The organism is Halostella pelagica (assembly GCF_004762015.1).
Lineage (GTDB): Archaea > Halobacteriota > Halobacteria > Halobacteriales > Natronoarchaeaceae > Halostella > Halostella pelagica.
The window spans coordinates 54,524-106,928 of sequence record NZ_SJES01000004.1; the positions used below are offsets into that span (position 1 = coordinate 54,524).

Genomic DNA, 52,405 nt, shown 5'->3' on the forward strand with positions numbered 1-52,405 from the left:
TCCGAATCGGGAATACCCCTGACGTCCTGGTTCTCGGCGGGAAGTCCTTCGCCGACGAAGCCGGTCCGCCGGTCGGCCTTCTCGACGACGCCGTCGACGGACGTCTCCGTTTCGACACCATTGAGTTCGTCCAGTTCCCCGAACAGCGCCTCCTCGGCAGCGAGCGCTACTTGCGCGTGGTCGCTGGCGAGATGCAATACGGCGTCGTACTCGTCGAGCGCGGGGTCTTCGAGCGGCGAAAGCGCTCGCGGCTCCGGAAGGTCGACGGATTCGGGAAGCGAGGCGTCGTACCTGGCGAAGTACGACGGCGAGTAGCCGAGCGTGAACAACAACCCTGCGGTGTCGCGCTGGTAGGCGCGTTCGAGGTCCCGAAGCGCCGTTTCGAGCGTCTCCCGCTCCCGTTCGGATGGCGTCCCGTCTCCCGAATAGTCGAGCATCAAAACAACGTTGTGGGCGGGTGCCAGGCGGTTCCCGTGGGTGTCGGTCGACAACAGTTCGTTCCAGGCGTGCTGGCGCTCCGACAGCGTCGAGAGGTCCGACGGACCCTGCGGAACGTCTATCTCCTCTTCCTCGCCGTTCCCGTCCCGCTCCATACAGGCGGCCAGCGCCGCGGACCCGCCGATGGCGACCGCGGATTTCGCGAACTCCCGCCGAGAGATCCCGCGGTTCCTGTTGGGTGAAGGCATTGACCGGACTAGTGTCTTAATCAGAAAGGGCGTTCTGGTGCAGTTCTCGAAAGCCGCGCCGTACCGCCGGGTCCTCGTGGAAGGCAAGTACTGAGCCGAGACATTACGGCGAATCTCGGTCTCCTTGACTCGGCGGTCAAGCCGCCGGGACCAAGCGTGGAGTGGTCGGACGTGGTCCATCTCCCCCTGACTTCGCAGGTGGACGCCACATGGTTCCGTCTACGCTGATCTCACTAGTTCTCTCTCCAATGTTCGATATAGCGATATTCGATTTACCCGTCTGTCGGCCGACGTGCGAATATCGGACCGTACGGTCCTGAAGCGGAGAACCGCGTTCAGAGGAGGGTGTACACGTTCGATTCGTACGTCTCCCGGACTCTGTCGCCCCAGTTGTGCGTGTAGGTGTCGATGATGTCCTGTGCGACGTCGCCGCGTAGGTACTTCACGACGCCGCGGTCACCCGTGCGGTCCCGAAGATGAGTGGTGAAAAAGTGCCGGAAGTAGTGCGGCGTGACGTTTACCTCGGCACCGCCGCCCGACTGATACCACCCGCGGTCCCTAGCGTACCCTTCGACGGCGTGATGGACCATATCCGGTGTGAGTCGACTCCCCCAATTGCGACTCGTGCTGGTAAACAGCGGATCGGCGGGTGAGTGGGCGTCGGGGCGGACGGCGAGCCATCGACCGAGAACCTGACGGAGTTCGTCGTCGACGGGGATCACCGTCGCTCGCTTGCGTTTGTTCGACGCTGTTCGTTGCTCGCCGTTCGTTACGGCCCCGCGAGCGGGATCCGCAGCGACGTACAGCGAGTCCGGTCGTTCGGCGAGTTGTGCCCGTGTCGTGGTATCGTCATCGTCGTAGGGTATCTCCGAGAGGTGGACGTCGCGGCGGTCGAGGTTACAGAGTTCGCCGACGCGCATTCCCGTTTTGAGGAGGACCACGATCACGGCCTGATCAAGCGGATGCGTAACGTCGGCGACGAACGCCCGCATGTCCGACAGCGGAATATCGCGTCTGGCCGGGTCAGTGTCGATGGTTTCGTCCATCTCCTCTACGACCAACGTCATCGGGTTCGATTCGAACGCCCCCACCTGTGTCATGTACGCGTAGAATCGGTGGAGGTAGGACGCATACGTCGCCACCGTACTCTCGGCGACGCCGTCGCGGATCTCGTGAACCCAGGCCATACAGTCCCTGTGCGTGGCCGCCGACAGCGCTGTCGAGGTCCCGGACGGACTCCGGTCCGGGTCCTGCAGAAACGCCTCGAAACGCCGTAGAACCCGCTCGTACGCCTCTTGAGTCCGGTCGCTCTTGCCGTGATAGGCGACGTCTTGCAGGAAATATCCGACCGGATCGTCGACGTCGCCCGGTGCCGGTCCCGTCGTACTCATCCGTCCACCCGGGTGTATCCACCGTGGCGACCGCTGTATCGAACCTCGTCGTCCCCTTGGAGATTCTGCAGGGTATCTTCGAGTCGGCTCTCGATGTCGCCGGTCACCGCCTCGACGAGTTCGTCCCAGTCGAGATATTCGCCGTCATCGAGCACCGAGAGGACCCGGTCATCGAGGCCTTCACCCCCAGGGGTAGCGTCCTCGGAAGGCCCTTTCTCCGAACCGGACTGGTCAGATTCGTTTACCCCGTCGCCGTCTGCGGGTTCGAACCCGCGACGGCCGGCCTGGACCATCGACCGGACGAATTCGCTCCGACTCATGTCCAGTTCGTCGGCGTGGTCGGTCCAGATCTCTTTCTGGTAACGAGGCACGTACGTCTTGACGACGGTTCGCTCCGTCTCGTCTCCCTCGACTGCCATGATGCCCCCCTCGTTTTCTCCCCACATTAATCTGTCCCAATACCACAAATAAGAGAGTTTATCTGGGATACTGGCCCCATATTTTCACCCCCCGAATCGCAAGCAAGCGCCGACCCGGTGGTACATAGTGCACTGGCGTCGAATCGCCGAAAATCTGCACCATGCACCAGAAATGCCGGATCAGCCGGGCAGATATCCCGCCCGTGACTCGGCTGGCCGCACGCTCGGCCCGTGGGGGGAGTCGCGTCGATCATGCGGTCTCATCTCCGAGGAGTTCGGCAGGGTTTTCGAGGTCGACGTACAGCCGCGCGGCGTCGGACAGGGCGGCGTCGAGATCGCAGTCATCGTGGCGCTGAGCGAGTTCCAGCGCGACCTCGTCCGGCAGGTCGACAACGGCCTTCATCGCACACCACCCCCATTTACGGTGCATGGTGCACTGATCGCGGGCATGACGCGCAAATACGGCGTCTCCGTCGACGACGAGACTGGTGGTCGAATCGAACAGTACCGAATCCGCGAGGATCCCGAGACCGGCGACCAGGACATCGTCGGCCGCTCGCAGGCGGTTCGGGAACTCGTCAACATCGGCCTGGCCGTCACTGACGTGATCGAGGACGACGACAGCGTCTCGCTCGACCACGGGAAACCCCGGGAGGGATTCGCCCGGCAGGCGGTGCTGAACGAACTGCGACGAGAGTTTGAGGACTGACTCGGTCTGCTTGACGTAACGTTTATTTCGGGTCGGGTGGTAAGTTTGCATAGCTGTTGATAGGACGACAGCGCTGCCCCCGAGCTCTTATCTCGGGGGGTTGGTTTCAACCCGGAAGCGGCAGCGCCGTCTCTACTCTCGGTGTACTGTGCACTATCTGATAAACCCATCGCCCGTGCGGTGGTGTTGTACTGGCTCATAAACCCTATGTCGCTATTATAGAATTGCGGGATCGGCTGTCCGTCCGCCGTGGCTGTCTGAGTGTCGGCACTGGCCGGCATCTCAGACCGCCCCCATCGCGTAGGCGAGCGACCCGCCGAACACGAGCACGAAGAACGCGACCAGCAGGAGGATCGCCCCGCGGATGTCGCCGGCCGTTGGGACGCGGCGGGTCATCGGGGGTCACCGTCCGTCTCTAATGCGCAGTTGATGAACCAGCCAGTGACTGGATCAAAGTCGAACTTGTTGGTCTCGACCTCCGCGATGTCTTTCAACTCGTCCGACTGAATCACGTCGCCGTCAACATCGAGGTCGATCTCGGGATGGAACGGACCGTCTCCGTCGACGAAGAACGAAACCCACCGAGAGGTACCCCATTTAGCTTGCGTCTTCCACGTCTCAAACATCGACATGAGAGCGATTGCTTGCGGTTCGTTCAGGTGGTCGATCGTGACGGTGAGGCTCACGTCGTCTCGGTAGAGTTCGTGACCGCTCCGAATCTCGTCGGCTTCCTCGATGCGCTGGTCAATATCGCTCCTGCACGTGTCGGACCCGTCACTCATCCTGACCACCCGTGCAGTGAGGGCAGTCCCCGATGACGATCTCCAGATGCCGCGCGCACTGACCGACGCGCTCGCGCCGGACCACGGGCGCGCCCTCGCGTTCCTCAAGCACCCCCTGGATCAACTGTCGAACGTCTCGAAGCGCGCTCGGACAGAGCGGGATCGCGCCGTCGGCAGCCTGGAGATGCTCGTCGGCGTCGACGAGCCCGCGCCGGAAACTCCCGAGCATCCGACGGCCGCGCTGGAGCCCCTCGACGACGCGGGCGGCCAGCGTCGCGTCGACGGCCGCCTCGGCGCAGTCGAGATCCGAGAGTGCGTCGGCGACGGTCTCGCAGAGTTCTTCGATGCGGGCCAGGTCGCCGGCGATGCCGAGGTCCTCGGCGGTCGCACTGCGGCGCGGGGCGTCCGCGTCACTCATGCGGATCACCCCCGACGGCTTTGAGCCGCCGGATGTCGTCGCGGTAGGATCCCTCGCACTCGCCGGGGTGCAGCGGGTGCCCGTTCTCGGTTTTCGGCGGGTCGTCGGCGTGGACCTCCTCGTAGCACTCGTAACACTGCTGCGGGTGGCGTGACTCGAACGTCTCGTCAAGGCGCGCGGCGTCGCGGATCCGGACGGTCAGACCGACGCAACTGTTCGGGCAGGCGAGGCCTATCATGTGCGCCGGAACGTTCGCGCGGAACTCCACGCGGAGGTCCTCGCCACAGTCCGGGCACTGGTAGATCGAGACGACATCGCCCGCTTCGTCGGCGTACTCTGGCTCAGTCATCGGGACCACCCGTCACGTCGACGGTGTCGAGGTCGTCGAGCGTGCCCTCCTCCTGGAGCTTGTCCCGACAGACGATGCAGTAGCCGTCGTCGCCGACCGAGTCACTCTCGCGCCCGCACTGTTCACACTCGCGAGCGTCGTCGGGCTCGCCGTCGGGGAGCTCCTGCTGCTCGCTTTCGTCCTCGGGGTCAGGGATACCGGCGTGGGGGAGGATCTCCTCGCGAAGCCACCGCCCCCAGGCGGCGTCCGAGAGTGACCGGAACACGGCGACGTAGCCGCTCGCCGCGGCCGCGCCGCGCATAATCGTCCCGTCCCAGTCATAACGGAAGCCGAGTTGCGTGATGCCGCCGTCGGCGAGGTGGCCGTCGAGGCGGGCGTCCCGGTGGTACGCAACGCCGGTCTCCTGGTCACCATCGTCGGGACCCATGTCGCGGTCCCAGCCGACCTGCCAGACGTCAGCTCCCTGGGCGTCCAGGTCGCGGGCCCAGCTGTCGAGGTCGAGCACCGCCCGCTCAATGTCGACGCCGAACTGCAGTTCGAGCCGTTCCCAAAGGAACTCGCCGTCGCCGCGGTCGATTGTGACAAACCCGGCGTCGATGTCCGCCGTGAACTCGGTGAGTACGTGCTCGCGTCCCTCAGTGCGCTCGGTAATGATCGCCTCGTCGGCGATGTAGATCTCCTCGGTTTCGGTGTCGACGCTGTCGCAGGCCCGGCCCGTGGTGATGCTGGCCCCACCGTCGAGGTAGGTGATCTCCTCCGGTTCAATCGCAAAGGGGTCACGCCGGACGCGCTCGATCTCCTCGTCGCGGGGGTTACCGTCGACCAGTCCGATGATACCGCGCTTCATGTCTCGTCACCCCGCATCGCGCGAAGCTCGCCAACGCGCGACTGGGCATCGGCCAGTGCCGCCTCGACGTCGTCCAGGTCGGCGTCGCCGGCGACCGCGGCTTCGAGGGCGGTGTCCACCGTGGTTCTAAACTCGTCGGCGGACATCAGGCACCGACCTCCGAAAGATCGATGCCGTGGCGGTCCAGGTAGCGGTACACAGTGGCGGCAGTACAGCCCATCGCCGCGGCCATCTGGCCGGGCGTCAGCCCGTCGTCGACGAGGTCGCGCAGGTGCGACTCGACGTGCCAGGGCCAGGGGTGCTCAAACGAGTACTCGCCGCTCAGGTCGTGGTCTTTATCGTTATCGGGTGTCGTAGTGGTCATTGTCCTCAGTCTGGTGCGTGTGTTACCGCTTTGTCTGGGGACCGCGGGGGCCGGGCGCGCCGGGCTTTGGTCAGTTTGGGCGCGTCCGGGGATGCCGCGAGTCAGTTCGTCGTTTGCCCCGTAGGTATAAAAAGCAGGATTGAACTTCCGGGAGAACTGGCACTGTCGGTAACCGGTTCTTACTGGCGCGCGTCGGGCCGTAGCGGGTCTATTACTAAGCCGCTCTGAGTGAATGTGCATACGTTGTTGTGTTGTTTCTTGCTGGTCCGCGTGGGGGCGCGGGCCGGTGTTCGTTAGTTGGTAGCTGGTGCTCTATCGGCGGAATCGTCACTATCAACGAGGCCGTCAATACCCTGCTCCTCAACAGTCGCCAAGCCGTGGCGGATGAGCAGCCGGATTACTTGGCTTTCCTTCATGTCGTACTTTTCACAGACCGTGCCCACGCGCTCCACCGTCTCGCGGTCGGCCCGGGCTGCGATGCGGCCATCGTAGTTCGTCACGGCTACACCAACACAGTAGAGGTGTATAAGTTTAACGCAGTACAACACTTGAAGTCCACTACACCACTACACCAGAACACCCCTACACCGCTGTCCTTGGGGTAATATATATGTGCAACACAGTACAACAGAGACTCATGACTCGGGATAAGCAGTTGTCGACGAGTGTTGACGCGGAAACGAAACGTGATTTCCGCGTGGCGGCGGCCAAGCGCGACATGGATATGGCAGAACTATTACGCGAATTAGTCAACGACTACCTTGAAGAGGGAGATGAATCAGAGGGAAATCGGAAAGCGGAGCCGATGGCGGCTGACTGATCACGGAGGCAGTTCGATTTTGATAGGCGGTGCGATCGCCTCGTCTTGGACCCGATAGAGCCGATGCCGGGACTCGCCGTCCCAGTCGATCAACCCGTAGCGCTTGAGCTTCGCGAGCTTGCTCCGACGACTGCGCGGCGAGATAGGCATCAAGTCCCGGCCATGGTAGTGGTCCTCGGAGACGGCTTCGTACCGATCGTGGACTTCCCCGGCTTTGAGCTCGCCGGCGTTGTAAATGAGCGCGTACAGTAAATGATGGTGAAACGGAAGCGAGTAGAGATTCGACTTTCGAATTCGGGACCGAGCGCGCTCGTAGCCGTCCTCGACATCGGCGTCGGTGAGTCTCGACCGGCCCTGCTCCTGGGCTCTCTGGATTGCGGCCTTGAGCGTCTGGATCCCGTCGCGAGCGACGCCGGCGACCGTGTCGGCGATGTGTTCGAGGCGCTGCCGGGGGACCGTCCCCGATACCCCCTCGCGCACGCGGATCTCCAGGATATCGGCCAGTTCGTCGACGGAGTAGCGTTCGAGCCGGACGATGTCGTCTGCCCGGTAACTGTTCGTGGAGTTCGTCATCCGACTCTGCCAGTCGTCGACATCGTGGCAGATGATGACTGTCGAGATCTCGGGGATCCTGTCGAGGTGGTCGAGCGCTGCGGTGTCGGGGAGCCCATCCGCTTCGTCGAGGACGAGAATATACGGTCCGTCGACGGTATCGCGCAGCTCGCGCCGGAGGTCCTGAATCGAGTTGAACTCCGTGAACGCATCTGGGCCGCGGGGGTGCTGTCGCAGTGCTCTGAGAAGGATGTCTTGGGCCGTCAATCCGAGACATCTGAGGCGCGTCTGGTCGACGGCCGTCTGGGCCTGCAGACGATCGAGAGTATGGCGTGCGAGGACTGTCTTCCCGACGCCGCTGGAGCCGGTCAGGAGGACATCGAGCGGGCGCTCGCCGCGGAGCGCGGGGTCGAAGGCACGAGAGAGCTGCTCGACCTCCTGGTCCCGGTGGAGCAGGTTTCGGGGAACAAACCCGTCTTGAAAGACCTCCGGTTTGACGATCATGTCAACCCCCGACGGGTTGACGATATTTAAAGCAGGTTGCCACTTCCGGGAGCGCTGTCGGTCAACTCTTTAACCAACACATCGGCGTTGTCACTCGCCAGTGTTGGTTAACGAGGAAAGAGCGCCCGCCGTCAGTCGTGGAACTGCTCCCAGTTGCGTGACTTGACGTCGCGCTGCGGGCAGTCCTCGTCGTGGCCGATCTTGTCGACGCACATCGCCACGGATCTGCACTCGTCGCACTTGACCTCGCCCGTGGGCTCGTTGAGGGCGAACCCGTCGACGGTGACCGGCGAGTCTGATCGGATGATCTCGAAGTGGGTATCGGCGTCAGTAAACGATCTGTACGTCATGGTCCGCGGAACACCTCCGCCACGCGGCCGGTCGCGTCGCCGGTGCCGCCCTCGACGACCAGGCCGGCGACGATCTCCGACCCGACGAATCGCCACGCCCCCTCTTTACGCCTCTCCTCGACACGTTTCCACCCGCCGGCGCTCCGGCGCTCGAATCGCATCCGCCGCCGGCAGTGCTCGCCCGACCACTCGACAGTCAGGGCCTCACTCATCGCCGTCCTCCGCGAGCGCGTCAGCGAAGTGCTCGAACTCCTCGCGCAGATCCTCGCGCGTGACGGGCGTCTCGAACGTCAGCGTGAACTCGACGACACCCTCAGGCATCGGTATCACCGTCCTGGTCAGTGCCCGTGTGGAATGACCGCTCGATTTGAGATTCGGTCAGTATCTCGGCGAAGTTACTCTGACCTACGTCCGACTCTCGAAGTCGGTAAAGCGTCTCGTCCGTGTCGCCATCGGCCATTCGGTTCGTTATCTCCCAAACCGATGAGTCGACTTTCTCCAGTTCGTCACCGACCTCGAAGCTGTGGTCAGTACCGCCCGCGGACACCTCAGCGTCAGTCATCGAATCACCGTCGAGAGCGTCGGCCAGGCCGCGCTTGGCCTGGAACGTCGCGTCGGTCAGCGGGTCGGACCCGCTGACGTCGATGTCCCGCTCCCCTGCAACCTTGTCGATGGCTCCGAGCGCGAATCCGCGGGCGTGGTCGTCCAGATCGTCACACTCGACGATACGCTCGCGAACAGCGGCCAGTGGCGTGCAGGCCTCGTCGGCCCCCATCTCGGGGCCGCCCGTGCGATCGATGACGCGGTCCAACTCGCGGAGGGCGACGCGCGCGGTCGTGATGTCGACCTCGACCGTCTCGTTAGCGTCAGTCATCGGCATCACCGCCCTGGCCAGCGTCCGTGCTCACTTCACGGACGTTCCCGATCGCGTCGAGCGGAACAAACCCGAGCGTGCCGTTATCCTGCCACCGAACGCGAACCGTCTCGCCGTGAATGGCTCTGACTTCGGCAGGCCGGTTGTAGATCGTCTGCTGCCAGGTGCCCGCCTCCGACATCACGCATCACCCCACGCTTCCTCGACGGGCACGTGCGCAAGCCGGCCGCGGGGGTAGTCGTACGTCTTCGCGCTGCCCCACTCGTGGAGTGATTCGGCGGTGATCTCCGAGATGAACACGCACTCATAGACGGCGTCGTCGGGCCGCACAGGCAAGTAGGCGTGCGCCTTGTAGTCGGCCAGATCGAACCCTTCGGCGTCGTAGTACTCGCCGAGCGTGTCGGCGACGCGCTGGCGGACGAACAACGGCTGGCGGGTCACCAGGTCGAACGCCAGCCCGCCGGCCATCGGTTCGGTGCGGATCCCCTCGGCCGGACCGAACGCGTCGGACTCCGACATCACGCACCCCCTCCGAGCGTCGCGAACAGTCCGTCGTCGATGACAGTCACGTGGACAGCCGTCCACTCGCGCTCGTCGACGTGCTCGGCGACGAAGCGGAGGTACCGAACGATATCCTCGGTCGGCCCCTCGCGCTGGACGTGCACGACATCGTCAGGGGAGACGACGAGCGACCGGCGCACCAGGGCGCTGTCGTCGGGTTCGTACTCGTCGTGTTCGGCGTCGACGACGACGATGCGGTCGCGCTGGACGTCGTGATAATGGTTGTGTCCGCGCGTGTCCGTGCCGATGTGGACAAGGTCGTTCGCGCGAACGTCGATTGCGATACTTTGCGAGCGAGCCGAGTCGTTTTTCTGGGTCTGTGTCGAACTCATTGTTGCTCTCTGTTGGGAGCACGGGGTTCGGTGTCCAACCACCGGCCCCGGGGAGTTTCTCCCGGAGCGCCCCTGCTCACATGAGTTACTTCTATTCCCAGGCACTTAGTTATTACGTTACGTTTATACCAATCATGATTCGTTGCTACTGACCGTAAGACTGTTGTGACGGGGCGTCATATTTAACCACGTGATGGGCGCAACAACTGACATGAGCCTTGACGCGGACGAGTTGAACCCGACGGACCGCGCGATCCTTGACGAGTTGCAGGGCGGGCGGGTCACGCCGGCGTACGTTGCCGACGAACACAGCTACACGGCAGGGAACGTACGCAACCGCATGACCAGCCTCGCTAAACACAACCACGTCCGCCCGGTTGGTGGGGGGCTGTACGAACTCGCCGACGACCCACGCGGCGGAGACACCGACGACGATCCGGACCTCCGCGACGCCGCGGTCGACACTGACGCCCTCCGCCGGGCGCTCGACGATATCGAGGCCGCGTGCGAGCGTGGCGACGGGTCCGCGGTCCAGAACGCGATCCGGCGCGCGCGAAAGGAGCTCGACGATGAGTAACGCACCCCGTCCAGACGAGGAAAACCACGGGCTCGACGATTTCTCGGAGGGCGGGTCGGAGTGACGGACATCGAGTACCACCCACCAGAGGACTTCGGGACGTGCGACGGGTGCAACCATCAATTCAAACGCGCCAGCCACAAGATGCCGAATGGCGATGACTTGTGCGGCTACTGCTACGGAGTTGAGAAGGGATACATCGCGCAGTAAAAGCGGACACACCCCAGGACGAAGGGTCGCGATGACTGACGAAGATCACTAAGCCAGCGCCACCTCTTCAACTGTGTCTGATTCCATACAGTACAACTATAACCGATACCTTTATGGTTCATCCAGTACAAGTATAGGTTGTAGGAGGAAGTCACAATGTGCCCCAACTTAGAACTCGAATCCGACGCCGTTGGCGAAGACGAACTCGACCGCCTGAAGACCCAGCACAACACCTGCAACGGCTTCGCGTTCAGCTACATGGAGAACACGGACCGCGACGTTATCGTGAAGGACGGCTACGTCGACACGTCCGACGGCGGCGCGCACTGCTACGTTTACGACCGCGACCGCGACGTGACGATCGACGTGACGCTCGGTCAGTTCAACGGCTGCCCCGAAATTGGTGTCTGGGACGGCGACGACCATCCCCACGTCGCCGACTGGGAGGAAATCCGCGAGTGGGAGTCCCGCGACGAGTTCGAGGCGCACTACGGCGACCTCCCCGAGCGAGACAACCCGTTCTACGTCTAAACCAATGACCGACGAACTCACTGCGGACGGCATCCTAACCGACGACGGCAACGTGACGCTGCTTGATTACGTCGATCTGCACGGCCAGCCCGTTCACGTCGGCCCCGACCGCGTTATCTTCCGCGACGAACACGGGCATGAACTCTCCGACTGGTCCGCAGCGCTGGGAGCGGATCGCGACGGCCTCTCGGCCACGATGCACAAGCTGGCCCGGGAGGTCTATCAGCCCGACGAGCCGGGCGATCCGTGGAGTAGGGCTGACCCAGTCGTGTTCGATGCCGACACGTTCCGGCGGGACAACTTCGAGGCGATTGCGATGCTGCTCCGCCGTGGTTGTTCGCCAGCGGAGGCCTTTGACCTGTTCGCAACGACCGACCAGCGATGGACGCAGACCGACTGGGGCGAATGGCGCGGCGTCAGTCAGCAGAACGTCAGCGGCAATGTGTCGGACGGGCGCGACGCGCTGGGGGAAAACTAAGCCATGCCAGGGCCTGCAACTCGGTGGAGCGATGAGGAGCGCATCGAGGCCGTCCTAACTGTTGCTGAGGAAATCGGACATCCGCCGACCACGAGCGAATACCGCAAACGCTCCACCGACGACATGCCGTCGGTTGAAGCAATCCGGAGTGGATGGGCCGATGAACGTGAACCGTGGTTCGCGGCGCTGACGGCGTCGGGCTTAGATGTCGATCTCAGTCGCCACCGTGGCGGCTCACCGACAATTCATGATTGCAAGAGGGGGCTGCTTATAGCGGCTGCCGAGCTGGCCGAACGACCGTCTCCAGACCAGTACCGTGATTTAGATATATTGCCGAGCGTCCCAACCATCTACGATCGCTATGACACGTGGTCTGATGCCGTGGAATCAGCATTGGACTCAAGTCCAATAGTCAAAATGCTCGTTGACGATGGCGCTCGGTACATACCTGATAATTCTAACATACAGGTTCGAACAACTTACGGCCTCTCTACTCATGAGTACAAGGGGGGCGCGATCCAAGCTAAAGTAGCAGCACTGCCTGGTCACTCGGATACTGAGATCGCCCATGCGCTGTATTCCCAAGCCGATGAAGAACGATGGCAAAGTGAAAAAAGATCCCTCAGACACAGCGCAAAACTGACGAAAGGCATCCGGGATGAACTGAGACGCATCATCAAAGGCAACGGGAACCCGCCTCAAGTTCTGGGGCGAGAACGCCGCCTCTACGAGAATTACGGTGAGCGATTGCCGGAGAAAGAACGTGCGGATGTTAAAGCGGTCATCGTTGACGGCCATAGCGGATCAAAACAAGCGTCCGAACGTGGGGTCATCGAAGAAACTGTTTACCAGAACGTTCGCAGTGGCCGGGAACGACTCCGTGAGGTTGCTATGGAGGAAGGTGTTGAATGGGCTCCGTCTCCAAATGATGAATATCCGTTGTAGACGCTAATATGAAACTACCGCTGTCGTCGCCCCCGGAGACAAGGGCCGATTAGGATTCACACAGATCGTGCTCACTCCTCTGCCAGCGTCAGCTTGACTCGCCAGCGTCGCGTCTCGTCGAACGACTGCCGCGAGAGCGTCCAGTCGCTGACCAGATACGACCCGTCCGACAGCACTGCATCACTGGGTGTCGATACCGTGATCGTCTGGCGGTCGTCAGGCGTCGCATCCGTTACGGTGTCATCGCCGTCAGCGACCGTCTGGTCGACGACAGCATCCGGGACGCCGCACGCGTCCACGAGCGCTGCCGCCTGCGCATCCGACAGTGCCAGCGGAAGCGACCAGTCCCCGCCGGCCGTCGTACCTGTCTGGCTTATCTGGCCGACTTGCTCGTTCGACAGCGCGAGGTCGCCCCGCACCGTCGAGATCGTCCAGTCCTCGCCTGTTTGGTCGACCGCGCTGAAGACATCGCGGCGCTCGTGGAGTCGCTCGACGGAGATGTCGAGTTCCAACCGATCCGCCGCGACCTGCTGTTCCTCGTAGCTCTGTACGTACCCGGAAAACGCGTCAAACGGTGGGTCGTAATCCAACGGCGGGGTGACGTCGACGGCCTCGGCCCGTCCTGCGTCGTCGTCGAGTCGCCAGCCGCCGCCGAACTGCGCCGTCCGACTGTAATCCCCGGACCGGTCGAACTGCCGCCAGTGGTCGATGCCGGACCGGTCAGTCGGGAACGACAGCGAGAGTGCTGTCGGGGTGAGTGTGACTGAGTCGGTTGGCGCAGGCCAGCCGTTTATCGTCCACCACGAGGCGGCGATCTCGCTCGTTGTCCCGGACGTGGTCGTCGTCCCGACCGTCGACGGAATCTCCACAGTGCCGGGAACAGCCACCGCCGAGTGGGTTGTTGACTCCGTGTTGATCGTCGTCGCTGTGACCGGCGCAACGCCGGGACTGAGGGTGGCCGACTCACCGTTTGATGTCGTCGTGGCGCTCGTTGCTATGGCTGTTGTCGAGCCCGCGACGAGAGACGCCGCGTGTCCGGTCGTCGTTGTCCCGCCGGTCTCGGATATGATGGCTTGTGGGGTCGTGACCTCGTTCGACGAAGCACTCGTCGCGGAGGTGTGGTCGGTGTTTCGCTCAACACGATAGTGATAACTCTCCCCATAGGAGGCCGTGTCGTCGACAAACGACGTGGTGGTGGGTGCTACTGATCCCACAGTCGACCACGAAGCTCCGCCGTCGTTTGAGCGTTCAATATCTACGCCGCCGTCAGTCGAATCGTCGTTGGTCGTCCATGTGACTTCGATGCTGGGCATTAGTGAGTAAGTGCAGCGGGTCGGACGCGAACGTTACTGGTTGGTCGCCGAGACGTTGGACGGTGCCGGGAGGTCGGTAACGGCGCTATCTTCGTTTGAGACAGCCGACTCGCCGGCGCTGTTGTACGCTGTCACTCGGTAATAGTATTTCTCCCCGTCCTCAAGACCTGCGTCTGTATATTGGCTCACGCCCTCGGTAGACGTGAATTTCAGCCCATCCCACCACGAAGCAGCGCTTGTCCCACCCCATCTACCAGAACTGTAGTCCCAAAGCTCTACAGTTTCGACGTCGCCAGCCCCCCTGAGCGAATATGTACCGGAATATGATGCGCCGCTGCTTAGACCATCAAAGCTTACCGTAACTTCGCCAGAGGCCCAACTAAAGTCCCAGACGACATGGACCCACTCATCATAGTTCCCGCCGCTATCGACTACTCCAGACGTATTAGCAAATTCCACGGCAAATTCGGGGTTATCCGTCATGGTACTGCCAATATAGTTTCCACTGCTGTCTACGAGACGGACCCCCGACCCCGATGAGTTACTCTTTTCTTGATAGTAATATTCGAACGTCTCAGGTTGTGAGCCGCCAGAGAATGGGGTCCATGTGGCGCTTGAGCCAGATGATGTGTTGCTGCTATCGTAGAAGGAATACGACCCGTCGTAAACCCTATCAGAAACCTGGCCCCCACTGTTTACGGTCCATATCGACATGTCCTCGAACCCGCCATGTGTCTCAACAGTTGTAGACGTATCTGCTATTTGCGAATAGTCCGACGTCGACGATCCAGAGGACTCCGCGCGGTAGACGTAGAAGCCATCTTCGTCGTCAGAGTTGTCCGTCCACGTGAGGTCGATGTCATCAGCGTTGGCACTTGCGGACAGGCCGGATGGGGCAGTCGGCATCGTTATGCCACGTTGATGATGCCTTCGGAGCTGAATTGGATCGTCACATCGCTCCCGTTCAGCGTCACCAAGTTGCCGTTGGAGTTCGTCGCTTCGTCTTCGATGGCGATGATCCGGTCGTCAGCCGGCGTCGTGTCGTCCCCGCCGACCTGCTGGAACACGATCCACCCCTGAATCGTCTCGCCGCCGTCGAGGCCCGAAAACGTCACGTCATCGGCGTCGAACTCGACCTCACCACCCGCCGCGTCGACGGTCACGCTGGCATTCGAGACAGTCTGCCGACTATACGTCGCATCTTGGATTTCTTGGGCTGTCGTGCCGCCGTCGAGCACATCGCTGACGTACTCGTGGTTGACCTGGTCTGGCGAATATGCGGTGCTGTCGTTGAAAAGCGCGACGCGAAGCGTCGCAGTCTCGACGTCGATGTTTCCGCGGCGGTACTCTCGGATCGTGGGGTAGGGTTCGATTGCTGTCATCTTTCTTCGTGCTCTGTTAGCGCCTGCGTTCAGTTCGATTGTCCGCGTCGGAACAGCTCGGTCTGGACGATAGCGGTCACGAACCCGAGACTGTCCGATGCAATTTCGATGTCGTTCGTCCCCGGCGAGAACTCACCCGAGATGTCGACCGTCGTTCGGAACTCCCCGGACCCGATGTTCGAGGCGACCTCCGACCCGCCGACGAGAACGTCGACGTTGCTTGCAGTCTCGCCGGCGAATTCGTTGAGCCCGGGCTCAAACGCTGCCGTACTGCCGGTGGTCGTCGACTCGGTCGCCCCGAGAGAGGCGTCAGACGTCTCGGTCGATGTCGTCCCGAGTTCGGCGCTGCTCGTCGTCGAAATGTCGTGATCGTGACGCCCCATTTCCAGGTAATGTGTCTCGAAGTCGACCGAGGCGTCGGATCCCGAGATGTTGTACACGTTCCATGCGAGGTCGTCGCCGTTGACGTTGCCGGGCACGATGCCCGAAACGACGACTGTTTCGTCGGCGGCCATCTCGATCGGGTTCGTGTCGACGATGCCCGACTCGCCCGTGGTCCGATTGTTCAGCGAGATCTCAAGTGAGCGTTGTCCGCTGCTGGCGTTGCGGACGTTGATGAGCGACGAGACGAGAAAGGTCGGGTTCCCGACCGTGTACGTGTCGACATCGGAGCCGGACGTCGCAGAGACAGTCACGACGCCACCATCGTTATTCGGGAAGTCTGTCGTCGATGGCGACGTTGACGACCCGCTTGTCGCGCTCACATCATGGGTGTGCTTCGGGTGCGACACCGAGACACCGTGGCTGTGCTGTGGGTGGGTCACGCTCACGTCGTGGGTGTGTCCAGCGGGAGACACGTACGCGCGGTATGGCAACGAGACGACTGTGATCTCGGCACGCTCCTCGCGGACGACATCGTCGGGGTATTGATACTCGCCGACCGCGTTGTACGATGCCGAGATGGGCTGGCGGCCGACTGCTCGGAAGTTGTCTCGGTCGACAAAGCCCTGAAACCCGCGATTAAACCGCTGCAGGTCGGTCTGCGTGCCCGCCGGGTCGCCCCGGGTCGCCAGGCGATTCGACAGTAACGCGACGTACTCTCTCCCCCGTTTCGTCAGTCGTTCGGCGAGTTCGATGATCCTGAGCATCCTGTCGATTCCGTCGTCGGGAAGCCGGACGGTGACGCGGTCGCCAAGCGACAACTGCTCGTCGACGACAGTCGCGCGGATATCCAACCGGGTTGGTTCGCCGTCGTATTCGGTGACCTGCCGATCGATAATCGACTGCAACCGGCTCTGTTCGATGACGTCTTTGTTCTCGTACTTCCGCCAGATCTTTCGGCCGCCGGCGTAACTGTCGGCGACGGCGGTCGCCGTGACCTGGTTGCTTCCCTGCTGCGCGCCGAAGCCTTTGATGTGCGTGACGTTATCTCGGGATTCTTCGGTGATTTCGGGCTGGCCGATCACGTTCTGGTTCGACGGCGACAGTGTCAGATTCCGGTCAGCACCGACCCGGCCGACGTAGTCAAGAGTCGCGTCGGGATGCCAGCGGATCTCCCCGCCTGCAGCCTCGACGATATCCTGTAGTTGCTTCGCTCTGTCCGCGTTGCTAAACGTCATCGACAGCGCCGATGCAATCGTCTCGACCGTCCCCGTCGAGACTGTCGGGACCGCGTCGACGACGTCCTGGACGATCGTGCTGTCGGCGACGTTCTGATACACGGACTCGGGGGAGGACGGTTCGGCGTCGACGAAATCTAGCGCGAACGAGGCGATACGGATCGTCCGGGTCCCCGCGCCGCCCTGGACGGTGGCCCCGCGGATCTGTCCGCCGCCACCGCCACCGTCCCCCGCGCCGTCGAAGCGGCCGCCGGCCCAGTCGCTCCCGTCCGATGGATCCTCGATGATGAGGTGGTCGTTGCGACGGTCGAGGGCGTCGTCGAGCGTCGCCCATTCGCCTCGGGACAGCGCGATCGACGCGTGGGGGAACGACCCCGTCAGCGTCGACCCTTTCGCCGCAGTGTCAGCGCCGACCGTCGTTTTGACTGTGCCGTCCGGTGCCTCCGCTCGGAGTGTGATTGGTCCTGTCATCGGTATGCGTAGCGGCCAGCCTCTTGCTCGACCGTGACGTCGACGTCGAGTGCGTCAGCTAACTCGCTGATGACGCGGCGGGTCTGTTGCTGTTCGCGGATGAGGTCGTCCGTGCGGTCGGTCGACTCAAGCGCGCTCTGGACATCGCCCTCGACATCACCAACCGCGACGCCGGAGTCCTGCGCCTTCTCCGTCGTCGGGGCGTCGAGGACCATCTCGGCCCCCTCTTCGGCGAGCATCCCCAGGCCGGGTGTGGTGGCAAGCCCTCCGGACGCGAACATGTCGAGCCCCCCGAGCGCGTCATCCGTTGATGTCCAGTCGTCGGAGATGCTGACTCCTCCCCAGCCCCCGTCGTCATCGTCATCGTTCCCGCCGCCGAGTGCGTCATCTGTCGAGGTCCAGTCGTCAGAGACACTGATATTGTCCGGCGGCTCAGGCCAGTCGATGTCGAGATTGCCGTTGTAGGCTTTCTTGACGATTTCGGGAGGCTCAGGCCAGTCAACCTCGATCTCGAACGCGGACTTGATCGCGCTTGTGACGCTCTCGAACGCGGACTTGAGTTTGCTCTTTGCGGTGCTCGTGACCCATCCCGACAGGTCGGTCACCGATCCCGTCACGTCACCGTATAGTGTTCCGTCGCCGGTGCCGGTGAGGTAACTGACCCCAGCTTTGGCCCCGTCAACGAGCGCGCCCGCGCCGGTCTTCACTGTCGATTTCCCTTTGTTTTTCAGCCAACTGACGCCGGTGTCGACGCCGCGTTTCATCCACGATGCCAACGATCGGCCAGCGCTGACGCCTTTCTCGAAGACGTTGAACCCCGCCTTGGCCCCGTCAACGAGCGCGCCCGCGCCGGTCTTCACTGTCGATTTCCCTTTGTTTTTCAGCCAACTGACGCCGGTGTCGACGCCGCGTTTCACCGTCCCCGCAAACGATCGCGACTTATCCACACCCATTGCGAGCACATCGAGCGGGGAGAGGAGGCCGCTGACGAGTGCACTCCCAGCGGAGCCCATGAGGTTGCCCGCGTTGTTGACGAGCCACGTCGCAGCGTCCTCGATGGGCGTCCGAAGTGCAGAATTGCCGACTAACCCATCGTAAAGTCCTGTCACGCCTTCGATGAGGCCATTAACAAGGGCCGATCCGACGCCCAGCATGATGTCTGGGACGTTGTTGACGAGCCACGTTCCGCTGTCCGCAAGGATATCCCAGAACTTCGAGTCCTTTCCCCGAAGGGGATTCGTCATGTCGATGACGCCTCGACGGATCCCGCCCCCGATCGCTTCCGTTGCATCACCGACCAAACTGGGCGCGGTATTTTCGAGGAAGTCCGTGCCACTGTCGACCATCTCCGTGAGCGCCCCGCTCTTGCCGTTCGGCCCCACGAGGATCGTCTGGAGGTCCGTCGCCCCGTCAACCGCGCCGGCGGTGAGGCTGTCGAACCCCTCAGAGATGATCGTCGATCCCTCGGTCTCCAGCCAGTCGTTAGCATCTCGGGCCCCCTCACCGACAGCGCTTGCCAACCCGCCACTGCCGCTGTCGCCGACGAGCGCGGCCCGGACGGAGTCCGTTGCACTATCGGCAGCGTCTTCGAGGCTGCCGAAGGCACCCGACCACTTGCCGTTGGCTGCCCGTCGGACAGCGTCGCCGGTCGAACTGAATGTGTCGCCGACGCCCCCGACGGCCTCGTCAACCTCTTCGTTCGTGTCGACGAAATCGCTGAACAGGTCGGCTCCTTCCTCGAACTGTTCGCGGACGTCCGGCATGATGTCGCCGCCTAATTCCTCGGCGACATCGATGAACCCGCCGAATCCCTCGACGGCGTCCATCACGTACGGGAGCAGTTTCTCGCCGATGCGAGTCGCGACGTTGTTGACCTTGTCGCGGAGCAACTGCATCTTGCCCTGGAGCGTATCAGTCCGCATCTCCAGCTCGCGTTGCAGGCTTGTCCCGTTCTCGAACTGCTTGTTGACCGTCTGTTGGGCTTTGTCGGCCGACTCGATCGCTTCGGAGAACCGGCCGAAAGACTCGACGCCACGTTTCCCGAGCGCATTGGACAGGGCCTCAGATTTCTCAGTATTCCCGTCCAGACCCGTGGCTATTTTCTCCATCAGCGCTTGCGGCCGCTCCTCGCGCATTTTCTTGAACGCGTCGGGACTCATCGAGAGCGCAGACGACAGCTCCTGCACCCGCTTCGGATCCGTGAGTGCCGATGTCATCTGCTTCAGGGACCCGCTCGCTCGCCGCGCAGACGGGCTGACTTCGTTCATGGCTGCCGAGAGACTGAGGACCTGGTCAGTACCAAGGCCGAGTCGGTTCGACAGCGCGATACCAGCGCGCTGCGCAGTTTCTGTCACTTCCCCGGCGTCTGTTTTGAAGTTATCCGCGAGCGCGTTCGTCGCGTCCCCAAGCTTCCCGATCTGGGAGATGGGCGTGTTCGTTGCTTGGGCGATTTTCGCCATCCGTTTCCCAAGCTCGTCGGCTGGGAGATCCATCGCCGTCGACATCTTCCCAGCAGTCTCGACGAATTCGGCAATCGCCGATTCTGACTCGACGCCATATTTCCCGGCCTGCTCGGCGAGCTTGGTGAGCTCTGACCGGCTGACGGGGATCTCCTCGGACAGTGCCATCAAGTCGTCGCGCAACGCTTGTGCCGTCTCCTGGTCCGTCACCTTGGCGACATCCGTCATGGAACTCTGGAAATCGCTGGCTGACGAGGCGGCTTTGCCGAACGCCGCTGCGACCCCGAGCCCTGCGGCTGCCCCGCCGGCGACCAGCACGGTCCCCAACTTCCCGAGTTTGCCTTTGAGCCCCGCCGTTGCGGCCGACGCGTCGCCCATCGCTGACTGGAACTGTGATGTGTCTGCTCCGATGGCTACTTGCACTTCTTCCGATGCGCTGACTGGGTTTTGCATTGCTAATTGAGGGTACTCTTTTATGACAAGTGTCCGAACAGCCAGGCATGGCGAACAAAACACGTCATGAGTTCCGCCCGACCTGGGCTGCGTGGTTTTGGTTACTCGTGCTGACAATCGGGACGTTTGCTCCGTACGTGTGGTGGCGACGGCGCGGGGTGCGGTATGAGGTCACCGATTCCCGGGTTATCAAACACACCGGGCGGTTGTCCAACGCGACTGACGAGTTCCTGCTCGACGACGTGACGCGAGTCCGCACAAAACAGACTCTCGGTGAGAAACTCCTCGGTGGTGGGACGATCACCATCGACACTGGAGTCGACGAGTTGACCATTAGCGCGGTGCCGAACCACACGGGCGTGGTCGAGACAATCCGCGAGACTCAGGCGGCGTGAGGTTCTGGACCAGATCATCAACCGGCGGTGATGGCTATTTCTCTGACCGGCCGGTTACCCGCTTGCGGCGGCAGGTCCGTCCAAGTCGTCAAGCAAATCCTGCCGGGCCGACTGCCGGCTCTGTTCAAGTTGGGCCTTCCGCTGCTGGACGGGTGTTGGCGAGGCATTCGACTCGGCACCAGCGCCGCGCTCACGGATGGCCCAACCGAGTTGCAGTACCCGTAATTCACGGCGAGTGTACGTAGCCTGTGCGGGTTTGTCCAAACCACACTCTGTGTGCAGCCAAGCCTGGTAGGCTGCGTATGCCTCGATCTCGCTTACCCCTCCACCTCCGGATCCGCTTCCGCCTCCGGCTCCGGGTTTCCCGAGGCAGACTCCATGGCGTCGTCGAGGGCCTGGGAGAAGTCGTCTTCGCCGCTGTCGAACAGCGCCGCGAAGACTGCATTTGCGAGGGCGTCGCTCAACGCCGGCCGGATATCGCTCCATGAGTCCGCGCCACCGAAGTCGTCGGGGGAATAGGGCAGAAACTCGTCAAACAGCTCGGCCCCCACTTCGTCGCCCAACTGATCGGGTTCGTCTTCGAGACGGCGACCCCATTCGTTACGCTGGCCAGTTGTCGCGGGGATCACCTCGATTTCAGCAGTACCCTCACCGCGCACTTCGACAGTCTTCTCGACTGGGAGCAATTCGCCATCCCCATCCCGCTGATGGGCCATGCTTGTTATACTCGGTGTGCTATCTGTCATGATTATCGTTAGGAGTAGCGGCGGGGAAGACCTCGCTCCCCGTGGGGGTCATCGGGATCGTGTTAGTCGTCGGTCGGTTCAGCAGTATCGGGTCGGAGTGGGGCCATTTGCTCCCACTCATTGTGGCATCTGATGCAAAGAGTGACGAGATTCGTCATAGCGTTTCGTTCTTCCGAATTGTCAAATTTCCGCGCGGGAGTGATGTGGTGGACATGGAGTTTGAAGTCGTACTGGTCTAAATGACTTTCTTGGGACAAACCGCATGATTGACACTTGTGGCCGTCACGCGATCGAACTTCGGCCTTCTTTTTATCATTCCACCCTTCTCCGTATGGTTGGGGTCCTCCTTTCCAAGTCCAGCCGTCGGGAGATGCTTGGTACTCGTGTTTGCAAATACGCGAACAGAATCGGTTAGGGTTGCCCGTCTGCTCCCGGAACTCGTTCCCACACCATTCGCAATCCACGATTTTTTTGCTACTGTCCCAGTTCGGATGGTTTTCGCCTTTGAAGGAGTTTGACCGCCATTCTCCCTCGCAATCCAGCGAACAGAACCTGTTGGGGTTTCCAGGAGTGCTCTCGAATTCCTTCCCGCACCATTCGCAAATTTCGTCCGGTGGCCCTCCCTCCCACCGATTCGCTTCTTCCCCTGTTTTCGCTTTACCTGCGCAACTCCGCCCGCAGTATTTCGCAAGGTCGCTCTCCGCACGGTATTTCTTTAGTTCGAATTCTTCCTCGCAGTACTGGCATGTCTTTGTGACCATTGGGTCACTCTGCCCTTCTATACGACATTCGACCGAACAGTATATCCCGGCCCGAGACTCCACTTCCTCGTATGTCTCGCCGCAATTCTCACACTTGCTTGTGACCAGGGCGAGGCTTTCTCCGTGGGCCTGGGCATGGTGTGTCTTCATCCCGCGATCGCTGCTAAACTCCTCTCCACACGTCGGACACTCGTGCCCTCCGCTTGATTCGTGTTCTCTGAGCGATTCGCCATGTTTGCTCGCGTGGTGTTGTCCAAGCCCTCGTCGGGTCTCGAACTCTCGCTCACACGTCGGACACTCATGCCCGCCGTCGTCACTCATGCGGCACCACCCCAGGCCAGCGTCGCCGCTCGGGAGTGTAGTCTGAGAGTAGAAAAAGGAGATGAGACAGTATTACATGCGGCCGGGACCGTCAGCCAACCGGGGCGTTGCACCGCCCCGAATTTGCCATGAATTTGCTCATCTCCTTTGCAGTCTTGGTTGCGGTCTGCACCGGAGGAGTGATAGCGCTCCTCCAGTGTACACCCGAGAGTTGGACACACCTGACCGTAAAGGTTGGGTTCTTCCAACTGCGGGCCAGCAAGTCCGACGACGAGTGATCGTCGTCGGGTAGGCTGTACAATAGTGACATTTTCTTGGTCTCGCATCGTTAGTCCTCCTCGCAGACGACTTCTTGCAGTTCCTCGAGCAAGTCGGGGTGATGCTCGGCCAGCAGATCGACGTCTGCCGTCAATTCGTCCTCGATTCGCCCGCGGACGCGGGAAACGGCCTCGTATTTTCGCTGTTGTGTGCCTTCGCCGGCGATCTGTTCGCGCTCCGTCTCGGTCAGCAGGGCACGGGTTCGCGCCATGCTGAATTGTCCTGCTTGGGACATGGTAGTATTTACTCACCATAGCCACTAATAACTTGGTACATTCACCAACCTTGGCACATACCCCAACCTTTAATGGGTTGGCAAATGTATCAAGTAGTATGAGGAGCCCGGTCCCTGTCGGGGCGTTGTAGTGCGGTAGAATGCCCGGGTGCGCCAACACCCGGACCGGACTTCTCGCATGAGGTAGTGAAGTCCAATGAGTACTGAAGAACTCACGGGTCTTAAACACGACCCCAAGACCGACGAATCGAGTTGTGATCATGAGTGGTGCGACGGTACGGACTCCGACCCGCTGCCGTGTTTCGGGTGCTACGAAGCGTGACGCCGCTTCGCGAGTGTCCCGTGTGTGGCGCGGTCGGTCTCCCCGAGCGCATCGACGCGCACGACTGCGAAACGTCCCGCACGAGGAAATTCGGTCAGAGTGATCAGTGAATGCCCGAGTCACCCGAGGTCGCGGTCGACTTGTCCCTCGAACGCCCATTCTACGAACTACTCCGGCTTGAAGTCGACCGTGACGATAGCAACTTCGAGTCCGTCGACGAGTTGATCGAGACGTGGGTGTGGGTCCAACTCACGAGGTACCACGATCGATTCGGGGCGCGGGTTGAGTCACCAATCAATGTGTCCGACGAGACAGTCGATCGGATGATGCTTCGTGCCGAATTTGCACGCCAGAGGGGGAAAGATCCCCAATTCGCTTGGTGGGACGTTGTCAGCGACTTCGTCCAAGTCGATCCTGTCATCCTTGACGAAGCAGGCGACGAAGTTCGCCCTGACTGGCTGGAATAGCGGCGCGGGCATCTTCTTTTAGTTCGCTTCTAACTCGATGGCGGGGCCGTTGTCGCCAGCGCTGGCGACGAACGTCTCCGAGATGGCCGCGGTCGCCTGTCCGGACGCTTCACGCTCTCGTGACCCGGGCGATTCCACTACCGTCCGCCGGAACCGCACGATGCCGCCAGAGAGTTCGTGCTCGATGTCGTTCTGCGATTTCTGCAGCGACTCCATCATGCTGTCGTGGCTGACCGTCGGGCCGGCGACGTCGGCATCGACGGTGGCCGTCCGGTCCGATGCGTCCACGGTCGGCGCTCGCGTGGAGTGGAGCGCCTCCGTCGAGAGGTCGTTCTCGACAGTCCACGACCCCGAGTTGAGACGTGGCCGTATCGGGGACCCGACGGGGCGCTCGACGCGGTCGCCGACGAAGTGCTCGTAGTTGGTCCCGATCGGATCGGCGTGACTGCCAGCGCCGAGCGGCGGGACGCCACGGTCGCCGTCGACGGGCTGGTCGTCGTCCGAGTAGGTCAGCCCGCCGGCGAGTTCGCAGACCACGGTTCCGCTGGTGTCACCCTCGACCGTGATGTCGCCCTCTGGCTCATCCGAGAGCCAGATCGAATCGACGTCGTCGAACGATTCCGTTCCAGCACCGCTGCCGACGTCAATGTCTTCGGCCGTAGTTCCGCCCTCGCTCTCGATCGTGGCGGTGAGACCGGAGTCGGCGTCGGGCTCGGTGCTGGTCACCGACAGTGGCTCTGCTTCCGAGAGTTGATGGATGGCGACGCTCCGGACCTTCCGCGGCTGGAACCCGAGTTCCATGAGGATTGGCTGTTCGCCAGACGGATCCAGCGTCGGTTCGACGCTCTCGACTTCCGCGCCCCGGACGACCGAGAACATGCGGATCCCAGCGCCGTCGTTGCCGCCGGGGATCTCCGTGCGCTCGACCATCAGCAGCGATCCGAGCAACTGGTTGAAGTCATCGCGGAGGATGCCGTACGCCGACGGATCGACCGGGTTGTTGCTGCCGTCGACGGGGAAGCGCTGGAGGTCGTACCCGATATCTGCACTTGGTTCCTCCTGGCCTCGGTTGTGGTCGACGGCGTCGGCAGTGCCGACAGCGTCCTGGCGGGCGTAGCTGACGCCTGGCTCAGCAGTGAACGACCGAATTACATCTGAAAACCTGTTCCACTCGGGGTCTGTCGGGACGCTCATCGGGCCGTTGGGTTCGACAACCCACTCGTGACGACCTGGCAACGTCCCAGATTCTGGGGTCGAATGTGCGTTTGCAGTTTGGCTCATGTGTTAGTCCTCGTCGTCTTTTCGTCGGATGCTATCGTATTCGGAGACGAGCGCCTCGCCGAGCTCCTGGTCTACCTGCGCCGTTCCAGTCTCGGCGAACTCGACAGGCTCGTCCATGATCTCGTCGTTGTAGAGGCGTCTCGTCGCGCTGTTCTCGTTGATAACGTACATCGTCAGGGAGTCTCCGTGTGTTTCAGCCGCGCGATCACGTACCGCCGGTAATGCGTCGGCGACCGCTCTGTGTCGTTGCTCTCGACTGGTTGCTCGGCGTTGACCCACTCGTAGCCATCCGGGACCGGCGGGCCCGAGCTGGACTCGTCGGCCTCGAACAGCACACGGTGTGTCTCGCGACCGAGCGCGTTCGCGACGACGTCCGGGTGCGAGCCTTCGCTCGCGTAGATGTCGGCGTCGTGGGGGCCGCCCCAGCAGTCGATCTGGACGCTGGTCACCACGTCCTGGATGCCGCCTTTGCCGCCGGCGTCGATGCCAGAGTAGCCCGTCTGCCCGCCGCCTGGGGTCGTCGGGTCCTCGCTGGCGATTGCGACCTGCGGGTACTCGTTCGCGCCGTCGTAGTCGGCGAACTTGATGTCGCCATCGGCAGTCGGATCGCTCGGGTCGCCCGGCGTGAACGTGACCGGAATCGCGGTCTCGTCGAAGTGCTCGCGCAGGTGCGCGACGAGGTCCGATTTGATGTCTCGGGCCACTGGTCAGTCCTCCACGACGGTCAGCACGGTCATGCCGCCGTCTTCTTCGTGCATGTCGAGCAGTCGGTACTCGGCTCCGGTCGGATGCTCAAGGAGCGTCGGGTAGCCGTCGTTGCTGCCGGCGGGACGGAGTGTCGTCGTGTCATCCGGAACAGCGCGGATCTCGAGATCGGTCTCGACCTCCGTGCCAGACGAGTCGGTCGCGGTCTGTGGCCGGCCTCGACGCTCGAGGACACCGACGATCGTGCCATCGTCACCGTAGGATGGCGTCGATCGCCCGCCGCCACCACTGGCGTTTCGGAGCTGGTACTCGCGACCTTGGGACTGGATCAGCCGAGCAATTGGACCGAGCATGTCAGCTCACCTTTTCGATCCGGATCGACGCGATCAGATTACCGGTGTCGCGGATGTCCTTGCGATCGGCGATCCGCTTCATCCGGTCCTGAACGGCCAGTGCGGCACAGCGGATGATGTTCTCCTCAGAACTCAGTGGGATGCCTTGGGATGACGAGATCCGACGGACCTCGGTCGCCGTGTTCGTCTGGACGCGTTCCGCTGCTGGGCGAGCGAACGGCCGAGCCTCCATCTTCGATGTCCCGAGCTCGTTGTAGATCGCGTACTCGACGGTCGGGCCTGCGATGTAGGTCGTATCGCCGTCGAAGTCGGCCGTGATCTGGTCGAACATGTCGGTCACGGCATCGAGCCCAGAGACTGACACGCCCCAGCTGCTCATCGTTTCGTCCCTTTGGTACTCGGCACAGAGATCGAGGCAGTAGGCTTCGCGCCACCGATCCCCAGTAGCTCATCTGTCGCCCCGAGGCGCTTGGCACGCCCCTTGAGTTCGTCGATGAGCGACTCCTCATACGTGACCGACGTTCGCCCAGTCTGGGACTGGCTCTCGGCGCGATCGTGCGTCGTCGCGATGTGGTGTGCCGCAAGCACTGCCTCGAGATCCCGACGGTCAGCCGTCTCCATTCCCGGCATCTCTTCTTCGCGCTCGATATCGCGCTCGATACGACCGAGGATGCCGTCGTCGTCCGGATCATCGTCTGCCCCTTCGATAGTCGCGTCGTCGAGATACGTGTTGATCTCGATGCGGACATCCGATGCGTCGGCCGTTGGCATGAGTTAGCCCCCCAGCTCTTTCAGCCGGGCGTCGATCGCGTCGGTTGCAGTCTCCCGGTCCTTGCTTTCCTCTTCGGCCTTCCGGATCGTCTTGATCAGCGCCGGATCCTCGACATCCTCGATGCGATCCTCGAGCTCGCCGACCGTGAGGTCCGCGGGGTGTGGATCGAGTTCGTCGATGTCCTCGTCCTCGTCACTGCCGTCGTCCTCTTCGACTCGTTCGAGCGTCCGCGGGTGTTTCTCGAGCGCCCCCTCGTGGACCTCGAGTTCGTCGCCTCGCTCGTAGTGTTCGCGATCGTAGCGGAACTCACCACGAACGATGCGAACGGTGACAGTAGTATCAGGCATAGCGGATCAGCTTAGGCGTCGATGCCGGTGATCCGGGCGATGCCGTTGATGCCGTCAGGCTGCTGGCGGACGAACGGCGTCCGCGAGGAGAGGAGGCGAGCGTTGAGCGCTGCGCCGCCGTCGGATTCCCAGGTCGTGTTCGTGACGCCCTGTGCGTTCACGATCTGGAAGTACCGCGAGTCGTTCAGCAGCAGGATCGCGCTGTCCGAGTCCAGGCGCGGCGCCGGGACGATGTTGAGGTACGGGTACTTCCGTTCGAGGCGCTCCATGAGCGGCTCATCGGTCGCCGAGGTCTCGTAGTCCTCGCGGTCGACTTCGCCCCACATCGCCTTCGGGACGAGGAGCCAGCCACCGATGTCGGAGACCAGCGGGACATCGTCTTCGTCGACGACGTCGGTCTGGTTCTCGACCGTGTCGTGGAGCTCCTTGACGTCGGCGAGGATGTTGTTCGGATCGTTGACCCAGCCGGACGATCCGGAGGCCTGCAGGATCTGCTCGACGTCCTGGTCGAGACCCGCCACGCTCACAAGACCGCGCTCGGTCTGGACGTCGCCACCCCAGCCGCTCCAGAGCATGTCGTGCTCCGAGCGGTTGAGAGCGCGTCGGGCTTCGGTGCCGACGGAGTCGTCGAAGTCTTCACCGAACGCTCGTGCGTTCTGGTACTCTCGAGCGTCGATCTGGTACTCGACCTGGTGAAGCGGGAGCGGGACGCCGTCCAGGCCGAAGCCGGGCATGGCCTGCTCGCCCTGGGTGCGCATGTTCATCCCGGTCTCGGCCTCGAGCCGAGTGTTGCTCATCGGGTTGAAGTAGGCGTACCGCGAGAGCGAGCTCGAGACGCCGAACCCAGCGCCGATCAGCTGGTCGACGATCGTGCTCTCGACGAACTGGTCATCGAGGACCATGTCGGAGATCTGCTCCCACGAGTCCACGACGAGCGTCGAGTCTGCAGTCAGCTGCTCGATCGCGTTCTGCTGGCCGCCAGTCGACTTGATGCCGGTGGCCTCGTCCAGCTTGTCCCACATGTCCGGATCGAACGCGGACTCGGCGCGCAGTTGCGCGAGTGCCTGTTCTCGAACGTCAGGGACCGGGTTGTACAGTGCCGCCTGAGCGGTCAGGGGAATGCTGCTCTCGAATTCCTTTGGCCCCGAAGTTTCGGGGGCCGAGACTCTCGAACTCATTTTAGTAGAACTCCACGACCAGCAGGTCGTCCTCGTCCGTTCGCGTGATCACTTCGATGCCGCGACCGATCGGGTTCGACGGATCCGTTCCGGCGCCGTCGATGTCGTCCGTGATCAGCCCGTTAGCATCCCAGCCGACTTCGGCGTCGGTCGGGTCCGCAGTGGCGTTCGAAGACAGTCGAAGCCGGGCACGGTCGTAGCGGTTGAAGCCGACCGTTTCCGTGTTGTCGCCGGCAGCGTAGCTCTTCTCGAGCGCCGACGTGCCGGTGTCCGAAACAGCCATTCCGCCGCGGGGCGGGTTGCGCTGCTCGCGAACGACTCGCTTGGTGTCCTCGTCGGCAGTGGCCTGTCGGACGTGCCAGTTGCCGTCGGCGTCCTTGTAGACGGCACAGCCCGTGCCGACGTCGAAGGCCGCGTCGGCTTCGCCTTCCTGGTAGCTGTTCTCGTTGTGGAGCTGTGCGATGACGCTCTGTTCGCTTGCGATCATGTGTTAGATCAGTCCTCCTTGACGCCAGTGCCGTACTCGTCGACGGCGTTGCTGTCTCCGCCAGCGCCGGCGGTCAGCGTCGCAGCCTGGCCAGCGTTGCCCGGAATGCCCGCCGCGAGTTCGCCACGGATGCGCTTGTGCTCGCGATCGACGAGGGTGTCCGCCGAGGCCATGAGGCTCTCGCGGTCGTCCTCTTCGTAGTCGTCGCTCTTCGCGACGATCTCCTCTACCTTCTCTGCCTTCGACTGGCGATCCTGCGCCTCCGCGACGAGATCGCCGGCCTCATCCTCAGTGACGAAGCCCTGATCTCGGAGCGCGTCTCCGAGCTCGCCGACCGTCATGTCGCTGAGCGCCCGGTCACCGGTGGGATCGTCAGCGGGGTTGTCGGTAGGGTCGTCATCGGTGCTGCCGCCATCCTCGGCGGCGAGTTCGTACGTCTGCTCCAGTGTGCCATCGTCCATCGCGCTGACAGACTCCTCGTCGAAGCCCGCGTTCGCGGTCAGGAACGAGATGTACTGCTGTCGGGTGTTGTCGTCCATATTGAGTGGGGTGTCTGGGTCCACAGAGGATTCCGCCCCTTCGTTGCCGGCCGATGCAGTCGCCTCCGCATCCTCGCCGTCCATCACGCCGTCAGGCGCGACGCCGACGAACGCAGAGTCAAGATAGTGCCCGCCGTCACTGGTCGGGATCGCGTCGGAGACCTCGCCGTCCGCGTGGTATCGAAGCAGTGCGAACAGCGTCTGGTCTCCCTCGAGCGACTCGTCAAGATCGATCGAGGCGCTGGTCTCGTAGTCGCCAGCGTCGTACGGCTCACTCGAGCCGAGTTCCGGACCAAGTCCTTCGCCGACGTCGGGGTACTCGTCGCCGGGCCCGTGGAGCGTCACCATCCACGGTGCGTCCTCGAAGCCGGCGTCGTCCAGCTCGACGGCCTCGCCATCGGTGGTCTGGTCGGGCAGGTGGACGCCGCCGCGGAAGTCGTTCGAGTCGATGATGCCAGCACGCTCGGCGAGGCGCTCGACCAGTTCACGGATACCGCCATCGTCACCGTCCTCCGCTGCGGTCAGCTCGTCCCCGATATCGGTCGACCGCGTGAACGATGCAAGGGCTTGGCTCGGGCCCCATTCGACGGTGTTCGAGGGACTGTCGCCCTTCGAGACGACCGACAGGTCTCGGAACTTGATCTTCTCCGCGATGTATGCGCCCGTCTCTGGGTCTTTCTCACCGAGGACGAACTGCGGGTGAACCGAGACCTCGTAGCTCCCGGCCTGAACGCCCTTCGCGACGTTCTCGTCATGAGTCGTTGCCTCGTAGGCGACGCCCTGGACGTTGTCGAGCCAGCCGGCCTTCGGAACCTTCCCGACCGTCTCGTCGGTCGGTGGCGGATACTGCGGTCGACCAGCCTCGTCTGCAGGATGGTCGACTGTGAGCGGTTCTCCGGTCTGTGTCTCGGCGGCGGCGCGCAGGTTCTCCTCTGTGAACAGGACGGGCGTCCCGTCATCCATGTGGAGGATATCTCCCGCAGCGACTGCGACGCCGGAGAACCGCCACGGTGGGCCGTTGTCCCCGTCATCGTCGCTGGCGAGAAGCTGCGCTGTCCGCGCCGAGACGCGGATATCGTGTGTGTCTTTCATTGGTTGAGTCGGGCCAGGTCCTCGCCCCTCACACCGGCCGCTCCGATCGCGGCAAGCGTGGGTATCGTACGGGGGTCATCAGCGAGTTGTGTCAGAAATCAGGCTACCTGTCGAGCGACGGCTCGAGCAGGCTTTCGGTGAACGTGTGCTGACGCGGTCACCTCGCCATCGCCGGTGTAGATGGTCCACGAACACCGGCAATTTGGATGGCGAGGCAGAACACTCCGCATCTTGTCGACCGTGTACGGTGCGTCCGCCGCCACCGCGATGCACAGGTCACAGGCGTTCGGCGCGAGGATCGGCTCGACCTTTTTGACACCGAAGCGTTCGTACTGCTCGGCCGCAGCCATGTGCCGGGCGTTGAGGATCTCGGTACGTGCGATCGTCGTCGCCCGAGCCATCGCGCCTCGAGGTGTCCCATCGTCGACGGTGCCGATGACGTCCGTGATCCGGCGGCCGGCCTCTCGAGGGCCCGTGCCTTCACCCAGGGCTTGCGTGAGTTCGCGGGAGACCTCTCGTCCGATCTCGTCGGTCAGCCCCTGTAGCTCGTTGAAGTTGCGCGTGTAGAGTGTCTGGAGCGTATCTTGATGCACAGGCCTCTGGAGCGTGATCCCAATGTCTGACTCGGGCTCGCCCAGCCCCGCCTTCCGGAGATCGGTGTTCGCGCTCCGGGTACCCGTCTCGTAGGCCTGCCGGACGTAGCGGTTCCCGTTCCGAGAGATGACATCGAGGACCTCGTCCTCTTGCGCCTGGTCGAGCCACCTCCGGAACCCCTCGATCTTCTGGTCGTTACGACTGAAGCTGAAGTCCGGCGGTGGGTTGGCAGCGGTCAGTTCGCCCAGTCCGAGGACGTCCTGCTTGCCGACGAACTCCCGAACGAGGGTGTTGATCCGGGAGTAGCCCCCACGGAGCTTCTGCGCGTAGCGCTGGCGGACAGTCTTCGTCTGGGTTGGATCCTCCGAGCGCGCAGCTGCGACCAGTTGCTGTGGCCCGTGATCGTGGTCGTGATCATGGTCGTGGGCGTGGCCCGCGGACATCAGTCCTTGTCCTCCGTTCCACCGTCGGCGATCGCCTCGCCGACCTCGCCCTGGAGCTCCTCGAACTGCGCCTGGACTTCTTCACTTCCCTCGTCGACGAACGTCTCCTCGATCTCGTTCATCTCGCTGGGGAACTCGCCGTCCTCGATGATCTTCCGCTGCTGCTCGCGGCTGAAGTAGTCATCCGGACGTCCACCAGTCCACTTGTTGAGCATCTCTGCCCGGGTCTTCTGGATGCCGGCGAGATCGTCGGCACTCAGTTCGTGGAGCGGATCCCACCTGACCGAGTACGATGACGGACCGCCTCGAGGCGTCGGTAGGACGTCGTACTTGATCAGCCGGTCGATGATCGCCCGGACGATCGTCGGCGTGACGAACTGCTCCCGTCTCTCCTGGACCTTTCCGTACCACTCCTTGAGGTCCTGTGTGGTCGCACGTTCCCCGCTCTCGTTGCCCTTCAACACGGACTGGGGGATTCCGGTCTGGGCCGATATCGCCTCGATGTTCGGGTTCGTGACCAGCGACGGATCGATGTCCTCGCCACCGAGGCTCTTGACCTGATCCGCGCCGTGCGTTCGGAGCACGTTCTCGAGGCCAGACTGCCACCGAGCGAGGTGTTCGCGGAGTTGGTCGCTGCCCTCCTCGACGTCGAAGTCTTTGTCGATGTTGATGTTGATGCCCCAGGCCGACGCTCGATACGCGAGTTCGCCGGCGCTGCCGAGGCTCTTCTCGATGTCGACGATGTTGTTGTAGACGGGCTGCTGCCGAGGGATCCCGCGGAGGTTGTCGTCTAGGAGCTGGTCGGAGTGGACGTGGATCACGCGGCTGTGGTGGACCCACATCGTGTCCGGCCCCTTCCGTTCGATGCCGAACTCCTCGTCGTTCTCGTCGCCGAGATCGAGCTGGTACTCGACTGGTTTCCCCCACCGGCCAGACCCGGGACCTCCGAGCCGGACGTCCTCAACGGACTCTCGAGAGAACGGCTTGAGGCCCTGGAGGCTTTGCGGATTGTCGACCTCGCTGCCGAACCCATCCCCTTTCTCACCCTTGCCGACCTGGCCCTGCTCGATATCATCAAACTCGAGGACCAGCACGCCGAACGTGCCGATGCCGGCGAGCATGTCGGTGCGGCTGGCGTAGTGCCAGAGATCCTGCTTCCGAACGACCGTCTCGAGTTCCTTCTCGAACTTCGTCTGATCGCCGCCTTCTTCGGCGTCGTCGACGACGCGCGGAGCATCACGCCAGGACGTCATCGACGGGAGGAACGTCACCGCGAAGGCGTACGGGTTCCGCAGCGCCATCGCGTAGTAGTCCGTCGCCGTCGGGTTGGGATCCCAGTCGAAGACGTCGTAGTAGTCCGGGACGCCCTCGGCGTCGATGTTCTCCCCGAGCTGGTTGGCCAGAACCTGGCGCATCGCCATGTCGACCTGTTCGGCGGCGGCGAGTTCCATAGTCTTGTCGTCGACGGCCGGTTGCTCCTCGCCGGTCGCCTCCTGGACGTCGTCGTCGCTCGCCGGCTGTTCAGTCTCGGAGTCTTGTGGTGTCTCAGACATCGTTAAAATCACCAAGTACCGCTGCCGCTCGGGCCATCATCTTCCTCGGGCTGGAGTCCCTCAGCGGCCGTGATCGCCATGATCGCCGCGTCGAGATGGTCCGGCGAGTGGCCCAGCCGGTCCTTGACATCGGTCTTCGGATCAGCCACGTAGACCTGCTCGTTGCGGCCCTTGACATAGCGCTCCTCGAGGGTGAGCTCTCGAGCCGCGATCTTCAGCTCCTTCCGGAGCCGCGAGTCGGTGAACTCACCGCCGCGCTCGAGCCACTTCCCGAGTTCGCACAGTCCCTCAGTCCAGCGGTCTTTGTACTCATCCGACTGGACAGCGTTCGCACCGGCCTTGAACCGGTCGACGTTGGGGTATCGCTTGGCCGTGTCGTCGGCCTTGCCCGATCCCTCGCCGACGGCGTCGATCGAGATCTGCGAGTTGGGGTCCTCGTCAAGCTGGCCCCACATCCGATCGAATTGGACGGTGTGATCGGTCCCTGGCTCAGAGTACTCGACCGTGAGGACGCCCATGCGCTCGTCGATCTGGACGGTTCGGTCACCGGAGCGGGCAACGTCGATCCCCGACCCTTGCCTCGAGCCAGAGTCGTCGATGCCGTCCTCGACGTAGCCGGCGTCGACGAGGTCAGGCTCGATGGGACGGTTCTTCGTCGCTCCCGCCGGCGGCATGATCCCGGCGAAACGCCGGTACCACAGCGTGTTGAGGTCCTTCCGGAACTCTGAGTTTCCAGGCAGCGACATCGCTCGAGCCTCGTCGTAGCCCGGCCAGACCTCGCCATTGTGCGCCTCCCACTTCTTCTTGAGCTTGTGGGGGCCGGTCAGGCCGGGGATCCGCTCGCCGTCGCGATGCCCGAGTTCGACATGGACGTTGTGAGAGTCGAAAGTCGAGAATCGGAGTTTCTCTGGCTCGAGGCCGATCTCGCTCATGTTCGCAACCGCGTTGGTCTCGTCTTCGGGCGGGTTCGAGATGACGACCATGCGGTCGTTCTGGTCGGAGATCAGCGAGTCCATCGAGTCCAGCGTCTCGAGGTCGACGTCCTTCTTGTCGGCTTCGTCGACGATCACCAGGACGTGGTCGTTGTGAACGCCCTCGAGCTCACCGGGATCCTCTGGACTGATGACCTCGAACTGCCACGTCGGCTCACCGTCGACGTCGATATGCGGGTTCGGCGACCACTTCCACTCGCCGAACAGCGGGCTCGAGCCGTGGAGACCCTCGGCGTCGGCACAGAAAGTACGCTTCAGCTTGCCGTAGGTTCCAGAGGTGACCACGACCGAACTCGGGTAGTGACGCTTGTGGAACGCCAGCGCGAGGGCAACGATCCCGAAGGTCTTCCCGAAGCCGTTGCCACCCTCAAGGTGCGTGTACTGGTGGTCGGCGACGTGCTCAAGGATCTCCCGCTGCTCGGGAGAGAGTGTGACACCGAACCAGTCCTCCGCAGCCTGCCAGTACTTCTCCGACCCGGTGTAGTGCTCCGGAAGGCGCTGTTCGACGCTATCGGGGAGCTGCTGCGTGCTCATGTGCCATCACCTTGTGCGGACGTCTTCCACGCGTCTTTCAGGCTGCCGAGCGCGTCGGCCTTCTGCGACTCGGGGTCCTCGAGGAGGCCGAGGTCCTTGAGCCACTGCCGGCGATCGATGGAGAGTTTCTTCTGGGCCTGTGTCACGACTGATTCGCGGTACTTTCGTTCCTCGACGATCTCGTCGCCGACGGACTTCTGCCGCGTCTCCTTGTCGACCAGCGGGTGGCCACTCTCGAGTTCCTCGGGTTTCTCGTCAGCCCACCGATCGAGGCCGATGTCCTTCGCATGGGTGACCGATATCCGGAAGAGTTCAGACTCGATCCCGAGCGGTGGCTCGCCGTGAAGATCGCGGTACTCCTCGAGGTAGTCGTCGAAGACGTCGTCGACGAACGACTGCATCTCGTCGTCGAGGACGTCTTGGTAGTACGAGTTGTGGTCGGCGTACGCCCCGTGCGTGACGGCGTTGGTGTTGTCCTCCGGGGCACCGCCGCCGGCGTTGCCCTCGGCATTGTCGTTGCCTTCCGGCGCGCCGGAGTCCTCGGCCCCGCCGTGTCGGTAGCACTTCCCGTGTGGGCCCTGCGCGTAGCCGCCACACCGTCCACCGTGGGACTTCGCCGTCCCGATGCACTGACCCCACTCGCCGTACTGGCGATCGCCGGTGATCTCTCTGGCCTTGGGATGGGCCTCGTCGTGGAACTCGTCTGGTGCTCCCATGGGGTTGAGTTCGTTTTAGTATTCGAGGTCCAGCGCGTCGAGGACGCTTTTCGCCCGGTTGCTCGGTTCGTAGCCGGTAATGAACGCCCGGTGTCGCGCAGCATCCCAGGGGACCGAGTCGCCGTCCGCCGGCGCCGGGAGCGACAAGTCGATAACGGTGTCCCCAGCAGCGTCCGTATCCCGGAGGAACCAGTGTGCGCCCGTCCCGTCGGCGGACACTTCGCCCCAGTCGAGCCGGTAGACGTCGAAGCGGTCCGTCCCACCCTTCGCGTGGAAGTACGCCTCGGCCAGGACGTAGCAGCTTTCTCTGACCGGGTTCGAGTGGTTGCGATAGTCCTCGTGGCGGACCTCCGGATGGTCTCGGACGTAATCGCGGATCCGCTCCGCAGTAGCATCCGGTTCGACGAAGATCTCGGTCATGGGTCAGTCAGCCTCCTGGCCCTCGGCAAGCGAGTCCGTGATGCGGTCGAGCGACTCTGTGACCTCGCTATGGTTCTCTTCGACCTGTTCTTCGAGATGGTCGACCTGTTTCGCGAGGTTGTTGATCGACTCAAGCGCCCCTGGGTTGGTCGGGTCGTCATCGTCCCCGGTCAACCGCAACGTATGTGTTTCGAGGACATCCTCAGTCCGGTCGAGGCGGTCGCCGTGCTGCTGGACCGTTTTCTCGACAGAGTCGAGCCGGTCCGCATTCTCTGTCGACCGGCCTTTGTTGGTTTTGATGTGCTTCCGGAGCCGGCGGGCGGCCTCAACTGCAGCTGCAACTGGCCCGATGATCACGAAGCCGACGAAGTTCCCGAGCCCGTCGATCAGTGCATCGACGAGCCCGTTCATCGGGATCGCCTCCCAGTCCAGTAGCCACAGAGCAGCGCTCCGGCCGCGTACCATGGTTCGCGCCGGATCGTCCGCCGCGCGATCGGCGACCACGTCAGCGCCAGCCCGAGTGCCGCACCGAGCACGCCCGCGTGGACCTCGTTAAACGTCACAGTGTGCGATCCAGCGGAGACGAGTGGCTCGTCCCCCTCGCGCAGTCGGTCGTCGAGGGTCTCGGGTTGAGTCATCGATCAGAATGTCCGCGCCGAGAGTCGAACTCGGCCCGCGCTTGGCAGAGCGTGTGTCCCCTCCAAGGAATAACATGACAACAACGGAAACGCGGCCAGCCTGGACGGACTCGGTCCGACTCCGAACACTGCGACGCAAACGACCGCCTGTGTAGCGAAGCCGCAGTGCTCGGAGTCAGGTCAGGGTGGGGAACGCAGGACCCTCGGCGTGTCCCAAGGGGACAGCGGCGTCATCGGGGGGAGATTCATCGGGGAGAGATATCTGACGGTGGTGCAACCACGGACGAGGCGTCGATGTCGACGGTGACAGCGGTGTGGCCTTGTGCGTTGAACGACGGCCGCCAGTCGATGTCCGTGATGATGCCCGGGGCCTCGCGGCCGGCCACGTCGACAGCGACGCGCTGGCCGACGACGAGTCCCGCCGCCCCAGGGATGACTGAAGATGGGCTGTCGATGCTCATGCGTGGCGAACACCCAGTTTGACGGCGCGGGCGAATATCTCGCTGTCGAGGCCCTGGAGGTCAGAGCGACTCTTCAACTTTCGAACAGTGTGCCGAACGACCTCCGCATCGACAGCTATCCCCTGCTCCCGGAGTCGCTCAACGAGCGGGCGGGCTCGGGAGAGCATTTCCCGGCGACTGAGTGTGTCGTCGGGAGCCCAACCATTCGGGCTACTGCAGTCCGGGCAGACGGACGCGTCGTTCATCCGTGCGTGGCAGTTCGAACAGACGCGTCCGTTCCGGTGGATGTGATGGTCATAGATGTCGACCGGAGACAACTGGCGGAAGAGTCGGTCGACGGTGTCCCACGTGAGCTCTTGAACGACATCGGAGATAAGCACGCCATCCGCGCCGTCCGCAAGCCGCGGGCGATCGCTGCGCCCCTCCCAAGTCGGGTGGCAGTACTTGCACAACGTGACGAGGTTGTCGACGTAGTGAGCGTCGGTTTGGTTGTCGAACTCCCGAACTGGAGTGACGTGATGTACATGTAAGTCTTCAGAGGAACCGCAGTCCTGACACCGCCGGTTGTCTCTCGCGAGCGCCGATTTTCGGGCGAGTCGCCACCGCTCACCCGAGTATGCCCCAGTAGTCATACTCATGTTTGGTACGTGTCCTTTCGGTAAGAAGCCATGCAAACCATGGTGAAAGTAGTCACGCAGACCCGTACAGTGATCGCCCGATCGCTTGTTCGAGGTCGCCCGATTCCCGAACGCCGTCGAACAGCGCTTCGAGGCTGGGCGCGTGAGCGATTGCCTCATCCTGATAGAGCGTGGCGAGACACCGGAGCAGGTTCAGGAGAACCGCGCCCCCTTCAACCGATTCGAGAGTTCGGTCCCGGCCCCGGAGGTCGATCGCCCCACACTGACAGCCCCACGACCGCCTGGTTTTCTGGCGTGCCGGCGACTCGTGGCGCTCCGATGGGCGGATGTCCTCGCCAAACACGGTCGCGTCGGTTGAGTACTGATAGCCGGCGAACGTCTCCCGGATCGTTTTCGGGACGCCGATGTCACGGAGCTGGTCGTCATCGGGACGGGCGACCGTCTTAACCTGGCGGAAGCACGTTGAGCAAAACCGATGGTCGTTCTGGATCTGCGCGAGGGCGTTGTTGCCCTTGTCTTTGTGGTAGCACGCCCGCGAGCAGTACGATCCCTTCACGCTCGCGTGAGGCTGGAAGTGATCGTCGCATTGTCCACACTCAACGTTCTCTGGGGTGGGGGATGTTGCGGTAGTCATAGCTGGTGACAGCCGCCCGCTTCCAACGGACGACCACAAACAGTAGGCCGGCGAGTTGGCGACTCGCCGTGGTGAATTCCGTATCAAATTATACTCATACGTTACGTATAATATTTCGGGAAATGTCAGCGGTCTTCAGGTGGACGGAAGCTCATCCGAGGGCGGCCCGTCTCCGGACTCCAGCCGTTCACACGGTCGAGACGGCCGTCGTCGGCGAGGGCGTTGAGATGCTCCCGGATCGTCGACGGAGCCGCGTCGAGTTCCTCGTGGACGGTCGTCGTATGGACGCCGCCGTTGATATCCGTCTCGCCGGCGTTGAACAGCCGTGTGACTGCGTCGACGTAGTCCTGCTGCGACGGCGGCTGCGATGCGCTGGTGTCACCAGTCACGAGGACGCACCTCCAGTTTGTCACCAACTGACTGAACGAGTATGTCCGCGAGTCGGGCCGCAAAGTGCTCCTCGCAGTACCGCGACGCCGTCGGTGCCCCGGGGTGATCAGGGTCTAACGTGTCGCCGGGGAACCGGCTCGTGACTACTCGCCACTCCGAAGTTTCGTGACACGGGACGAGATCGCCGGTGGGTGGGTTAGGGTTGTCCCGGTGTTCACATTCCAGATCGCGCGTGCTTCGTTCGACGGTGTAGAACTTCTCACACTCGTGGCCGTCTCGGATGGGTTCGGCGTCGATGTCCCTCGAGGCGTGACCACAGCACAGCGGCTCTCCCGTGAGAGTGTGTTTGTGGGATGCCGGGCCACCACAGTGGACGCAGTCGGAGTTCGTTCGGACAGTCATGCCATCACCTCACCAGTCGCTGAAGTCGTTGAATTCGGGATATGGGACAAGGGAGAGTTATCCATCGTCGCGCACCTCCGCGAGCATCTGGTTGACGCGAGCGAGTTGGTCAGAGTCTTCGAGTTCCTCTGCGATGTGTTGGGCGAGACGTTTGAGATCCGGTTCGTTGCACAGAGTGAGACAAACGTGTCCGTCCTTGTCGCGCCACCGGAGCAGGTCGCCGTTCGACACGGCCGCCTGGATCGAGCTGTCGACATCGTCGTGAGAGTGCTGGCCCTGTGTGGCTTGCAGCAGTCGGATTGTCATCGGGCGCGCTCCCGGGAGTTGATTCGGCGAGGTTTGGTGCGCGACTGTCCGGAGGACGGCCTGGTAGCGGTCGCGGGACTCGCGACGGTGGTCTGTCTCGCTCATCGGGACCACCGTTGACCGCAGTAATGGTAGATGTGGTCGATATCGTCGGCCTTGTCGCGTCCGACGTGGAGGGCTGTCCCGCAGTCCGGACACGGCGGGGTGTCGCTATTCATCGCGACTCACCCCCGTCCCGGTCAGTTCCCGTGTGTAGTGAACGGTTGAACAGATCCTCTTTGACCGGTGGATTTTCGAACCGCTCTCTGCCGTCACTTCGAGGTTGAAATTTCCCGCACGTTTCACACAGGTCGCCGTACATCGAACGGCCAATGTCGCTCCTGAGCTTGTACGCGGTGTGACCGACCCAGTTGTGCCCAAAGATCAGGCACCAGATGGACGACCAGGTTCGTTCAGCCCCGCCCGAACACGCACGCTGGTCGTCGGTCATTGCGACTCACCTCCGTCGCGGTCCGCTTCCGTGTCTACTGACCACGAAATGATGCGAATTTCCAACTCATCATCATCCCATACAGCCGAATCTTCCTCGCTTTCCAGCGGAAGGAACCATATCGGTTCATCGAGTTCCTCGTGGCGACCGAGCCACAGGAACGGTTCGGGTCGTTCGATACCGTCCGCAGTCATAGCGAATCACCGTCGTGATGCTCGCGGTGGTCCTCGATCTCGTGAGTAACCACAACGCGCGTCAGCCCGACCTCGGAGTCGACAGGTCGGGACGGTTCCCAGTCACAGCCCGGGTACGGGCAGCGGTACGGGCCGTCCGTCATGCCGACTCACCATCCCGGTCAGTTTCCGTGTTTACAGCGCGCTCGTTTCCATCTCGTTCCTGTGGGTGGATCGGCCCGAGAACCTCCCAAATCTCGGCTTGAAGATACTCCGCATCGGTCCAGTATTCGTGTTCGCTCCGCCTGTACGCCTTCACTGCGTCGTAGTGTTCGGCACATCCAGACGCGGCTTCAAGGACGGGGGCGATTGCATCGCCGAGTTCGTCGAGCAGCACGAAGCCGATTTGGGCCGGGTCCTCGTCAACAGCAACTTCCGTGACGACGCCCCACTGCCACCCGTCGTATTCCAATACGGTCCCTCGCGTAACGCCGTCGGCGTGCGGGTGGTCCAACTGTCCAGTACCGCCCGAACACGTACGCGAGTCGTCGGTCATTGCGACTCACCTCCGATAGAACGCCGCTCTTCACGTGCCTCGCGGCGTTTCCTTCGCAGTTCATAGGAGTTTCTGAAGCATTTCGTACAGGGCTCCAGATCGTATTTCATGACTGCCTCCTCGGGAGAGTCAGCCTCGACGCGACCCCACAGAGAGCCAGTCGGGAGTCGCTGACCACACCTCGGGTGGTAGTCGTAGTCGTGCTTGTCGCCAGGCCATTCGCCACGTTCGTGGACGGTGCCAGACGACGAAAAGACGAACCGGCAGTCGTCGGGTTCGTGGATCGTGTCGCCGTTGCGTGCCGTTTTCGTCTTCGGCTCTGGACGACCACTGTCAGTCATCGGTATCACCCACCCGGTCGCCAAGCACGTCACGCACCAGCTCGGCCTGTTGGCCATCGATCGCTGCGACGCGAGACGCCGCCGTGTCGATCTCGGTGACGTCGCCGTCGGTCGCGACCGCCACGACGACGCGCTCCTGCGTGTGGCCGCCGGCGCTGTCGGTCCGGCGCTCGCGTTCGATGCCGGGCGTTGTGGTGCCGTCGGGGTGAGAGAGTTCGACGGCAGTAAGTTGGGGTCGGGACATCTACGTCACCCGGACCTCCTTGCCCGTTTTCGGCTCGTAGGCGTCGCCTTTCTGCTTCAGTTTCTCTATCTCGTGTTCGGCTTTCTCCCGGTCGAGCCCGACCGCTTCAAGCTGCTCGTACACATCCTCGTACGGGACGCCGCCACTCCCGCTGTCCTGCAGTTCGGTGATGACTGCCTTGACGTTCTTGACGCGGTCCTGCTGGGGCTTCGACGTGTTCGCCTCGACGATGTCGGCGTCGAAGTCGCCGTCCTCGTTCATCCCATAGTCCTGCAGCGATTCGCCGACCAGCCGCTTCGCGCGGTTGATATCCTCCTCTTCGATCCACTCCGAGAGACGGGCCCGAGCGCTCGCCTCGGCGATGCGGTGCATGTCTTGGAGTTTCCGCAGCGTAATCGGGACCGGCGCATCCTCGTCGTAGCCGTTGACGCCGCGCATCCGCACGTACGCGTCGCGGAGTTTGTTCCGATCGTCCTCGGTCCGGAAGCGCGGATCGGGGAGTTGCCGCACGTAGGCGACGAACTTCCGGAGAAGGTCGTGGTCGAGTGCGCGGGTATCGTCATCGACACCGGCATCCTCGCCAGCGCGCCGTGCTTTCGCGTCCTCCTTGGTCTCCAGGACGTGGTCGGCGCGCTCTCGGTCTGTCTCTTCGTCGGGTTTGTCCTGTAACTTGAAGATGAGCGCGAACCGAGAGAGCAGCGTCTCGCTCAGGTCGATCTGCTCGCTGTCAGCGACGTAGTCGTCCCAGCGGGAGTGTTTCGGGTTCCCGCCCGCGAACACCGATGTCTCCGCGGGGAGGGTGGCGTTTATCCCGGCCTTGTTCACGTCGACCCGCATATCGGCCATCGCACCGTGCATCGAGTCCTGGACATCCTCTCGGACCTTGTCGATCTCGTCGATGCACGCGAGGCCGTTGTTCGCCTGGACGAGCGCGCCCGCGTCGAGCGCCCATTCGCCGCCGGCGAAGTCGTCCTGTTTCGCCGTCGCAGTCATCCCGGCCTCGGTCGCGCCTTTCCCGTTCGCGAACACCGACCGCGGGGCGATCAGTTTCGCTTCGCGGAGCAGCGTCGATTTCCCGGTCGAGGCGTCCCCGATCAGCAGCATATGGAACACGCCGCGGACCTCACGGCCGGTGTCGAGTTCGGCGGTCGCCCCGCCGATCAGCATCAGGAAAATCGCCTCCTTGATCAGCTCGTATTTCTCGCCGGTCAGGTCGGGAGCGATGCTCGCGGTGACGGTCTCGAACAGCGGGCCGTGTTCACCGTCCGCGATCGCTTCGATCTTCCGCTTGTCGTCCGGAGTGATTTCGAGATCCTCGAAGTCGGTATCGCAGATTTCGATGTGGTGAGCCTCCAGGTAGGGTTTGAATCGCGAGGTTTTCGCGTTGTTCGACGACTCCTGTTTGAGACGGAGTCGGCCGGTGACATCGACGCGATCGCCGGCGGCGACGGCGTCGGTGATGTCGTCTTCAAGGGCAACATCGATCTTCGTTCCGTCGCCTCCAGCAGCGACCTCCGGTGGCTCGGCAAGTCGGAGCACTTGCGCGTCGACGAACTCCGACTGGTCGAAGTTGATCTGGAACGGGCCCTGTCGCTCACAGCCCTCGCACTCGTGGGGCTCTTGGAAGTCGTCGCCCGTCCCCGACTGTGGAACATGAGTGAGCGTCCCGCAGCGCTGGCACTCGAACGCCGCGACCTCGACCTTCGGGTCGACGTCCGTGGCCTTCTCGACCTGGCCCTCGACCGTGAGGTACGGTGCCGTGTTGTGGCGTTTCGTCGGCGAGAACCCGCCCGGGTAAAACGAGTCGGTCTCGTTGAGGTTACACACGCGGACGTGTGCCTGCCCGAGTTCGATATCGATCGGGAGATCGTACAGTCGCAGCGCCTCTTCGGCGCACTCCTGTAACTGCTCGGGTTTTGAGAGGTAGTCGTCCGCCAGGTCGGGATCGAACTGGTAAAGGTCGCCCCAGTCAACCACCAGAGACCGATCCTCGTTCGGGTAGTGTTGCGCAAGCGTTCGGATCTCTTTGTCGCAATAGCCCCGGAAGAACTCGTGAAACGCATCCACGAGCGCGGCCGTTTGAGCGTCTGTCGTTGCGGACATCACGCGATACACCTCCACCGGCCCGGTGTTGCGGAGGTGTGTAGTCTACACAACACCGAATGAACGGTGTTGCGGTCGTTTGATGCGAGCGATGCGAGCGATGTTCGAGCGTAGGTGTGACTAATCGACATTTGCTTTCTTCGGTTACGTCATGGGATTTTCTTCCAATCCAACCGTGCTTGTGTTCTGTCCGTTGTTGGCGGGGGGACCCCCCTCACGAGGTGTTGTGTAACCGCAACACCTCCGCAACACGTGTTCACTCGGACAACACCCCCTCGTGGATCCGAACGCCGGCGAGCGTCTCCGGCAACTCGGTCGGCGACTTGACGATCAGTCGGCTGTTCTTCGAGCTCGAGCGTGGCTCCTTCTGGAAGCGACAGCGATCGCTATCGTCGACCAACTCCTCTGCCTTCTTCATCACGGCGTAGGTGTTTGTCCGGTGGATGTCCTCGTCGGCCGCCTCGAGGACGTCCACGATCCGGCCAGCGTCGTACTCCTGGCGACCAACGCCGTTCGTGACGTTCGCCGCGTGTTTGAGCACGACTGCGGCCTGACGGTCGCGCTTGGCGGCAGTCTTCCGAGCGACATCCTGGTAGAACTCCGCCGCTCGGTTCATCTTATCAATCTGGTCGCGGAGTTCGACTACGCGTTGGCGCAACTCTTCGTTCTCGTCCTCCAGGTCGTTGACGCGGTCCACAGCCCGCTCTGCCGCTTCGACCGGGCCGCACTCGCTGGGGTCGATATCGTCGCCGGCGAAGCCGTAGATGAGCTTCCGGAACGCCATGTCGTCCGCGCCGTCTTCGTCGAGCGCGTTGTCGGCACGGCGGGCTTCGGCGTACTCATCGGTCACGCGCCGTCACCCCCGTCGGGGTCGTAGTGGATCTCCCCAACACCGGCGATCGCGAAGTCCGGACTCGCGACCAGCCCCTGGATCCGTTTTTTCAGCGTGTCCTCGGACCGGATGTCGGTGTGGCGGCGGTACAGTTTGCGGAGCCGCCCGACCGGGACGGCTTCGCCGGGGTCGAGGCGCTCGACGACAGCACTGTCGCGGTCGTCGAAGTCACGACCACCGCTGGCTGCGGCGTCGGTGGTTTCTTCGAGTTCGTCGACCCGCTGTTCGAGCTCGTCCACCTTCGACAGCGCTCGCTGGGCGACCTGCAGAGCGTCCCCGGGAGCGACGTCGGGACGGTCAGACATCGCGAACCACCTCGCCGTCGGCGGCGTGATCGTCGCAGACGGTGCGCTTCCCGTGGTCGGGGTGGTCGATGACGACGGCGGCCTCGTTGCTGCAACCGATCGTCCCGCAGAACGGTCCCGTCGAGATATCGACACTCATGCACCGATCACCCGCCTTGCAGAGTGCACTTTGCACTGAGTTCGTCGGCCTATCAGCACAGTCCGGCCGGTAGAAGCGGTGAGCCCCCGAATCATACGAGAGTTTATCCTGCTAAATGGACCGTTAATCTGGCGGATACTGGATACATATATGGGCTAAAGGCACCCTAATCTCTGTCTCTGGTACTACATACACGCATAAAATAATCCTCCGCTACGCTCGATTGCGCCCGATACAGGACAACAGGATCAGATTTGTCTCAATACGTAGATCTAGGTTGATTCTCTTAGAACCGTAAAATCGAGTTCGAATCGAGAGTGACGGGAACAGTTCCGAACTGGTACGGCACTGAGTCACCCTTGTCAGTTCTCCTGTTCAGGAAGGGGAGCAAAACCACTGGTCAAGGATACAATGATAGAGGGTTGTGGATGTCCCGCCCAGAAGAGATCGTCTCCAACAGGTCTGAATCGTAGTGTCGAACAGCGGTAGACGACAAGGAGACAAAAGGCGTACAGACAATCAACATGTGTCTGTATTCGCGGGTACGGGAATTCACGAAACGACAAACCGTGGTTCGACTGGGTGCTGCCTGGGGGTGAGCCGATATCTCAGACAGCGGTTGATACAGTCACTGAACACGTTAGTCTCGTTGTCCGCCTCCGGTCCGACATTCGATGCCGACAAGTACTCGAATTTGGTTTCTTTCTATGACGACTCTCGTTCGGAAGCACTGTGCGTCGTCCCCTGTACCGCAAAAGGACCAGCTAAACCGTATGTCGATATACTGAACGGCTTGGTCAGACGGCACAGATTCGGCAGTTGGACATCTACAACCCGCCAATTAAGTAACATTTTTCTCGGCAGTTCCTAGTTAGGCCCGTTTGAGAAGTGAGCAGTTCTTGGTTTAGGTATCTATGCCCACCCAAGAACTGTTCAGAGAGACGTAGGAGACGACGAATCTTGAATGGTGGGAGCGCGAGCGGACGGCGACGTTGACGAGACGCGAAGCGTCTCGTTCGCACACCAGAACGGGGAGCGCTCTGGGGGCGCTCGTCAGGGTGTTTGCCGTCCACCTCCACGCAACCGGATGTTCACTTTGGAATCCGTGACACAAAGCTATTTCTCGACGTGGAATTGTTTGGATCACATGGCACCGATCCGGCAGCTACGTTCCTCGCTGGACTCCGCGAGAAACACGATCTCTTAGATACCACGTTTCTTGTTGATTAATTCGGCTATCGGACTGCTCTTCCTCGATTAGGGTTGAACAGTCGGGGTAACTATACTGACCGAAACTGCATCGGGAATGGTTTCACACCCTCAAAATACGTCTCGACCGTTTTCATCACTCGTCGGTGGGCAGTCGGTTGAGCGCACGTGAGTAGATTGAACAGCACGTACATTACTACAACCATCAGAGACCGCATCAAACTCTCGACGAAAGAACGTCAGCTGAGCGGTGCTAAACTAGACTGTGACATCGACCAGAGAGTATTTAATTTGTGGTGGTGGTGGGTGTAAATATGGCGCCCGAGCGTACATCAGACTCAAATAACACTACACTTATTGATAACTTGGGGAAGGGATGGCAAGTTATTCCTGATCTTCACAAGAGAACATTCAAAATCGGCGTTGTGCTTTTATTAGGGAATACGATAATTGCCCTAATCGCACTTGTCCTATTGTACTTGATAGAACATACAGGATCGCTCAGTCACCTATTTTCAGCCTATATTGGTTTGGAAATGGGTGCCATGTTCCTAATTGTATTTGGTTTTTTTGGTTTCGTAGTGCTACTTTACAATAACAATCGGACTATCATCGCATCAATATTCCTTGTATTTTATGTTATGCTATTTGGGGGTTTTTATTGGGCAACATTCCAAGTGTACACCTTAGAGTTAGTTCCAGTACTTGTTGGATTAGCTTTCTCCCTTGTTTTAACCGGAGTCTCAGAACTGTATACTCGATCTTGACACACTATGACATACGTTATTGTTTATCGGCGCAGTATCGAGAGCATATTTGAGCGCTTCCGTGTCACGTTTTCTGTGGAGTTCTTCAGTGGCTAACCCACTCTCAGATACCGTGTAAGTTCGCCCTCAATTTGTCGAATATTCCTGTTGAACTGTAAGAATACGTAAGAAATAGGTTACCACTCCTTCAGCGTGAGTTTTCAGTTTCATTTGTAGCCTTAAAAGGGCGCGAAGTATGTGAGACGGCCGAACGCGTCCGAAGTACAGCGTGATCCGCGATTAGAGCGAGTCGGAACTTCGAAACGGCTTTATTAATTTAGGCTAACCTAAAAACATGTCCGTCGATAGTACGGTAGACGGGGCTCTGACACGTCGAGAAGCCGCGACGCGGGAAAGCCCGATCTACGACCGCATTCCGGCTGAAACGGAGAGACTGCATCGGTTTTCCAACAGTGACGCCCGAATGACTGAAGTCAAACCGCTCCGTGACTGCCAGCGGACAGCGAAACCAGCTATAGAGGAGAACTCGTCATGACGACCTCAGACACAGACTCGCAGCTAGCGACGGATCACGACGTGGTCGTCGTCGGCGGCGGGCCAGCCGGCTGTTCAGCGGGCGTGTTCACCGCACGGTACGGACTCGAGACGGCCATCTTCGACCGCGGTCGCTCCTCGATCAAGCAGTGTGCCTATCTGGAGAACTACCTCGGCTTCCCCGGCGGGATCGATATCGAGACGCTGTACGGACTGATGCACGACCACGCCGAGGACGCGGGCTGTGAACTCGTCTCCGACATGGTCGAAGCCGTCGAACGCTGCGACGACGGGTTTGCGGTCGAAACGCAGGACGGACGGCGCGTCACCGCCCGACGAGTCGTCGCAGCGACCCGGTACGACGGCGAGTACCTCCGACCGCTCGATGGCGACGCGATGTTCGAAACGTACGAGTACGACGGCGAGTCCCACGAGCAGTTCGACCGGTCGTACCCGGAGGCGGACGGGACGACGCCGGTCGACGGCCTCTACGTTGCGTCCCCGTCTGACGAGACGGATCACCAGACGATCATGGCCGCCGGCCGCGGCGCACGGGTCGGCCTGACGCTCGTGGAGGACCACCGGCGGGAGCGAGGCTATCCCGACGCGCTCGCTGCGGAGTACGATTGGATGCGTCGAGAAGCGGAACTCGACGACCGCGACCGCTGGCGCGAACTGTTCGACGACCGCTTGCCCGACGACCACGACCTTCCGGAGGAGCGACTCGCCGAACTACGGGAACGAGAGATCGACCGTCGGATCGACACGTATCTCCCTCGGTCCGAGATCAAACGCCGGACGGAGCAGGGTCACCGCCGTCTACTCGACCACATAGACGACGATCTCATCCTCGAAGCGGCGCGTGAGATCACCGCCGAGCGTCAGTCCGAGATGAACAAGTAGCCCATCGGCGAGTGGGTTCGGCCCTGGTTGCACCCTCGTGACGGAAACAGGCTCCGAATCAGCGGTGTGTCATAGCACTTTGATGCCCGTCGTCGAAAAAACGGATGGCAGCCGGGGTGAATCCGGGGGAGATATTCGGACCGGCGGGCGTTCGTTGTCCTCGTCACTGCGTCAGGGAGCGATCGCAACCAGCTTCTCGTGCAGTGAGAACGATCTGAACCTGTCACGACTGCATCGGATCCCTTCGTCAGGGTGTCGTAGGATATCCGCACGCTGATCTGGTGAAGGACCCGTCCCGCCGTGGGACGTCGACTATTACTTTCGTGTGATGACGAGTAACGTGAGATTACCCGCCTCTAGTCGCTCTACCGGTGTTTTCTCGTTCGCACCCGGGATGCGAGAGACGGGACAGAAGTGTACGATCACGAGTAAGTCCCGTAAGTTCGCTCGCAGGTGTGATCGTATATCCTCGATATGGCGCGTAAGCGGCACCTATCCCGGCTTTGAATCCTCGACTGGCGTCGGCGTGAACTGAAGGCGACGTGACGGTTACTCGTCCACCCCGAAAGTTCAGCCGACCTTGCCGTCGGGCAAGCGACGAATTACAATACCCTCTTGGCGTCGTGCGAACCGTGTATGGATACCAGTGCGAGTTCAGTTCGCATCGCGACCGTGGCCGTTGCCGTTCTGGTCGCGGTAAGTGTCGCTGTCGTGGGGATCAACGCCGGAACTGCAGAGGGCACTGATCTTCAAAAGGAAGCCCTTCTGCAGGAACCGGACCAAGCGTCGAACGAGACGAACCTTTCGGGGGCGAACACGACGTTACGGGGGGTGATGGAGAACGACTCCGCCGGATGGTCGATGGCGGAGGCCGGTGACGTCAACGGTGACGGGGAGTCTGACCTCCTCGTCGGCGCGCCGAGGCGGCACGACAACAGTACGCACACCGGTTCTGCGTACCTCTTCTACGGGCCCGTCGACGAGGGCGACATCAACCTCTCGGACGCGGACGTGACGTTCGAAGGCCAGCAACGTGCCGACCGAACGGGCGTCGCGGTGGCGGGCGGTGACCTGAACGGAAACGGGTACGCCGATGTCGTCGTCGGAGCGTCCCACTCTAACAACAGCGACGGCGAGCGATACGCCGGAAAAGTGTACGTCGTTTCCGGCGGCGAGAGCCTCAACGGGACCGTCGCTCTCGGAAACGACACGACGACGATAGACGGCGAGTCGTGGGGCGACCACGCGGGGTACGCCCTCGACGTGGTAAACCACTCGTCCGAGGAGTCCGACCTCGTCGTCGGCGCGCCGTACAACAACAGCACGAACACGACGGCCGGTGCCGCCCATCTGATCGAGGGCGACGAGATCGAGTTCGGTGCCGGAGCGACGCAGTCCCTCTCGGACCTCGGAAGTAAATACGCCGGGGAAGGTCTCGGGGACCGTGCCGGCTGGTCAGTCGCCGACGCCGGTGACGTCGACGGCGACGGGCGACACGACGTGATCGTCGGTGCATACAGTGCCGACAAAGGGACGAACGACGCCGGCGCGGCGTACGTCATTTACGGGGACGACGACCCGCCTGCCGAGGCCACGCTCGGTGAAGCGAACGCGACACTCACGGGCGCTGATACGGACGACTTCGCGGGATACAGGGTTGACGGTGCCGGTGATGTCGACGGCGACGGCCTGGCCGATGTCGTCGTCGGCGCGCCGTACAACAACGAGACCGGTACCGACGCCGGTGCGGCGTACGTCGTTCGGGGGAGCGACCTCTCCGAGAACGTCAGCCTCGACGACGCCGCGCTGAAACTGTACGGCGAGAGCGAAAACGACCTCGCCGGGTTCGCAGTGAGCGGCGGCCCCTGCAACGAGACGGTGTACGTGGGCGCGCCCGGCGCTGATTCTGCGACCGGCAGCGCCTACGCTGTCGGCGGTAACGTGACCGGTAACGCGTCGCTTTCGGGCGCTGTCGCGACGTACCTCGGCGAGGAAGAGGGCGACGGTGCCGGGTTCTCGCTGGCCGGAGCGACTAACCTGACCGGCGACGACACGGAGGAACTGCTCGTCGGCGCGCCGTTCCACGACGGCAACGCGAACGATAGCGGTGCCGCGTATCTCGTCACCGACGCCTGTCCGACGAGCGAATCCGACGTGACTGACGCTCCGCCGGAGGAAGCGCCCGACGACGGTCAGGAAGACGAATCGACGATTCCAGTCCACGACGAACCGAGCGAAACGGACGACGGGGACGCTGACGACAACGAGACCGACGACACTGAAGACGACGACGATACTGAGGGTAACGAGACGGACAACAGTGATGATGAGGGCACTGATGAGAACGAAACTGACGGGAGCGACATAGAAGACAACGTTACCGACGGAAACGACTCTGCCGATAACGCTACCGACGGAAACGGCACTGATGACAACGTTACCGACGGAAACGACTCTGCCGATAACGAAACCGACGGAAACGCTACCGTCGGCAACCAGACGGATACTGACACAGCGGAAACCGAGGACGACGGCGGCACTGACGCGGTAGAGCGGATAACGCCGGCAGACGGGGAAGTGACGGTCCAACCTGGAACTCGAATGCTGTTCGAAGTGTCCGTCGACGAGTCCGTCGACGGCCCCATCGCGGCAGAATGGACCATCGACGGGGAGACCGATTACCGGTTAGGTCCGTTCCACAGCGAGTACAGGGCGGAAGGCGAGGAGTTCTACAAACAGACGTTCACCGAAACGGGCACTCACGAGGTGACCGCGACGGTGTTGAACGGCGATCAGGAGAGCGTGGGAACGGCCGAGTGGACGGTTACTGTCGAAGAGGGCGGTACCGAAGCGCCGTCCATGTCGGCAGCGGACGGCGGTGGTGAGATAACGCTAGAGGAGGACGAAGACACCGGACTTGCCATCGGGGAGGGGGATGCTATCGACCTCACACTCGACGTGAGCGACCCGGACGGTGACCTGCACCGCGTCGTCTGGTTCTACGGATTACAGGACGCCCGCCTCGGAACGACATCGGTCAGCGGGGCCCAGGACACGGCCACGATGTCCGTCGAACGCGCCTGCCAGTGTCCGGTCATCGTCTGGGTCGTCGACGAGTCGGGGGCCGTGACGGAGCGGCCGGTCTGGAACTTCACCATCACGCAGCCCTCCGAGACGACCAGCGAGACGGCCACCACCGGTACCCAGAACGGAGACGGTGACTCGACGGTCACCCGTGAGGGGGACGGTGACACCGCGACAGCCACCCAGTCCTCGGATAGCGAACGAAACGGGTCGGTGACGAACGATACCTCCACGGTTGAGTCCGACGGAACGGACAGCACTGCAACGGCAGAACCGACTACGGAGGGAGAAGACCCAGCAAACGAGAGTGAGGGCCCGACTACGGGAGACGGTGACTCAACCACGGTGGACGGGGACTCGACCGACGATACCGACAGCGACGAAACGGCTACGGAGGACGGAGAGAACGGAACGACGGACCAGACGGCGGCCGTCGCGGCGTCTCACTGAACGGCCAGGGCCGTCTCGAACTCTGCGTCGGCGAAGAGGTTTTTGACCGCGTCGGCTTCCTGCGTCGTCTCGACGACGTTCTCCATCAGCACTGTCTCGCTGGGGAACAGCTGTTCACCCAGTTCAAGACCGTGGTCGCGGGCGGTCGATCCGGTGACGGTGAGATAGACGCCGAGCCCGACATCTGCGACCGCTGCTTCCTCCTCACGCCCGTCGTCCGGATAGCAGAAAGTTACGTCTTCCATCGCCGCCGTACCGAGCACGGCCCGGACGAGTCGCTCGTACCGTGGCGAGATACAGAGCGGTCCGGCGTAGTTCGCGACGAACTCCCGGCTCAGTTCGTCGGCGGGACCCTCTCGACGGGTTTCCGGTGTGGCCATCAGCGTGTGGTAGACTGTGTCCCCGAGACCGGTAACGACGCGAACGTCGGTGTCTTTGGGGTCAATCCGAGCGTTGAGGTCGTCGATGGACGCGAGGGGTTCCTCGCGGAGACCGACAACCTCTTCCAGAACGAGGTCGGCGCTGTCGAATCCGAGGGCGAAGTCGTGCGTTCGAACCGCGCGAAACGGTTCCTCGCGGCCGATCAACTGTACGTCCACGCCGTCGGTTTCGACCGTGACGCTGTCGAACACGATCCGGCGCGGCATACCAGCGCGGTCGTCGCGGAGAAGGGTGTAGTCAGGCTGTCCCGCGTCGGAAAGCGTGCTGTAGGCCGCCAGACGGTCGTACACGTCTCGCTCGTCCGTCTGTTTTCCTTTGGCGATGGCTTTCTCGTAGCG

At 62.1% G+C, this 52,405-nt stretch carries 69 protein-coding genes and 1 pseudogene (2 of these 70 cut by a window edge); 12 read left to right on the forward strand and 58 right to left on the reverse strand.

What is annotated here, in order from left to right; all coding sequences use genetic code 11:
* The 4 genes from EYW42_RS10990 to EYW42_RS11005 form a co-directional block, all read right to left on the reverse strand.
* Positions 1 to 686: the 5' portion of a DUF7405 family protein gene (locus EYW42_RS10990; RefSeq protein WP_135535339.1), read on the reverse strand. Its footprint begins 616 nt before the window's first position; the window shows 686 of its 1,302 coding nt (coding positions 1-686); the start codon lies at positions 684 to 686; its stop codon lies off the left edge, out of view.
* Positions 687 to 1,021: 335 nt separating this feature from the next.
* Positions 1,022 to 2,077: a tyrosine-type recombinase/integrase gene (locus EYW42_RS10995; RefSeq protein ID WP_135535341.1), complete on the reverse strand. Its 1,056-nt coding sequence runs from the start codon at positions 2,075 to 2,077 to the stop codon at positions 1,022 to 1,024.
* On the reverse strand, positions 2,074 to 2,496 hold the full coding sequence (locus EYW42_RS11000) for a DUF5805 domain-containing protein (protein WP_135535342.1): 423 nt from the start codon (positions 2,494 to 2,496) through the stop codon (positions 2,074 to 2,076). The genes EYW42_RS10995 and EYW42_RS11000 overlap by 4 nt, the downstream gene beginning before the upstream one ends.
* 250 nt (positions 2,497 to 2,746) lie before the next feature.
* Positions 2,747 to 2,926, reverse strand: a complete 180-nt coding sequence (locus EYW42_RS11005; RefSeq protein WP_135535344.1) for a hypothetical protein — start codon at positions 2,924 to 2,926, stop codon at positions 2,747 to 2,749.
* 18 nt (positions 2,927 to 2,944) lie between these two features.
* On the opposite strand from EYW42_RS11005, the gene EYW42_RS11010 reads away from it, so the two are divergent.
* Entirely contained in the window at positions 2,945 to 3,205 is a 261-nt protein-coding gene (locus EYW42_RS11010) for a hypothetical protein (protein ID WP_135535346.1), read from the forward strand.
* A 392-nt stretch (positions 3,206 to 3,597) separates the two neighbouring features.
* Here the strand turns inward: EYW42_RS11010 and EYW42_RS11015 are convergent, their stop codons facing one another.
* The 7 genes from EYW42_RS11015 to EYW42_RS11040 all read right to left on the reverse strand — a co-directional run bounded on the left by EYW42_RS11015 (position 3,598) and on the right by EYW42_RS11040 (position 6,465).
* Positions 3,598 to 3,987, reverse strand: coding sequence for a hypothetical protein (locus tag EYW42_RS11015; RefSeq protein WP_135535347.1), 390 nt, complete (start codon positions 3,985 to 3,987; stop codon positions 3,598 to 3,600).
* Positions 3,980 to 4,405, reverse strand: a complete 426-nt coding sequence (locus tag EYW42_RS11020) for a hypothetical protein (protein ID WP_135535348.1) — start codon at positions 4,403 to 4,405, stop codon at positions 3,980 to 3,982. The genes EYW42_RS11015 and EYW42_RS11020 overlap by 8 nt, the downstream gene beginning before the upstream one ends.
* Positions 4,398 to 4,754, reverse strand: a complete 357-nt coding sequence (locus EYW42_RS11025; protein ID WP_135535349.1) for a hypothetical protein — start codon at positions 4,752 to 4,754, stop codon at positions 4,398 to 4,400. Before EYW42_RS11025 ends, EYW42_RS11020 begins: the two co-directional genes overlap by 8 nt.
* Positions 4,747 to 5,601, reverse strand: a complete 855-nt coding sequence (locus EYW42_RS11030; RefSeq protein WP_135535350.1) for a hypothetical protein — start codon at positions 5,599 to 5,601, stop codon at positions 4,747 to 4,749. Before EYW42_RS11030 ends, EYW42_RS11025 begins: the two co-directional genes overlap by 8 nt.
* The gene (locus tag EYW42_RS19830; protein ID WP_202613879.1) at positions 5,598 to 5,747 is read right to left on the reverse strand and encodes a hypothetical protein; all 150 of its coding nucleotides are present in this window, start codon (positions 5,745 to 5,747) and stop codon (positions 5,598 to 5,600) included. The genes EYW42_RS11030 and EYW42_RS19830 overlap by 4 nt, the downstream gene beginning before the upstream one ends.
* The gene (locus tag EYW42_RS11035; RefSeq protein ID WP_135535351.1) at positions 5,747 to 5,965 is read right to left on the reverse strand and encodes a hypothetical protein; all 219 of its coding nucleotides are present in this window, start codon (positions 5,963 to 5,965) and stop codon (positions 5,747 to 5,749) included. Before EYW42_RS11035 ends, EYW42_RS19830 begins: the two co-directional genes overlap by 1 nt.
* 293 nt (positions 5,966 to 6,258) lie before the next feature.
* Positions 6,259 to 6,465, reverse strand: a complete 207-nt coding sequence (locus EYW42_RS11040; RefSeq protein WP_135535352.1) for a hypothetical protein — start codon at positions 6,463 to 6,465, stop codon at positions 6,259 to 6,261.
* A gap of 137 nt (positions 6,466 to 6,602) precedes the next feature.
* Between EYW42_RS11040 and EYW42_RS11045 the strand changes: the two genes are divergently transcribed.
* The gene (locus EYW42_RS11045) at positions 6,603 to 6,785 is read left to right on the forward strand and encodes a ribbon-helix-helix protein, CopG family (RefSeq protein ID WP_135535353.1); all 183 of its coding nucleotides are present in this window, start codon (positions 6,603 to 6,605) and stop codon (positions 6,783 to 6,785) included.
* Here EYW42_RS11045 and EYW42_RS11050 read toward each other — a convergent pair whose 3' ends face one another.
* From EYW42_RS11050 to EYW42_RS11080, 7 genes are all read right to left on the reverse strand, one after another.
* Positions 6,786 to 7,841, reverse strand: coding sequence for a Cdc6/Cdc18 family protein (locus tag EYW42_RS11050; protein ID WP_135535354.1), 1,056 nt, complete (start codon positions 7,839 to 7,841; stop codon positions 6,786 to 6,788).
* Between the two features lie 131 nt (positions 7,842 to 7,972).
* Complete coding sequence (locus EYW42_RS11055; RefSeq protein WP_135535355.1) at positions 7,973 to 8,191, reverse strand: hypothetical protein; 219 nt, start codon at positions 8,189 to 8,191, stop codon at positions 7,973 to 7,975.
* On the reverse strand, positions 8,188 to 8,403 hold the full coding sequence (locus tag EYW42_RS11060; RefSeq protein WP_135535356.1) for a hypothetical protein: 216 nt from the start codon (positions 8,401 to 8,403) through the stop codon (positions 8,188 to 8,190). Before EYW42_RS11060 ends, EYW42_RS11055 begins: the two co-directional genes overlap by 4 nt.
* A 101-nt stretch (positions 8,404 to 8,504) precedes the next feature.
* The gene (locus tag EYW42_RS11065) at positions 8,505 to 9,065 is read right to left on the reverse strand and encodes a hypothetical protein (RefSeq protein WP_135535357.1); all 561 of its coding nucleotides are present in this window, start codon (positions 9,063 to 9,065) and stop codon (positions 8,505 to 8,507) included.
* On the reverse strand, positions 9,058 to 9,246 hold the full coding sequence (locus EYW42_RS11070) for a hypothetical protein (protein ID WP_135535358.1): 189 nt from the start codon (positions 9,244 to 9,246) through the stop codon (positions 9,058 to 9,060). The genes EYW42_RS11065 and EYW42_RS11070 overlap by 8 nt, the downstream gene beginning before the upstream one ends.
* The gene (locus EYW42_RS11075) at positions 9,246 to 9,584 is read right to left on the reverse strand and encodes a hypothetical protein (protein WP_135535359.1); all 339 of its coding nucleotides are present in this window, start codon (positions 9,582 to 9,584) and stop codon (positions 9,246 to 9,248) included. Before EYW42_RS11075 ends, EYW42_RS11070 begins: the two co-directional genes overlap by 1 nt.
* Complete coding sequence (locus EYW42_RS11080) at positions 9,584 to 9,958, reverse strand: hypothetical protein (RefSeq protein WP_135535360.1); 375 nt, start codon at positions 9,956 to 9,958, stop codon at positions 9,584 to 9,586. The genes EYW42_RS11075 and EYW42_RS11080 overlap by 1 nt, the downstream gene beginning before the upstream one ends.
* Before the next feature lie 211 nt (positions 9,959 to 10,169).
* On the opposite strand from EYW42_RS11080, the gene EYW42_RS19835 reads away from it, so the two are divergent.
* From EYW42_RS19835 to EYW42_RS11100, 4 genes are all read left to right on the forward strand, one after another.
* Positions 10,170 to 10,535 (forward strand): hypothetical protein, encoded by a 366-nt coding sequence (locus EYW42_RS19835; protein ID WP_202613880.1) that lies wholly within the window; start codon positions 10,170 to 10,172, stop codon positions 10,533 to 10,535.
* A gap of 366 nt (positions 10,536 to 10,901) precedes the next feature.
* A complete protein-coding gene (locus tag EYW42_RS11090; protein ID WP_135535361.1) occupies positions 10,902 to 11,276 on the forward strand; it encodes a hypothetical protein in 375 nt (124 codons plus the stop codon).
* A gap of 4 nt (positions 11,277 to 11,280) precedes the next feature.
* A complete protein-coding gene (locus EYW42_RS11095) occupies positions 11,281 to 11,754 on the forward strand; it encodes a hypothetical protein (RefSeq protein ID WP_135535362.1) in 474 nt (157 codons plus the stop codon).
* A 3-nt stretch (positions 11,755 to 11,757) separates the two neighbouring features.
* Entirely contained in the window at positions 11,758 to 12,699 is a 942-nt protein-coding gene (locus EYW42_RS11100; RefSeq protein ID WP_135535363.1) for a homing endonuclease associated repeat-containing protein, read from the forward strand.
* 71 nt (positions 12,700 to 12,770) lie between these two features.
* On the opposite strand, the gene EYW42_RS11105 is transcribed toward EYW42_RS11100, so the two are convergent.
* Positions 12,771 to 13,568 (reverse strand): hypothetical protein, encoded by a 798-nt coding sequence (locus EYW42_RS11105; RefSeq protein ID WP_135535364.1) that lies wholly within the window; start codon positions 13,566 to 13,568, stop codon positions 12,771 to 12,773.
* On the opposite strand from EYW42_RS11105, the gene EYW42_RS11110 reads away from it, so the two are divergent.
* Positions 13,534 to 13,845: a hypothetical protein gene (locus tag EYW42_RS11110; RefSeq protein WP_135535365.1), complete on the forward strand. Its 312-nt coding sequence runs from the start codon at positions 13,534 to 13,536 to the stop codon at positions 13,843 to 13,845. The genes EYW42_RS11105 and EYW42_RS11110 overlap by 35 nt on opposite strands.
* 200 nt (positions 13,846 to 14,045) lie before the next feature.
* On the opposite strand, the gene EYW42_RS11115 is transcribed toward EYW42_RS11110, so the two are convergent.
* From EYW42_RS11115 to EYW42_RS11130, 4 genes are read right to left on the reverse strand one after another with little or no spacing between them, the layout of a single operon-like run.
* Positions 14,046 to 14,918 (reverse strand): hypothetical protein, encoded by an 873-nt coding sequence (locus EYW42_RS11115; protein ID WP_135535366.1) that lies wholly within the window; start codon positions 14,916 to 14,918, stop codon positions 14,046 to 14,048.
* Positions 14,919 to 14,920: 2 nt separating this feature from the next.
* Complete coding sequence (locus EYW42_RS11120; RefSeq protein ID WP_135535367.1) at positions 14,921 to 15,394, reverse strand: hypothetical protein; 474 nt, start codon at positions 15,392 to 15,394, stop codon at positions 14,921 to 14,923.
* Between the two features lie 29 nt (positions 15,395 to 15,423).
* The gene (locus tag EYW42_RS11125) at positions 15,424 to 17,484 is read right to left on the reverse strand and encodes a hypothetical protein (protein WP_135535368.1); all 2,061 of its coding nucleotides are present in this window, start codon (positions 17,482 to 17,484) and stop codon (positions 15,424 to 15,426) included.
* Complete coding sequence (locus tag EYW42_RS11130) at positions 17,481 to 20,396, reverse strand: phage tail tape measure protein (RefSeq protein ID WP_135535369.1); 2,916 nt, start codon at positions 20,394 to 20,396, stop codon at positions 17,481 to 17,483. Before EYW42_RS11130 ends, EYW42_RS11125 begins: the two co-directional genes overlap by 4 nt.
* Before the next feature lie 47 nt (positions 20,397 to 20,443).
* On the opposite strand from EYW42_RS11130, the gene EYW42_RS11135 reads away from it, so the two are divergent.
* The gene (locus EYW42_RS11135) at positions 20,444 to 20,791 is read left to right on the forward strand and encodes a PH domain-containing protein (RefSeq protein ID WP_135535370.1); all 348 of its coding nucleotides are present in this window, start codon (positions 20,444 to 20,446) and stop codon (positions 20,789 to 20,791) included.
* Between the two features lie 317 nt (positions 20,792 to 21,108).
* On the opposite strand, the gene EYW42_RS11140 is transcribed toward EYW42_RS11135, so the two are convergent.
* From EYW42_RS11140 to EYW42_RS11150, 3 genes are all read right to left on the reverse strand, one after another.
* Positions 21,109 to 21,537 carry a hypothetical protein gene (locus EYW42_RS11140; RefSeq protein WP_135535371.1) on the reverse strand — a complete coding sequence of 143 codons (429 nt, stop codon included), beginning with the start codon at positions 21,535 to 21,537 and terminating at the stop codon, positions 21,109 to 21,111.
* A gap of 62 nt (positions 21,538 to 21,599) precedes the next feature.
* Positions 21,600 to 22,619, reverse strand: coding sequence for an HNH endonuclease (locus tag EYW42_RS20545; protein WP_135535372.1), 1,020 nt, complete (start codon positions 22,617 to 22,619; stop codon positions 21,600 to 21,602).
* Between the two features lie 328 nt (positions 22,620 to 22,947).
* Positions 22,948 to 23,148: a hypothetical protein gene (locus EYW42_RS11150; RefSeq protein ID WP_135535619.1), complete on the reverse strand. Its 201-nt coding sequence runs from the start codon at positions 23,146 to 23,148 to the stop codon at positions 22,948 to 22,950.
* A gap of 456 nt (positions 23,149 to 23,604) precedes the next feature.
* Here EYW42_RS11150 and EYW42_RS11155 point away from each other — a divergent pair, with 456 nt between their 5' ends.
* The gene (locus EYW42_RS11155) at positions 23,605 to 23,961 is read left to right on the forward strand and encodes a hypothetical protein (protein WP_135535373.1); all 357 of its coding nucleotides are present in this window, start codon (positions 23,605 to 23,607) and stop codon (positions 23,959 to 23,961) included.
* Between the two features lie 18 nt (positions 23,962 to 23,979).
* On the opposite strand, the gene EYW42_RS11160 is transcribed toward EYW42_RS11155, so the two are convergent.
* The 31 genes from EYW42_RS11160 to EYW42_RS19840 form a co-directional block, all read right to left on the reverse strand.
* Entirely contained in the window at positions 23,980 to 25,242 is a 1,263-nt protein-coding gene (locus EYW42_RS11160) for a hypothetical protein (protein ID WP_135535374.1), read from the reverse strand.
* Between the two features lie 3 nt (positions 25,243 to 25,245).
* On the reverse strand, positions 25,246 to 25,413 hold the full coding sequence (locus EYW42_RS19490) for a hypothetical protein (protein WP_161972941.1): 168 nt from the start codon (positions 25,411 to 25,413) through the stop codon (positions 25,246 to 25,248).
* 2 nt (positions 25,414 to 25,415) lie between these two features.
* Positions 25,416 to 25,946, reverse strand: coding sequence for a hypothetical protein (locus EYW42_RS11165; protein ID WP_135535375.1), 531 nt, complete (start codon positions 25,944 to 25,946; stop codon positions 25,416 to 25,418).
* Between the two features lie 3 nt (positions 25,947 to 25,949).
* Entirely contained in the window at positions 25,950 to 26,300 is a 351-nt protein-coding gene (locus EYW42_RS11170) for a hypothetical protein (protein WP_135535376.1), read from the reverse strand.
* 1 nt (position 26,301) lies between these two features.
* Entirely contained in the window at positions 26,302 to 26,679 is a 378-nt protein-coding gene (locus EYW42_RS11175; RefSeq protein WP_135535377.1) for a hypothetical protein, read from the reverse strand.
* Positions 26,676 to 27,071 carry a hypothetical protein gene (locus tag EYW42_RS11180; protein WP_135535378.1) on the reverse strand — a complete coding sequence of 132 codons (396 nt, stop codon included), beginning with the start codon at positions 27,069 to 27,071 and terminating at the stop codon, positions 26,676 to 26,678. The genes EYW42_RS11175 and EYW42_RS11180 overlap by 4 nt, the downstream gene beginning before the upstream one ends.
* Positions 27,072 to 27,074: 3 nt before the next feature.
* Positions 27,075 to 27,419 carry a hypothetical protein gene (locus EYW42_RS11185; RefSeq protein WP_135535379.1) on the reverse strand — a complete coding sequence of 115 codons (345 nt, stop codon included), beginning with the start codon at positions 27,417 to 27,419 and terminating at the stop codon, positions 27,075 to 27,077.
* An 11-nt stretch (positions 27,420 to 27,430) separates the two neighbouring features.
* A complete protein-coding gene (locus EYW42_RS11190; RefSeq protein ID WP_135535380.1) occupies positions 27,431 to 28,597 on the reverse strand; it encodes a bacteriocin in 1,167 nt (388 codons plus the stop codon).
* A gap of 1 nt (position 28,598) precedes the next feature.
* Positions 28,599 to 29,084: a hypothetical protein gene (locus EYW42_RS11195; protein ID WP_135535381.1), complete on the reverse strand. Its 486-nt coding sequence runs from the start codon at positions 29,082 to 29,084 to the stop codon at positions 28,599 to 28,601.
* Positions 29,085 to 29,092: 8 nt separating this feature from the next.
* Complete coding sequence (locus tag EYW42_RS11200; RefSeq protein WP_135535382.1) at positions 29,093 to 30,715, reverse strand: hypothetical protein; 1,623 nt, start codon at positions 30,713 to 30,715, stop codon at positions 29,093 to 29,095.
* 98 nt (positions 30,716 to 30,813) lie between these two features.
* Positions 30,814 to 31,752 carry a hypothetical protein gene (locus tag EYW42_RS11205; RefSeq protein WP_135535383.1) on the reverse strand — a complete coding sequence of 313 codons (939 nt, stop codon included), beginning with the start codon at positions 31,750 to 31,752 and terminating at the stop codon, positions 30,814 to 30,816.
* Positions 31,752 to 33,305 (reverse strand): anti-CBASS protein Acb1 family protein, encoded by a 1,554-nt coding sequence (locus tag EYW42_RS11210; protein WP_135535384.1) that lies wholly within the window; start codon positions 33,303 to 33,305, stop codon positions 31,752 to 31,754. Before EYW42_RS11210 ends, EYW42_RS11205 begins: the two co-directional genes overlap by 1 nt.
* A gap of 8 nt (positions 33,306 to 33,313) precedes the next feature.
* The gene (locus tag EYW42_RS11215) at positions 33,314 to 34,831 is read right to left on the reverse strand and encodes a hypothetical protein (RefSeq protein WP_135535385.1); all 1,518 of its coding nucleotides are present in this window, start codon (positions 34,829 to 34,831) and stop codon (positions 33,314 to 33,316) included.
* On the reverse strand, positions 34,828 to 35,547 hold the full coding sequence (locus EYW42_RS11220; RefSeq protein WP_135535386.1) for a hypothetical protein: 720 nt from the start codon (positions 35,545 to 35,547) through the stop codon (positions 34,828 to 34,830). Before EYW42_RS11220 ends, EYW42_RS11215 begins: the two co-directional genes overlap by 4 nt.
* Before the next feature lie 15 nt (positions 35,548 to 35,562).
* Positions 35,563 to 35,967: a hypothetical protein gene (locus tag EYW42_RS11225; protein ID WP_135535387.1), complete on the reverse strand. Its 405-nt coding sequence runs from the start codon at positions 35,965 to 35,967 to the stop codon at positions 35,563 to 35,565.
* A 3-nt stretch (positions 35,968 to 35,970) separates the two neighbouring features.
* Entirely contained in the window at positions 35,971 to 36,378 is a 408-nt protein-coding gene (locus EYW42_RS11230; RefSeq protein ID WP_135535388.1) for a hypothetical protein, read from the reverse strand.
* Positions 36,375 to 36,605, reverse strand: a complete 231-nt coding sequence (locus EYW42_RS11235; protein WP_135535389.1) for a hypothetical protein — start codon at positions 36,603 to 36,605, stop codon at positions 36,375 to 36,377. The genes EYW42_RS11230 and EYW42_RS11235 overlap by 4 nt, the downstream gene beginning before the upstream one ends.
* A 245-nt stretch (positions 36,606 to 36,850) precedes the next feature.
* Positions 36,851 to 37,066 (reverse strand): hypothetical protein, encoded by a 216-nt coding sequence (locus tag EYW42_RS11240; protein ID WP_135535390.1) that lies wholly within the window; start codon positions 37,064 to 37,066, stop codon positions 36,851 to 36,853.
* Positions 37,063 to 37,704, reverse strand: a complete 642-nt coding sequence (locus EYW42_RS11245) for an HNH endonuclease (protein WP_161972942.1) — start codon at positions 37,702 to 37,704, stop codon at positions 37,063 to 37,065. The genes EYW42_RS11240 and EYW42_RS11245 overlap by 4 nt, the downstream gene beginning before the upstream one ends.
* Positions 37,705 to 37,756: 52 nt before the next feature.
* Entirely contained in the window at positions 37,757 to 38,338 is a 582-nt protein-coding gene (locus EYW42_RS11250) for a hypothetical protein (RefSeq protein WP_135535392.1), read from the reverse strand.
* 125 nt (positions 38,339 to 38,463) lie between these two features.
* Complete coding sequence (locus tag EYW42_RS11255) at positions 38,464 to 38,727, reverse strand: hypothetical protein (RefSeq protein ID WP_135535393.1); 264 nt, start codon at positions 38,725 to 38,727, stop codon at positions 38,464 to 38,466.
* Positions 38,717 to 39,130, reverse strand: coding sequence for a hypothetical protein (locus EYW42_RS20115; protein WP_237561312.1), 414 nt, complete (start codon positions 39,128 to 39,130; stop codon positions 38,717 to 38,719). Before EYW42_RS20115 ends, EYW42_RS11255 begins: the two co-directional genes overlap by 11 nt.
* 57 nt (positions 39,131 to 39,187) lie before the next feature.
* Positions 39,188 to 39,541 carry a hypothetical protein gene (locus tag EYW42_RS11260; protein WP_135535394.1) on the reverse strand — a complete coding sequence of 118 codons (354 nt, stop codon included), beginning with the start codon at positions 39,539 to 39,541 and terminating at the stop codon, positions 39,188 to 39,190.
* 381 nt (positions 39,542 to 39,922) lie between these two features.
* The gene (locus EYW42_RS11265; RefSeq protein ID WP_135535395.1) at positions 39,923 to 40,120 is read right to left on the reverse strand and encodes a hypothetical protein; all 198 of its coding nucleotides are present in this window, start codon (positions 40,118 to 40,120) and stop codon (positions 39,923 to 39,925) included.
* Positions 40,117 to 40,263: a hypothetical protein gene (locus tag EYW42_RS19495; RefSeq protein ID WP_161972943.1), complete on the reverse strand. Its 147-nt coding sequence runs from the start codon at positions 40,261 to 40,263 to the stop codon at positions 40,117 to 40,119. The genes EYW42_RS11265 and EYW42_RS19495 overlap by 4 nt, the downstream gene beginning before the upstream one ends.
* Positions 40,260 to 40,655 carry a hypothetical protein gene (locus tag EYW42_RS11270; RefSeq protein WP_135535396.1) on the reverse strand — a complete coding sequence of 132 codons (396 nt, stop codon included), beginning with the start codon at positions 40,653 to 40,655 and terminating at the stop codon, positions 40,260 to 40,262. The genes EYW42_RS19495 and EYW42_RS11270 overlap by 4 nt, the downstream gene beginning before the upstream one ends.
* A 333-nt stretch (positions 40,656 to 40,988) precedes the next feature.
* Positions 40,989 to 41,240 (reverse strand): hypothetical protein, encoded by a 252-nt coding sequence (locus tag EYW42_RS11275; protein ID WP_135535397.1) that lies wholly within the window; start codon positions 41,238 to 41,240, stop codon positions 40,989 to 40,991.
* Positions 41,241 to 43,343 carry a minichromosome maintenance protein MCM gene (locus EYW42_RS11280; RefSeq protein WP_135535398.1) on the reverse strand — a complete coding sequence of 701 codons (2,103 nt, stop codon included), beginning with the start codon at positions 43,341 to 43,343 and terminating at the stop codon, positions 41,241 to 41,243. It lies immediately after the preceding gene.
* Between the two features lie 256 nt (positions 43,344 to 43,599).
* Complete coding sequence (locus tag EYW42_RS11285; protein WP_135535399.1) at positions 43,600 to 44,193, reverse strand: hypothetical protein; 594 nt, start codon at positions 44,191 to 44,193, stop codon at positions 43,600 to 43,602.
* On the reverse strand, positions 44,190 to 44,540 hold the full coding sequence (locus EYW42_RS11290) for a hypothetical protein (RefSeq protein ID WP_135535400.1): 351 nt from the start codon (positions 44,538 to 44,540) through the stop codon (positions 44,190 to 44,192). Before EYW42_RS11290 ends, EYW42_RS11285 begins: the two co-directional genes overlap by 4 nt.
* A complete protein-coding gene (locus tag EYW42_RS19840) occupies positions 44,533 to 44,679 on the reverse strand; it encodes a hypothetical protein (RefSeq protein ID WP_202613881.1) in 147 nt (48 codons plus the stop codon). Before EYW42_RS19840 ends, EYW42_RS11290 begins: the two co-directional genes overlap by 8 nt.
* A 1,107-nt stretch (positions 44,680 to 45,786) precedes the next feature.
* Here EYW42_RS19840 and EYW42_RS11295 point away from each other — a divergent pair.
* From EYW42_RS11295 to EYW42_RS11305, 3 genes and pseudogenes are all read left to right on the forward strand, one after another.
* Positions 45,787 to 46,145, forward strand: a pseudogene (locus EYW42_RS11295) (integrase core domain-containing protein); the annotation flags it as partial.
* Between the two features lie 1,041 nt (positions 46,146 to 47,186).
* On the forward strand, positions 47,187 to 48,092 hold the full coding sequence (locus EYW42_RS11300) for an NAD(P)/FAD-dependent oxidoreductase (protein ID WP_135535401.1): 906 nt from the start codon (positions 47,187 to 47,189) through the stop codon (positions 48,090 to 48,092).
* A gap of 636 nt (positions 48,093 to 48,728) precedes the next feature.
* On the forward strand, positions 48,729 to 51,626 hold the full coding sequence (locus EYW42_RS11305; RefSeq protein ID WP_135535402.1) for an FG-GAP repeat protein: 2,898 nt from the start codon (positions 48,729 to 48,731) through the stop codon (positions 51,624 to 51,626).
* Here EYW42_RS11305 and EYW42_RS11310 read toward each other — a convergent pair.
* On the reverse strand, positions 51,620 to 52,405 hold the 3' portion of the coding sequence (locus EYW42_RS11310; protein WP_135535403.1) for a hypothetical protein. 120 nt of this gene lie beyond the right edge of the window; 786 of the gene's 906 nt are visible here — the last part of the coding sequence; its start codon lies beyond the right edge, outside the window — the gene reads right to left on this strand; its stop codon occupies positions 51,620 to 51,622. The genes EYW42_RS11305 and EYW42_RS11310 overlap by 7 nt on opposite strands.

Excerpts from the sequence above, each read along its gene's own strand:
- EYW42_RS11230 (WP_135535388.1), bottom strand. The coding sequence starts at position 36,378 with ATGAACGGGCTCGTCGATGCACTGATCGACGGGCTCGGGAACTTCGTC.
- EYW42_RS11175 (WP_135535377.1), bottom strand. The coding sequence starts at position 26,679 with ATGAGCAGCTGGGGCGTGTCAGTCTCTGGGCTCGATGCCGTGACCGAC.
- EYW42_RS11205 (WP_135535383.1), bottom strand. The coding sequence starts at position 31,752 with ATGTCCGCGGGCCACGCCCACGACCATGATCACGACCACGATCACGGG.
- EYW42_RS11160 (WP_135535374.1), bottom strand. The coding sequence starts at position 25,242 with ATGAGCCAAACTGCAAACGCACATTCGACCCCAGAATCTGGGACGTTG.
- EYW42_RS11050 (WP_135535354.1), bottom strand. The coding sequence starts at position 7,841 with ATGATCGTCAAACCGGAGGTCTTTCAAGACGGGTTTGTTCCCCGAAAC.
- EYW42_RS11020 (WP_135535348.1), bottom strand. The coding sequence starts at position 4,405 with ATGAGTGACGCGGACGCCCCGCGCCGCAGTGCGACCGCCGAGGACCTC.
- EYW42_RS11300 (WP_135535401.1), top strand. The coding sequence starts at position 47,187 with ATGACGACCTCAGACACAGACTCGCAGCTAGCGACGGATCACGACGTG.
- EYW42_RS11180 (WP_135535378.1), bottom strand. The coding sequence starts at position 27,071 with ATGCCAACGGCCGACGCATCGGATGTCCGCATCGAGATCAACACGTAT.
- EYW42_RS19495 (WP_161972943.1), bottom strand. The coding sequence starts at position 40,263 with ATGACGGACGGCCCGTACCGCTGCCCGTACCCGGGCTGTGACTGGGAA.
- EYW42_RS11215 (WP_135535385.1), bottom strand. The coding sequence starts at position 34,831 with ATGAGCACGCAGCAGCTCCCCGATAGCGTCGAACAGCGCCTTCCGGAG.
- EYW42_RS11090 (WP_135535361.1), top strand. The coding sequence starts at position 10,902 with ATGTGCCCCAACTTAGAACTCGAATCCGACGCCGTTGGCGAAGACGAA.
- EYW42_RS11185 (WP_135535379.1), bottom strand. The coding sequence starts at position 27,419 with ATGCCTGATACTACTGTCACCGTTCGCATCGTTCGTGGTGAGTTCCGC.
- EYW42_RS11190 (WP_135535380.1), bottom strand. The coding sequence starts at position 28,597 with ATGAGTTCGAGAGTCTCGGCCCCCGAAACTTCGGGGCCAAAGGAATTC.
- EYW42_RS11045 (WP_135535353.1), top strand. The coding sequence starts at position 6,603 with ATGACTCGGGATAAGCAGTTGTCGACGAGTGTTGACGCGGAAACGAAA.
- EYW42_RS11280 (WP_135535398.1), bottom strand. The coding sequence starts at position 43,343 with ATGTCCGCAACGACAGACGCTCAAACGGCCGCGCTCGTGGATGCGTTT.
- EYW42_RS11130 (WP_135535369.1), bottom strand. The coding sequence starts at position 20,396 with ATGCAAAACCCAGTCAGCGCATCGGAAGAAGTGCAAGTAGCCATCGGA.
- EYW42_RS19840 (WP_202613881.1), bottom strand. The coding sequence starts at position 44,679 with ATGAGTGTCGATATCTCGACGGGACCGTTCTGCGGGACGATCGGTTGC.
- EYW42_RS11140 (WP_135535371.1), bottom strand. The coding sequence starts at position 21,537 with ATGACAGATAGCACACCGAGTATAACAAGCATGGCCCATCAGCGGGAT.
- EYW42_RS11060 (WP_135535356.1), bottom strand. The coding sequence starts at position 8,403 with ATGAGTGAGGCCCTGACTGTCGAGTGGTCGGGCGAGCACTGCCGGCGG.
- EYW42_RS11170 (WP_135535376.1), bottom strand. The coding sequence starts at position 26,300 with ATGCTCGGTCCAATTGCTCGGCTGATCCAGTCCCAAGGTCGCGAGTAC.
- EYW42_RS11240 (WP_135535390.1), bottom strand. The coding sequence starts at position 37,066 with ATGAGCATCGACAGCCCATCTTCAGTCATCCCTGGGGCGGCGGGACTC.
- EYW42_RS19830 (WP_202613879.1), bottom strand. The coding sequence starts at position 5,747 with ATGTCCGCCGACGAGTTTAGAACCACGGTGGACACCGCCCTCGAAGCC.
- EYW42_RS11035 (WP_135535351.1), bottom strand. The coding sequence starts at position 5,965 with ATGACCACTACGACACCCGATAACGATAAAGACCACGACCTGAGCGGC.
- EYW42_RS11195 (WP_135535381.1), bottom strand. The coding sequence starts at position 29,084 with ATGATCGCAAGCGAACAGAGCGTCATCGCACAGCTCCACAACGAGAAC.
- EYW42_RS11275 (WP_135535397.1), bottom strand. The coding sequence starts at position 41,240 with ATGTCCCGACCCCAACTTACTGCCGTCGAACTCTCTCACCCCGACGGC.
- EYW42_RS11120 (WP_135535367.1), bottom strand. The coding sequence starts at position 15,394 with ATGACAGCAATCGAACCCTACCCCACGATCCGAGAGTACCGCCGCGGA.
- EYW42_RS11000 (WP_135535342.1), bottom strand. The coding sequence starts at position 2,496 with ATGGCAGTCGAGGGAGACGAGACGGAGCGAACCGTCGTCAAGACGTAC.
- EYW42_RS11055 (WP_135535355.1), bottom strand. The coding sequence starts at position 8,191 with ATGACGTACAGATCGTTTACTGACGCCGATACCCACTTCGAGATCATC.
- EYW42_RS11150 (WP_135535619.1), bottom strand. The coding sequence starts at position 23,148 with ATGGCGCGAACCCGTGCCCTGCTGACCGAGACGGAGCGCGAACAGATC.
- EYW42_RS11125 (WP_135535368.1), bottom strand. The coding sequence starts at position 17,484 with ATGACAGGACCAATCACACTCCGAGCGGAGGCACCGGACGGCACAGTC.
- EYW42_RS11025 (WP_135535349.1), bottom strand. The coding sequence starts at position 4,754 with ATGACTGAGCCAGAGTACGCCGACGAAGCGGGCGATGTCGTCTCGATC.
- EYW42_RS11015 (WP_135535347.1), bottom strand. The coding sequence starts at position 3,987 with ATGAGTGACGGGTCCGACACGTGCAGGAGCGATATTGACCAGCGCATC.
- EYW42_RS11200 (WP_135535382.1), bottom strand. The coding sequence starts at position 30,715 with ATGAAAGACACACACGATATCCGCGTCTCGGCGCGGACAGCGCAGCTT.
- EYW42_RS11235 (WP_135535389.1), bottom strand. The coding sequence starts at position 36,605 with ATGACTCAACCCGAGACCCTCGACGACCGACTGCGCGAGGGGGACGAG.
- EYW42_RS11010 (WP_135535346.1), top strand. The coding sequence starts at position 2,945 with ATGACGCGCAAATACGGCGTCTCCGTCGACGACGAGACTGGTGGTCGA.
- EYW42_RS10995 (WP_135535341.1), bottom strand. The coding sequence starts at position 2,077 with ATGAGTACGACGGGACCGGCACCGGGCGACGTCGACGATCCGGTCGGA.
- EYW42_RS11030 (WP_135535350.1), bottom strand. The coding sequence starts at position 5,601 with ATGAAGCGCGGTATCATCGGACTGGTCGACGGTAACCCCCGCGACGAG.
- EYW42_RS20115 (WP_237561312.1), bottom strand. The coding sequence starts at position 39,130 with ATGACTGTCCGAACGAACTCCGACTGCGTCCACTGTGGTGGCCCGGCA.
- EYW42_RS11270 (WP_135535396.1), bottom strand. The coding sequence starts at position 40,655 with ATGACCGACGACTCGCGTACGTGTTCGGGCGGTACTGGACAGTTGGAC.
- EYW42_RS11305 (WP_135535402.1), top strand. The coding sequence starts at position 48,729 with ATGGATACCAGTGCGAGTTCAGTTCGCATCGCGACCGTGGCCGTTGCC.
- EYW42_RS11080 (WP_135535360.1), bottom strand. The coding sequence starts at position 9,958 with ATGAGTTCGACACAGACCCAGAAAAACGACTCGGCTCGCTCGCAAAGT.
- EYW42_RS11260 (WP_135535394.1), bottom strand. The coding sequence starts at position 39,541 with ATGAGCGAGACAGACCACCGTCGCGAGTCCCGCGACCGCTACCAGGCC.
- EYW42_RS11115 (WP_135535366.1), bottom strand. The coding sequence starts at position 14,918 with ATGCCGACTGCCCCATCCGGCCTGTCCGCAAGTGCCAACGCTGATGAC.
- EYW42_RS11135 (WP_135535370.1), top strand. The coding sequence starts at position 20,444 with ATGGCGAACAAAACACGTCATGAGTTCCGCCCGACCTGGGCTGCGTGG.
- EYW42_RS11210 (WP_135535384.1), bottom strand. The coding sequence starts at position 33,305 with ATGTCTGAGACACCACAAGACTCCGAGACTGAACAGCCGGCGAGCGAC.
- EYW42_RS11225 (WP_135535387.1), bottom strand. The coding sequence starts at position 35,967 with ATGACCGAGATCTTCGTCGAACCGGATGCTACTGCGGAGCGGATCCGC.
- EYW42_RS11245 (WP_161972942.1), bottom strand. The coding sequence starts at position 37,704 with ATGAGTATGACTACTGGGGCATACTCGGGTGAGCGGTGGCGACTCGCC.
- EYW42_RS11220 (WP_135535386.1), bottom strand. The coding sequence starts at position 35,547 with ATGGGAGCACCAGACGAGTTCCACGACGAGGCCCATCCCAAGGCCAGA.
- EYW42_RS11095 (WP_135535362.1), top strand. The coding sequence starts at position 11,281 with ATGACCGACGAACTCACTGCGGACGGCATCCTAACCGACGACGGCAAC.
- EYW42_RS11100 (WP_135535363.1), top strand. The coding sequence starts at position 11,758 with ATGCCAGGGCCTGCAACTCGGTGGAGCGATGAGGAGCGCATCGAGGCC.
- EYW42_RS19835 (WP_202613880.1), top strand. The coding sequence starts at position 10,170 with ATGAGCCTTGACGCGGACGAGTTGAACCCGACGGACCGCGCGATCCTT.
- EYW42_RS11070 (WP_135535358.1), bottom strand. The coding sequence starts at position 9,246 with ATGTCGGAGGCGGGCACCTGGCAGCAGACGATCTACAACCGGCCTGCC.
- EYW42_RS11005 (WP_135535344.1), bottom strand. The coding sequence starts at position 2,926 with ATGCACCGTAAATGGGGGTGGTGTGCGATGAAGGCCGTTGTCGACCTG.
- EYW42_RS20545 (WP_135535372.1), bottom strand. The coding sequence starts at position 22,619 with ATGAGTGACGACGGCGGGCATGAGTGTCCGACGTGTGAGCGAGAGTTC.
- EYW42_RS11065 (WP_135535357.1), bottom strand. The coding sequence starts at position 9,065 with ATGACTGACGCTAACGAGACGGTCGAGGTCGACATCACGACCGCGCGC.
- EYW42_RS11290 (WP_135535400.1), bottom strand. The coding sequence starts at position 44,540 with ATGTCTGACCGTCCCGACGTCGCTCCCGGGGACGCTCTGCAGGTCGCC.
- EYW42_RS19490 (WP_161972941.1), bottom strand. The coding sequence starts at position 25,413 with ATGTACGTTATCAACGAGAACAGCGCGACGAGACGCCTCTACAACGAC.
- EYW42_RS11155 (WP_135535373.1), top strand. The coding sequence starts at position 23,605 with ATGCCCGAGTCACCCGAGGTCGCGGTCGACTTGTCCCTCGAACGCCCA.
- EYW42_RS11250 (WP_135535392.1), bottom strand. The coding sequence starts at position 38,338 with ATGACTACCGCAACATCCCCCACCCCAGAGAACGTTGAGTGTGGACAA.
- EYW42_RS11075 (WP_135535359.1), bottom strand. The coding sequence starts at position 9,584 with ATGTCGGAGTCCGACGCGTTCGGTCCGGCCGAGGGGATCCGCACCGAA.
- EYW42_RS11265 (WP_135535395.1), bottom strand. The coding sequence starts at position 40,120 with ATGACTGCGGACGGTATCGAACGACCCGAACCGTTCCTGTGGCTCGGT.